At 64.3% G+C, this 55,230-nt stretch carries 54 protein-coding genes, 5 tRNA genes and 1 pseudogene (1 of these 60 only partly in view); 35 read left to right on the forward strand and 25 right to left on the reverse strand.

The annotated features are described in order from the left end of the window. Positions 1 to 63: 63 nt before the first annotated feature. The 6 genes from DIE12_RS31225 to DIE12_RS38265 form a co-directional block, all read right to left on the reverse strand. Positions 64 to 1,311 carry an ROK family transcriptional regulator gene (locus DIE12_RS31225; protein WP_124522267.1) on the reverse strand — a complete coding sequence of 416 codons (1,248 nt, stop codon included), beginning with the start codon at positions 1,309 to 1,311 and terminating at the stop codon, positions 64 to 66. Positions 1,312 to 1,869: 558 nt separating this feature from the next. Further along, positions 1,870 to 1,956: transfer RNA gene (locus DIE12_RS31230), tRNA-Leu, on the reverse strand. Between the two features lie 407 nt (positions 1,957 to 2,363). Continuing rightward, a tRNA-Leu gene (locus tag DIE12_RS31235) sits at positions 2,364 to 2,450 on the reverse strand. Between the two features lie 110 nt (positions 2,451 to 2,560). Continuing rightward, positions 2,561 to 3,550 carry an aliphatic sulfonate ABC transporter substrate-binding protein gene (locus tag DIE12_RS31240; protein ID WP_124485711.1) on the reverse strand — a complete coding sequence of 330 codons (990 nt, stop codon included), beginning with the start codon at positions 3,548 to 3,550 and terminating at the stop codon, positions 2,561 to 2,563. A gap of 635 nt (positions 3,551 to 4,185) precedes the next feature. Then, positions 4,186 to 4,587 carry a hypothetical protein gene (locus tag DIE12_RS31245; RefSeq protein ID WP_124522266.1) on the reverse strand — a complete coding sequence of 134 codons (402 nt, stop codon included), beginning with the start codon at positions 4,585 to 4,587 and terminating at the stop codon, positions 4,186 to 4,188. A gap of 251 nt (positions 4,588 to 4,838) precedes the next feature. After that, positions 4,839 to 5,009, reverse strand: coding sequence for a hypothetical protein (locus DIE12_RS38265; RefSeq protein WP_185640995.1), 171 nt, complete (start codon positions 5,007 to 5,009; stop codon positions 4,839 to 4,841). Between the two features lie 53 nt (positions 5,010 to 5,062). Between DIE12_RS38265 and DIE12_RS31250 the strand changes: the two genes are divergently transcribed. The 6 genes from DIE12_RS31250 (at position 5,063) to DIE12_RS31275 (ending at position 11,359) form a co-directional block, all read left to right on the forward strand. Beyond that, positions 5,063 to 5,692, forward strand: a complete 630-nt coding sequence (locus DIE12_RS31250) for a DUF1120 domain-containing protein (protein ID WP_124485709.1) — start codon at positions 5,063 to 5,065, stop codon at positions 5,690 to 5,692. 261 nt (positions 5,693 to 5,953) lie between these two features. Beyond that, complete coding sequence (locus DIE12_RS31255; protein ID WP_124485708.1) at positions 5,954 to 6,577, forward strand: DUF1120 domain-containing protein; 624 nt, start codon at positions 5,954 to 5,956, stop codon at positions 6,575 to 6,577. Between the two features lie 43 nt (positions 6,578 to 6,620). Continuing rightward, positions 6,621 to 7,250: a DUF1120 domain-containing protein gene (locus DIE12_RS31260; RefSeq protein WP_124522264.1), complete on the forward strand. Its 630-nt coding sequence runs from the start codon at positions 6,621 to 6,623 to the stop codon at positions 7,248 to 7,250. Between the two features lie 238 nt (positions 7,251 to 7,488). After that, positions 7,489 to 8,181, forward strand: a complete 693-nt coding sequence (locus DIE12_RS31265; protein ID WP_185640994.1) for a fimbria/pilus chaperone family protein — start codon at positions 7,489 to 7,491, stop codon at positions 8,179 to 8,181. After that, positions 8,181 to 10,760 (forward strand): fimbria/pilus outer membrane usher protein, encoded by a 2,580-nt coding sequence (locus DIE12_RS31270; protein WP_124522261.1) that lies wholly within the window; start codon positions 8,181 to 8,183, stop codon positions 10,758 to 10,760. The genes DIE12_RS31265 and DIE12_RS31270 overlap by 1 nt, the downstream gene beginning before the upstream one ends. 23 nt (positions 10,761 to 10,783) lie before the next feature. After that, entirely contained in the window at positions 10,784 to 11,359 is a 576-nt protein-coding gene (locus tag DIE12_RS31275) for a hypothetical protein (RefSeq protein WP_124485704.1), read from the forward strand. Positions 11,360 to 11,440: 81 nt separating this feature from the next. Here the strand turns inward: DIE12_RS31275 and DIE12_RS31280 are convergent, their stop codons facing one another. Then, entirely contained in the window at positions 11,441 to 12,094 is a 654-nt protein-coding gene (locus DIE12_RS31280) for a response regulator transcription factor (RefSeq protein ID WP_124522259.1), read from the reverse strand. Positions 12,095 to 12,671: 577 nt separating this feature from the next. Between DIE12_RS31280 and DIE12_RS31285 the strand changes: the two genes are divergently transcribed. Beyond that, a complete protein-coding gene (locus tag DIE12_RS31285) occupies positions 12,672 to 13,316 on the forward strand; it encodes a DUF1120 domain-containing protein (protein ID WP_124485702.1) in 645 nt (214 codons plus the stop codon). 797 nt (positions 13,317 to 14,113) lie between these two features. On the opposite strand, the gene DIE12_RS31290 is transcribed toward DIE12_RS31285, so the two are convergent. The 5 genes from DIE12_RS31290 to tssH all read right to left on the reverse strand — a co-directional run bounded on the left by DIE12_RS31290 (position 14,114) and on the right by tssH (position 19,391). Continuing rightward, positions 14,114 to 14,734, reverse strand: a complete 621-nt coding sequence (locus DIE12_RS31290) for a DUF746 domain-containing protein (protein WP_185640993.1) — start codon at positions 14,732 to 14,734, stop codon at positions 14,114 to 14,116. 114 nt (positions 14,735 to 14,848) lie between these two features. Then, entirely contained in the window at positions 14,849 to 15,247 is a 399-nt protein-coding gene (locus DIE12_RS31295) for a GFA family protein (RefSeq protein ID WP_124522255.1), read from the reverse strand. A 115-nt stretch (positions 15,248 to 15,362) separates the two neighbouring features. Then, the gene (locus tag DIE12_RS31300; RefSeq protein ID WP_060060971.1) at positions 15,363 to 15,881 is read right to left on the reverse strand and encodes an Hcp family type VI secretion system effector; all 519 of its coding nucleotides are present in this window, start codon (positions 15,879 to 15,881) and stop codon (positions 15,363 to 15,365) included. A 274-nt stretch (positions 15,882 to 16,155) separates the two neighbouring features. Next, complete coding sequence (locus DIE12_RS31305) at positions 16,156 to 16,812, reverse strand: hypothetical protein (protein ID WP_124522253.1); 657 nt, start codon at positions 16,810 to 16,812, stop codon at positions 16,156 to 16,158. After that, positions 16,809 to 19,391 (reverse strand): type VI secretion system ATPase TssH, encoded by a 2,583-nt coding sequence (gene tssH, locus DIE12_RS31310; RefSeq protein WP_124522251.1) that lies wholly within the window; start codon positions 19,389 to 19,391, stop codon positions 16,809 to 16,811. Before tssH ends, DIE12_RS31305 begins: the two co-directional genes overlap by 4 nt. A 437-nt stretch (positions 19,392 to 19,828) precedes the next feature. Here tssH and tssB point away from each other — a divergent pair, with 437 nt between their 5' ends. From tssB to tssF, 3 genes and pseudogenes are all read left to right on the forward strand, one after another. Next, a complete protein-coding gene (gene tssB / locus DIE12_RS31315) occupies positions 19,829 to 20,335 on the forward strand; it encodes a type VI secretion system contractile sheath small subunit (RefSeq protein ID WP_124522249.1) in 507 nt (168 codons plus the stop codon). Between the two features lie 58 nt (positions 20,336 to 20,393). Further along, positions 20,394 to 21,698: pseudogene (gene tssC, locus DIE12_RS31320) on the forward strand (type VI secretion system contractile sheath large subunit); the annotation flags it as partial. A gap of 88 nt (positions 21,699 to 21,786) precedes the next feature. Next, positions 21,787 to 23,664, forward strand: a complete 1,878-nt coding sequence (tssF, locus tag DIE12_RS31325; RefSeq protein ID WP_124522245.1) for a type VI secretion system baseplate subunit TssF — start codon at positions 21,787 to 21,789, stop codon at positions 23,662 to 23,664. Between the two features lie 653 nt (positions 23,665 to 24,317). Here tssF and DIE12_RS31330 read toward each other — a convergent pair. After that, positions 24,318 to 24,404, reverse strand: a tRNA-Leu gene (locus tag DIE12_RS31330). Positions 24,405 to 24,653: 249 nt separating this feature from the next. On the opposite strand from DIE12_RS31330, the gene rnr reads away from it, so the two are divergent. From rnr to DIE12_RS31360, 6 genes are all read left to right on the forward strand, one after another. Beyond that, on the forward strand, positions 24,654 to 27,128 hold the full coding sequence (rnr, locus tag DIE12_RS31335; protein WP_124522243.1) for a ribonuclease R: 2,475 nt from the start codon (positions 24,654 to 24,656) through the stop codon (positions 27,126 to 27,128). Between the two features lie 151 nt (positions 27,129 to 27,279). Beyond that, on the forward strand, positions 27,280 to 28,023 hold the full coding sequence (rlmB, locus tag DIE12_RS31340; RefSeq protein WP_044845081.1) for a 23S rRNA (guanosine(2251)-2'-O)-methyltransferase RlmB: 744 nt from the start codon (positions 27,280 to 27,282) through the stop codon (positions 28,021 to 28,023). Positions 28,024 to 28,127: 104 nt separating this feature from the next. Beyond that, positions 28,128 to 29,000 carry an N-acetylmuramoyl-L-alanine amidase gene (locus DIE12_RS31345; protein ID WP_124485695.1) on the forward strand — a complete coding sequence of 291 codons (873 nt, stop codon included), beginning with the start codon at positions 28,128 to 28,130 and terminating at the stop codon, positions 28,998 to 29,000. A gap of 115 nt (positions 29,001 to 29,115) precedes the next feature. Then, entirely contained in the window at positions 29,116 to 29,808 is a 693-nt protein-coding gene (gene rpiA, locus DIE12_RS31350) for a ribose-5-phosphate isomerase RpiA (protein WP_044845079.1), read from the forward strand. A gap of 284 nt (positions 29,809 to 30,092) precedes the next feature. Continuing rightward, positions 30,093 to 30,809 carry a FadR/GntR family transcriptional regulator gene (locus tag DIE12_RS31355; protein ID WP_044845078.1) on the forward strand — a complete coding sequence of 239 codons (717 nt, stop codon included), beginning with the start codon at positions 30,093 to 30,095 and terminating at the stop codon, positions 30,807 to 30,809. Between the two features lie 101 nt (positions 30,810 to 30,910). Further along, positions 30,911 to 31,897, forward strand: a complete 987-nt coding sequence (locus tag DIE12_RS31360; RefSeq protein ID WP_124485693.1) for a Gfo/Idh/MocA family protein — start codon at positions 30,911 to 30,913, stop codon at positions 31,895 to 31,897. A gap of 55 nt (positions 31,898 to 31,952) precedes the next feature. Here DIE12_RS31360 and DIE12_RS31365 read toward each other — a convergent pair whose 3' ends face one another. The 7 genes from DIE12_RS31365 to DIE12_RS31395 all read right to left on the reverse strand — a co-directional run bounded on the left by DIE12_RS31365 (position 31,953) and on the right by DIE12_RS31395 (position 37,312). Further along, a complete protein-coding gene (locus DIE12_RS31365; protein WP_044845076.1) occupies positions 31,953 to 32,645 on the reverse strand; it encodes an amino acid ABC transporter permease in 693 nt (230 codons plus the stop codon). A 122-nt stretch (positions 32,646 to 32,767) separates the two neighbouring features. After that, entirely contained in the window at positions 32,768 to 33,559 is a 792-nt protein-coding gene (locus DIE12_RS31370; protein WP_124485692.1) for a cystine ABC transporter substrate-binding protein, read from the reverse strand. A gap of 102 nt (positions 33,560 to 33,661) precedes the next feature. After that, on the reverse strand, positions 33,662 to 34,699 hold the full coding sequence (locus tag DIE12_RS31375) for a quinone-dependent dihydroorotate dehydrogenase (RefSeq protein WP_124485691.1): 1,038 nt from the start codon (positions 34,697 to 34,699) through the stop codon (positions 33,662 to 33,664). 178 nt (positions 34,700 to 34,877) lie between these two features. Continuing rightward, complete coding sequence (locus DIE12_RS31380; RefSeq protein WP_124522241.1) at positions 34,878 to 35,708, reverse strand: arginyltransferase; 831 nt, start codon at positions 35,706 to 35,708, stop codon at positions 34,878 to 34,880. A gap of 33 nt (positions 35,709 to 35,741) precedes the next feature. Next, entirely contained in the window at positions 35,742 to 36,506 is a 765-nt protein-coding gene (aat, locus tag DIE12_RS31385; protein WP_124485690.1) for a leucyl/phenylalanyl-tRNA--protein transferase, read from the reverse strand. A gap of 11 nt (positions 36,507 to 36,517) precedes the next feature. Beyond that, positions 36,518 to 37,063, reverse strand: coding sequence for an NUDIX hydrolase (locus DIE12_RS31390; protein WP_040144100.1), 546 nt, complete (start codon positions 37,061 to 37,063; stop codon positions 36,518 to 36,520). A gap of 172 nt (positions 37,064 to 37,235) precedes the next feature. Beyond that, positions 37,236 to 37,312, reverse strand: a tRNA-Met gene (locus DIE12_RS31395). A gap of 216 nt (positions 37,313 to 37,528) precedes the next feature. Between DIE12_RS31395 and DIE12_RS31400 the strand changes: the two genes are divergently transcribed. Genes DIE12_RS31400 through DIE12_RS31410 form a run of 3 tightly spaced genes read left to right on the forward strand, consistent with a single transcriptional unit; the run spans position 37,529 to position 39,548 of the window. Next, the gene (locus tag DIE12_RS31400) at positions 37,529 to 38,026 is read left to right on the forward strand and encodes a heme-degrading domain-containing protein (RefSeq protein WP_124522239.1); all 498 of its coding nucleotides are present in this window, start codon (positions 37,529 to 37,531) and stop codon (positions 38,024 to 38,026) included. Positions 38,027 to 38,029: 3 nt separating this feature from the next. Continuing rightward, entirely contained in the window at positions 38,030 to 38,368 is a 339-nt protein-coding gene (locus tag DIE12_RS31405) for a multidrug efflux SMR transporter (RefSeq protein ID WP_044845070.1), read from the forward strand. 31 nt (positions 38,369 to 38,399) lie between these two features. Then, the gene (locus DIE12_RS31410; protein ID WP_124522237.1) at positions 38,400 to 39,548 is read left to right on the forward strand and encodes an enoyl-CoA hydratase/isomerase family protein; all 1,149 of its coding nucleotides are present in this window, start codon (positions 38,400 to 38,402) and stop codon (positions 39,546 to 39,548) included. Between the two features lie 117 nt (positions 39,549 to 39,665). Here the strand turns inward: DIE12_RS31410 and DIE12_RS31415 are convergent, their stop codons facing one another. Then, a complete protein-coding gene (locus DIE12_RS31415) occupies positions 39,666 to 40,094 on the reverse strand; it encodes a hypothetical protein (RefSeq protein ID WP_044845068.1) in 429 nt (142 codons plus the stop codon). A gap of 341 nt (positions 40,095 to 40,435) precedes the next feature. Here DIE12_RS31415 and ssuD point away from each other — a divergent pair, with 341 nt between their 5' ends. The 9 genes from ssuD (at position 40,436) to DIE12_RS31460 (ending at position 46,685) form a co-directional block, all read left to right on the forward strand. Continuing rightward, positions 40,436 to 41,593 carry an FMNH2-dependent alkanesulfonate monooxygenase gene (ssuD, locus tag DIE12_RS31420; protein ID WP_124522235.1) on the forward strand — a complete coding sequence of 386 codons (1,158 nt, stop codon included), beginning with the start codon at positions 40,436 to 40,438 and terminating at the stop codon, positions 41,591 to 41,593. Between the two features lie 16 nt (positions 41,594 to 41,609). Beyond that, positions 41,610 to 42,422 (forward strand): aliphatic sulfonate ABC transporter permease SsuC, encoded by an 813-nt coding sequence (gene ssuC, locus DIE12_RS31425; RefSeq protein ID WP_124522233.1) that lies wholly within the window; start codon positions 41,610 to 41,612, stop codon positions 42,420 to 42,422. Further along, complete coding sequence (locus DIE12_RS31430; RefSeq protein ID WP_124522225.1) at positions 42,419 to 43,378, forward strand: ATP-binding cassette domain-containing protein; 960 nt, start codon at positions 42,419 to 42,421, stop codon at positions 43,376 to 43,378. The genes ssuC and DIE12_RS31430 overlap by 4 nt, the downstream gene beginning before the upstream one ends. Before the next feature lie 57 nt (positions 43,379 to 43,435). Then, entirely contained in the window at positions 43,436 to 43,651 is a 216-nt protein-coding gene (locus tag DIE12_RS31435; protein ID WP_006400187.1) for a molybdopterin-binding protein, read from the forward strand. 141 nt (positions 43,652 to 43,792) lie between these two features. Continuing rightward, entirely contained in the window at positions 43,793 to 43,990 is a 198-nt protein-coding gene (locus DIE12_RS31440; protein WP_044845064.1) for a hypothetical protein, read from the forward strand. A 55-nt stretch (positions 43,991 to 44,045) separates the two neighbouring features. Next, positions 44,046 to 44,300, forward strand: coding sequence for a hypothetical protein (locus DIE12_RS31445; RefSeq protein WP_124485687.1), 255 nt, complete (start codon positions 44,046 to 44,048; stop codon positions 44,298 to 44,300). Between the two features lie 126 nt (positions 44,301 to 44,426). Then, positions 44,427 to 45,413, forward strand: a complete 987-nt coding sequence (gene dusA / locus DIE12_RS31450) for a tRNA dihydrouridine(20/20a) synthase DusA (RefSeq protein WP_044845062.1) — start codon at positions 44,427 to 44,429, stop codon at positions 45,411 to 45,413. A 59-nt stretch (positions 45,414 to 45,472) separates the two neighbouring features. After that, positions 45,473 to 45,548, forward strand: a tRNA-His gene (locus DIE12_RS31455). A gap of 576 nt (positions 45,549 to 46,124) precedes the next feature. Then, positions 46,125 to 46,685 carry a GNAT family N-acetyltransferase gene (locus DIE12_RS31460; RefSeq protein ID WP_124485553.1) on the forward strand — a complete coding sequence of 187 codons (561 nt, stop codon included), beginning with the start codon at positions 46,125 to 46,127 and terminating at the stop codon, positions 46,683 to 46,685. Positions 46,686 to 46,704: 19 nt separating this feature from the next. Here DIE12_RS31460 and DIE12_RS31465 read toward each other — a convergent pair whose 3' ends face one another. After that, a complete protein-coding gene (locus DIE12_RS31465) occupies positions 46,705 to 47,169 on the reverse strand; it encodes a plasmid fertility inhibition factor family protein (RefSeq protein WP_044845051.1) in 465 nt (154 codons plus the stop codon). Positions 47,170 to 47,507: 338 nt separating this feature from the next. Here DIE12_RS31465 and DIE12_RS31470 point away from each other — a divergent pair, with 338 nt between their 5' ends. Both DIE12_RS31470 and DIE12_RS31475 read left to right on the forward strand, forming a co-directional pair. Beyond that, positions 47,508 to 47,924, forward strand: a complete 417-nt coding sequence (locus tag DIE12_RS31470; protein WP_124522223.1) for a hypothetical protein — start codon at positions 47,508 to 47,510, stop codon at positions 47,922 to 47,924. Between the two features lie 199 nt (positions 47,925 to 48,123). Next, entirely contained in the window at positions 48,124 to 48,744 is a 621-nt protein-coding gene (locus DIE12_RS31475; RefSeq protein WP_185500320.1) for a hypothetical protein, read from the forward strand. 418 nt (positions 48,745 to 49,162) lie between these two features. Here DIE12_RS31475 and DIE12_RS31480 read toward each other — a convergent pair whose 3' ends face one another. Beyond that, positions 49,163 to 49,906, reverse strand: coding sequence for a DUF695 domain-containing protein (locus DIE12_RS31480; RefSeq protein ID WP_044845048.1), 744 nt, complete (start codon positions 49,904 to 49,906; stop codon positions 49,163 to 49,165). Positions 49,907 to 50,107: 201 nt separating this feature from the next. On the opposite strand from DIE12_RS31480, the gene DIE12_RS31485 reads away from it, so the two are divergent. The 3 genes from DIE12_RS31485 (at position 50,108) to DIE12_RS31495 (ending at position 51,804) form a co-directional block, all read left to right on the forward strand. Next, positions 50,108 to 50,416 carry a phosphatidylserine/phosphatidylglycerophosphate/cardiolipin synthase gene (locus DIE12_RS31485; protein WP_124522221.1) on the forward strand — a complete coding sequence of 103 codons (309 nt, stop codon included), beginning with the start codon at positions 50,108 to 50,110 and terminating at the stop codon, positions 50,414 to 50,416. 261 nt (positions 50,417 to 50,677) lie between these two features. Continuing rightward, entirely contained in the window at positions 50,678 to 51,151 is a 474-nt protein-coding gene (locus DIE12_RS31490) for a VOC family protein (RefSeq protein ID WP_124522219.1), read from the forward strand. Between the two features lie 434 nt (positions 51,152 to 51,585). After that, entirely contained in the window at positions 51,586 to 51,804 is a 219-nt protein-coding gene (locus DIE12_RS31495) for a hypothetical protein (RefSeq protein WP_124485550.1), read from the forward strand. A 178-nt stretch (positions 51,805 to 51,982) separates the two neighbouring features. Here DIE12_RS31495 and DIE12_RS31500 read toward each other — a convergent pair whose 3' ends face one another. Together DIE12_RS31500 and DIE12_RS31505 are read right to left on the reverse strand one after the other, a co-directional pair. Then, on the reverse strand, positions 51,983 to 52,606 hold the full coding sequence (locus tag DIE12_RS31500) for a phospholipase D family protein (RefSeq protein WP_124522217.1): 624 nt from the start codon (positions 52,604 to 52,606) through the stop codon (positions 51,983 to 51,985). A 418-nt stretch (positions 52,607 to 53,024) separates the two neighbouring features. Further along, positions 53,025 to 53,507, reverse strand: coding sequence for a helix-turn-helix domain-containing protein (locus tag DIE12_RS31505; protein ID WP_044845044.1), 483 nt, complete (start codon positions 53,505 to 53,507; stop codon positions 53,025 to 53,027). 169 nt (positions 53,508 to 53,676) lie between these two features. Here DIE12_RS31505 and DIE12_RS31510 point away from each other — a divergent pair, with 169 nt between their 5' ends. Continuing rightward, a complete protein-coding gene (locus tag DIE12_RS31510) occupies positions 53,677 to 54,114 on the forward strand; it encodes a PaaI family thioesterase (protein WP_124485548.1) in 438 nt (145 codons plus the stop codon). 198 nt (positions 54,115 to 54,312) lie between these two features. After that, a protein-coding gene (locus DIE12_RS31515; protein WP_044845042.1) for an NADP(H)-dependent aldo-keto reductase crosses the window boundary here: on the forward strand, positions 54,313 to 55,230 show its 5' portion. 135 nt of this gene lie beyond the right edge of the window; only the first 918 of its 1,053 coding nucleotides appear in the window; it begins with the start codon at positions 54,313 to 54,315; the stop codon falls past the right edge of the window.

Below are 55,230 nucleotides of genomic sequence, written 5' to 3' on the forward strand. Positions count from 1 at the left end.
AGCGCGCGCACGGCCGGGAAGGTCTTGCTGATGCCGCGCATCTCGAGCAGCGGCCGGGGGGACTCAGAACGCGACATGGTTGACCTCCTGCGATTCGGTGCGGGCGCCCTTGAGGATGCCGGCCCGTGGAGAGAAGTTGAAGAACATCGGCAGCGTCGCGGCACCGATCGCACCGGCGTCGGCGCCGAACGAGCCGCGCACGAGCGTCGGCGTGCCGCGCGCTTCCGGCGCGGTGGCGACGAGCGCCGCGCGCAGGCGGGTCGTCACCGCATCGAGCAGGCCGGCGTCGGTATCGGCGTCGAGTACGACCACCGGCGCATCGACGACGCACAGCACCGCACGCAATGCCGGCGCGAGCGCGTCGACACAGTCGTCGATCCATTCGTCGACCGCCGGCAGGCCACGCGCGATGCAGGCCTCGAGATCGGCGCGGTTCTCGACCGTCTCGCCGCAATGGCGCAGATGACGCACGAGCGCGTGCAGCGATGCGCGGGCGAGCAGGATGTCCCACGGGCCGCGGGGCGGCGGCGCGGACGCCAGCCGGCTCGGCGGAACCGGAATCACGGCGATGTCGCCGGCATTGCCGGTCACGCCGCGCAGGCAGTCGCCGTCGATCGCGATGCCGCCGCCGATCGCGGGACCGATGAACAGGTACACGAAATCGTCGCACTGCCGGCCGTACCCGTAGAACAGTTCGGCGATCGCGGCCGCGTTGCCGTCGTTTTCGCCGAACACGGGCAGCGACAGCGTGCGCCCGAGGTCGCTCGCGAAGTCGACGTCTTCCCACGCGCGGAACGTGTCGGGTGCGAGGCCGAGTTCGCGCATCCACGCGCCGAGGTTGTACGGCTGGGCGACGCCGACGCCCGTCAGGCGCGCGCGCTCATGCGTGGGGAGCAGGTCCTGCATCGCATCGATGTCGCGCCGCACGATGTCGAGCACGTCGGCGGGCGGGGGGAGCAGGCAGTCGTGGGAGCGGCGGCCGAGCACGTCGCCCGCGAAATTGACGAGCGCCGTCTCGATGCGCATCCGGTCGAGGTGGACGCCGATGCCGAACGCGCCGCGCGGATCGAGGCGGATCAGCGACGCCGGCTGGCCGCGCTGGCCCTCGGTGCGGCCGGCGGATTCGATCAGCTTCGCGTCGGCGAGCGACGCGATGATGCCGCCGACAGCCGCGCTCGTCATGTTCGCGAGACGCGCGAGGTCGGCCTTCGACGCGCTGCCCACGCGGCGCAGCGTCTTCAGCAGCAGGCGCTCGTTGTAACGGCGCACGTTGGCCGAATTGCTGCCCTGGCCGAAGTGCGGGCTTCGCATGGCGTCTCCTTCCATGTTGCGTCGAACGTCGACGCATTAAATAAATCATGTTGATTTATTTAACCGCGTGAGCGGTAGCATGTCAGCCTAGGGAAATCCCGGTTTTGTTCCGGGATGAAGGCGGGGCCCGGGTTGCCGGGGCGGGCGGCCGCCGCGTCGTGCAGCGGGGCCGGCGATGTCGAATTCGCGCGATGGATCGCGGCCGGCGCGCACGCTCGACGGACCGCCGGCCGGACTGACTCGCCGCGCAGGCCGGGGCGATTTGTCCTGATGCGCAGGTGGCGAAGGAAAGATGGCGCGTCATGCGCGTCACCGGGACGGTATGGGGCGCGGCGTGAACCTGGTATCGATTCGGCGCCGGAAATAAAAAAAGGCCGGCTGAAAGCCGACCTTTTTAGAAAACAGATGGTGCCCAGGAGAGGACTCGGTCACACGAGCGCGACCCCGGCTGCGCTTGCAAGCGCAGCCTTTCGAGTCCTCGCGCAAAGCGCGCAGGCGCTTTGCTTCCTGGGCCTGAAAAAGAAAAAGGCCGGCAGAAGCCGACCTTTTTTAAATAAGTGGTGCCCAGGAGAGGACTCGAACCTCCACGATGTTGCCACCGCTAGGACCTGAACCTAGTGCGTCTACCAATTCCGCCACCTGGGCACGTTTCGCTTGCTGCGATGCGAAGACCGCTATTCTAGCGCGTCTGAAGGATCTGTCAACAGAATTTGAGGTTACGAACGAAAATAATTTGCCGGCCTGCTTGCGATGCGAGAGGGGAGCGTGCGCGGAAACGATCGGAGTGTTCGTCGATGCGTCGTGATGGTCAGGTGCGACCATCGTGCCACGGCGAGCGTATCGATTCGGCGCCGGAAATAAAAAAAGGCCGGCTGAAAGCCGACCTTTTTAGAAAACAGATGGTGCCCAGGAGAGGACTCGGTCACACGAGCGCGACCCCGGCTGCGCTTGCAAGCGCAGCCTTTCGAGTCCTCGCGCAAAGCGCGCAGGCGCTTTGCTTCCTGGGCCTGAAAAAGAAAAAGGCCGGCAGAAGCCGACCTTTTTTAAATAAGTGGTGCCCAGGAGAGGACTCGAACCTCCACGATGTTGCCACCGCTAGGACCTGAACCTAGTGCGTCTACCAATTCCGCCACCTGGGCACGTTTCGCTTGCTGCGATGCGAAGACCGCTATTTTAGCGTGTCTGGAGCATCTGTCAACACAATTTTTCGATGGCGATCAAAATTATCGCGCGTTGCAGGTTCCGGGCATCAGGCGCCGATCGGCTCAGCACGCTTTGCCGCGAAATTCCAGCGCAGCGCTTCACCCGTGTCGACGCGGGCGGGCAGCAAACCGGCCGCGAGGAACGTATCGGCGATCTTCTGCTGCTCACCGAAGTTCTGCGTGGCCACGGTGCGCACGAGATAGCTGCGTCGTGCGTTCGCGCGCTCGATCGTCTTCGCGTCGAGTCCCCAGATCGGGGCGAGGGTATTGGCGGCCTCCTGCTGATGTTCGCGCAGCCAGGTGCCGGCTTGCGACAACTGGTCGAACACGATCTGGATGACGTCGGGGCGCGCGGCGGCAAAGCTGCTCGACGCCAGGTAATAGCGTTGGTACGACGCAAGCCCGTCGCCGTCGGCCAGAATCCGCACGTCGGGACTCGCGTCGACCGATGCGACATACGGATCCCACGTGATCCATGCATCGACGCTGCCGCGCTCGAACGCCGCGCGGCCGTCGGCCGGCGTCAGGTAGTGGATTGCGGCGTCGGCGGGGGTGAGCTTTGCGCGTGCGAGTGCGGCAAGCAGCAGGTAGTGGCTGCCGGCTGCTTTCGTGACGGCGATGCGCTTGCCCTTGAGATCGGCGAGCGTGCGCAGCGCGCTGTCGCGCTTGACGATGATGGCCTGCGCTTTCGGTGACGGCGCTTCCTGCGCGACGTATACGAAGCGCGCATGCGCGGCCTGTGCGAAGACGGGAACGGTGTCGGCCACGTCGGCACTGAAATCGACCGCACCGACGTTGAGCGCTTCGGTCAGCGGCAAGCCGCTCGCGAATTCATGCCACGACACGCGCAGGCCGAGCGGCGCAAGCGACTGCTCCAGCGTGCCGCGCGTCTTGAGCAGCGTAATGAGCGTCGACGATTTCTGGTATCCGATGCGCAACATGGAGGGTGCGTTCTCGGCGTGCGTCCGGATGCCGGCGACGCTCAGGCCGGCGGCCAGCATCGCGCGCGCGAACGCGCGGCGGTTCATCGACGTCATGGGGTGGTTCCTCGTCGGGTTCGTTGAAAGCGAGGCGGCTAACGTACCAACGGGGAGGGCAATCGATAACCGATTAATTCTGCTATCGATCGGAGTGGCGGGCATATGGCGCGGTACAGTACGCGCAATGTGCGGCCGGAAATGAAAAAAGGCCGGCTAAAAGCCGGCCTTTTTAGAAAACAGATGGTGCCCAGGACAGGACTCGGTCACACGAGCGCGACCCCGGGTGCGCTTGCAAGCGCAGCCTTTCGAGTCCTCGCGCAAAGCGCGCAGGCGCTTTGCTTCCTGGGCCTGAAAAAGAAAAAGGCCGGCAGAAGCCGACCTTTTTTAAATAAGTGGTGCCCAGGAGAGGACTCGAAAAAAATCATAAGCATTTGAATTTTATGAAAATTTCTTCTCGTCTTGAGAAATGTGTACTCTTTTATGTACTCATTTCTCCCTGGCTGAGGATGGATTCTACTGGCGTCCAAATGCTCAAAAAGCGGGGGGCAAGAATTTTGTGTTTTCGTTGCATGTTTGCAACGGAATTGGTGGCGATCCGCTCGCTGGCATCGCCCCCTTCGCTTGGAGCGGTGCTGTATGCGGCATGGATGACGACGGTCGTCGCCCCATCGCCGCCTTTACGAGGCCGGCCGTTACCGTCCCCGCTTAGCGTCCCGTTTGAGTGCAGCCTTCAACAGTTTCGATATGGGGCGCAGCAGGATGGCGCTCCGATACCATTGCTTCCGCGTTTCCGAATTTGCAGGTTCGATGGGGGAGGCGGAGTCTGATTCGGTTTGTCCCGCGTCGTCGAGCAAAGCGCGTGCTGCGCCTTCAAGACCCAGAGGGGCGAATGCACGTGGAATCCAATGCGATGCGCGCTGGACCGCCTCCGCGGTATGCGGTAGCTCTGCTGGATGATTGTGATCCTGCAGAAAAATGTAGCCTGCCAAGAGCAGCGCAAATCGGGTGGCCGGCGCGGGGTAATTGGGTGAAGTCACGTGCCCGGGAGTCGCGGGCCCGAAGATCAGGCAGAGCAGCGCGAAGGCGAGCAGCACGAGATCTATTCGATGCGTTGATCCGTGCTGTCTAGTAGAGTCTGGCGGCAAAGCTCATCGCGCTGAAGCCAGGCGGCAACCAGACCGCCCGCGCGAAAGTCCGAGTTGGACTCTTGATATGCATCACCGGCCAATGCGACATGCCCACAGAACATGTGGTTCAGTTCGTGACCGAAAGCGGCCATGGTAGTGACCTGCTCCCCGACGTGCTGGCCGGCTGGTTCGACTGTTGGCCTCGTCGTAGTCCAACATCACTTCACCGCTTTTCCTACAGAAAGCTCCGTTGAATTCGGATCGATGGCGAAATGGGCTGAGTGGTATTTCAGACGTTTCTTGCCGAAAAACAGATTGTTCTGAATAGCCTGGACGGGTGCAGGATCGTCAGAATTGTTGAATTGGTGGCGCAACGGCTTTTCTGGCACCGGTCACTTGGTGCGGGCCATCAATTTTCGGTTCATTTGATTGGAGCAAGGTGATGAAGAAAAAGCTAGCAGGACTGGGGCTGGTTGTTGGCGCATTGGCTGTTGCCGGTCAGGCGCAGGCACAAACCGCGGAAATCAAGGTCACCGGCAAGATCGTGCCGGATGCGTGCCAACTCACGCTCGGCAACGGCGGCGTCTACGATTTCGGCAACATCGCGTCGGACAAGCTCAGCCAGGACGCCACGACGAAACTCGACGCCAAGACGCAGACCGTGGCCATCTCATGCAATGCGGCCGCCAAGGTCGCGTTGAACGTGCGGGACAATCGCTCGGGTACGGCCGTTGGCGGTAAGGGCGACGACTATGAGTTCGGCCTGGGCAAGGAGAAGGCGGGCTACTACACGCTGGCTCTGAATAAAGCAGTCGGTGACAGCAATGCGCTGGACGTCGTGGTGGCTCCCGCTGGCTCCGACGCGTGGGCGCTCGATAGCACGGGCTTGATGGCGAACGGCTCGGCGCGCAAATCGTTCTCGGAATCGGGCAGCACAGCGCCCGGGGCATACAAGACCATCTCGGCCGATCTGACCGTCGCCCCGACGATCAACAAGCTTTCGGATCTGGACCTTTCCAATGGCGGTGTCGCGCTGGATGGCTCTGCGACCCTCGAACTGACCTATCTGTAAGCAGAGCGATCGAAGTTGACCGGAGCGTCGGCGGTTGCGATGGCCGGCGCTCGGGCCAATTTCTGTCGGACATTGCTGTTCGCCGGGCAAGCAGGGGTGAGGGATTTGGATAGCTGACGCTATGTGCAGTGTTCCGATTTGGCGGGTTTTTCGAAAGGCGGACATTTCGGTCGGGACTTCGCGACACTGGCGCTATCTGCTCGCGTGCTTGCTGCCGCGATATGCGTTTGCCCATGCAATTCAAATGAGTGGGATATTCAGATGAGCTTGAAGCAGTGGATTGTTCTTTCCGTGCTGGCCTGCGCGTTGTCGGGCGTAGGCGTTGCATCAGCGGCCGACCTCAGCGTCAACGGTCATGTCCGAACGGGTGGTGCTTGCAGCATGGCGTTGGGCAACGGTGGTGTCATTGATTTTGGCAATCTATCGCGACAGAAGCATTTTCCTGCTCCTGAAGTTGTGGTTAGCAGGTACGTAACGTTGACGCTTAACTGCCAGCGCCCGACCAAAGTCGGCGTCAATGTGATCGATAATCGAAAAGGTACGGGATCCGAAAATATGCCTTGGAATTTTGGCCTGGGGAATCCTGCAATCGGTAACTACGCCATTGTGCCCGGTCGTGCTCAGATCGATGGAAGGGACGGCGTCCAGATTTGGCGCAGGAACAACGGATCAACTAATTGGGACAATAAGGGTGCCTTTGCTCACTGGTGGGGTGGGAGGATGATGACCCTTTCGTGGGACGTGAGTGGGCCACAGATTGAGCCGGTGGAGTTCAAGATGTTGACGACCAGGTTGGAGATCCAGTTCGAGCCCAAATACGACTCCGCGTTCACCGACGAGTTCGTGTTCGACGGTTCCGCGACCTTGGAACTCCTGTACCTGTAACGCCCGCGCGTACTTAATCAGCCCATTTCAAAGAGTCTGAATCATGCAAATGATGAGACACGTGCTTGCTCTGACGGTGCTCGCCTTCTCGATGGCGAGCACCGTTCCTTCCCGGGCTGCCGACCTCAGCGTCAACGGTCATATCCGATCGGACGGTGCTTGCAGCATAGCGCTGCGCAACGGTGGCGTCATTGACCTGGGAAATCTATCGCGTAAGGATTTTATCGCTGGCCATCAGCAGATTTATCACGACATGCCGTTGCTGATTTACTGCCAGCACCCGACCAAAGTCGGGATCGACGTGATCGACAATCGCGCCGGCGTGCAATCGGCCGGAATGAATGGGTACGCATTCGGCCTGGGTGACCCGGCAATCGGCTATTACGTCATGAGCGGCTACGTTTCGGACGGCCACAACGCCGATGGTAGGTTCGTCCGCATGATTCGGCGCAGTAAGGACGAGACTACTTGGGGAGAGAAGGGTAGTGGCGACGTCGGCTTGGCCCCCGGCTATACCATTGCGTGGGACGTGGAGGGGCCGCAGACGGAGCCGGTGGCGTTCAAGGCACTGGCGAGCGGGTTGGGGTTCCGGTTCTACTTCAGGGACGACATCGCGTTTACCGACGAGCTCGAGATCGACGGCTCCGTCACACTGGAACTGCGCTACCTGTAACGCCAAATCGTTACAAGCATCGCGCCTGGCGTCGGCCGTCGGGCCAACGCAGCGATCGATCTCGCTGCCCCCTTGAATTTCCTCGCCCTCCCGGGCGTAACGGTCATTCCTGTCCATTAAATCCATTTAAGTTGGATTCCTAATTATGTTTAGTAGCGCCCTGCATTTCCTGTCATGGCCTGTTTCCCGTCCCCAGTCTTTTTCGTCCTGCCGGTACGCACTGTCGAAGGCCGTACTGATGGCGGGACTGCCAATCCTCCTGAGCATGCGGGCCGTTGCACTGGCCTCTGGCGTCCTGCCTGAATCTTCCGTGGTGATTCTGAACGAGTCGGACGGCGAAACCACCATGAACGTGAAGAACACAGAGTCGATTCCGCTGCTGCTGCATACGGCCATACAGAACACACCGGAAGACCAGGAGTTGCTGGTCGTGGCGGTGCCGCCGGTGAGCCGGGTGGAAGGTCAGGATACCCAGCTGGTTCGCTTCCTGCTGCAAAGCCCGGCGCCGCTGCGGGTGCAGCGGCTCAAGCGCGTGACGTTCGAGGGTATTCCGCCCAAAGGCCCGGACGGCAAGGCGCGCATCAGCATGACGATCCGCCAGAACCTGCCGCTGATCGTGCATCCGGCCAAGCTCGCGAAGCACACCTCGCCCTGGACGCTACTGCAGTGGTCGGTGGCCGACGGCAAGCTGCGCGTGCGCAACGACAGCCCGTATGTGGTGCGTCTGGGGCAGGGTGTGCAACTTCTGCCGGACAAGACCGCCGTGGATCTGGGTAAGACGTATGTGCTTCCCGAAAGCACCGTGGAGGTCTCGTTGCCGCCGGGGGCGGGGGCACGGACAACCGGCGTCAAGCTGTCGCCCGCGACGATCTACGGCTACGAGGTTGATACCTACGACGCGCCGCTCGTCAACGCCGCGACGCAACAGTAATGCGGTCCGACCGTACGCCGCGCCGAAAACGGCGCCACCGCGAATCGGGCGTGTACTGCAGCGGGACGGCCGCGTCGCTGTTGATGCTGCTGGCCGGTGCCTATCCGCCACGGGCGCATGCGCAGGCGGCTGCGCCGCCTGACGCAGCGCCTGCCGCGCAAACGACCACCGCCCAAACCACGGCCGATTCGGTCGCTGCCGATGCGGCCTTCGACACGAGCATCTTGCAGCAGCGCGGGCTCGATCCGCAGATCGCCGACTATTTTCGCGCCGCGCCACGTTATCGTCCCGGCCACAGCCGCGTTGTTGTGTACGTCAACGACATTCGGCGCGGGCGGATCAATACGCGCTTCGACGAAGACGGCGCGCTGTGCTTCGACAAAACCTTCCTTGGGGCGGCCGGCCTGGTCGTGCCCGACGCGAAGTACGCGGTGGACGGCGATGTCGGCCTCGACACCTGCTACGACTTCGCGCGGGCCTTCCCCGGCACGGAAGTGACGCTCAAGCCCGGGCGGGAAGAAGTGCGGCTGGTCGTGCCGACAACGGCGTTGCGTCAGGCGGTGGCGGACTTTTCCGGCTACAGCAGGGGGGGCAATGCGGCGCTGCTCAACTACGAGCTGATGGCCATGCGCAGCGAAGCGAGCGGCATGCCGGGCTCGAACTTCCTGTCGCTCAATTCCGAACTCGGCGTGAACGCAGGCGACTGGATCCTGCGCAGCCGTGCCTACTCGCAAAGCCAGGATCACTCAGGGTTTCAAAGCCGACACCTCTATGCCTACGGCCAGCGAACCTGGCTGCGGCTGGGTGCCACGGTGCAGGGTGGGCAGATCAATATCGCCAATTCGGTGCTCACCGGCGCGCCACTGACCGGCATCCAGATTTTTCCAGATGCCGCGTTGAGCAAGCAGGAGCGCAACGTCGTCATGGTCGAGGGCGTGGCGCAATCGCAGGCGCGCGTCGAGGTGCGCCAGGCGGGCGGGTTGATCTATACCACGGTCGTGCCGGTCGGCCCGTTCGCGCTGACCGACCTGCCGCTGCTCAACAACAGCAGCGACCTGGAGGTGACCGTCATCGAATCCGATGGCGCGCGGCGCAGCTTTGTCGTGCCTGCCGCGTCGATCAGTGCGGGAACTCTCGGACAGCGGCCGGGCTATGCTTTCGCGATCGGCAAGAGCCGCAATCTCGACGGCAACAAGGCCCGTAGTCCGTGGGTGGCGAGCGCGAGCGGTAGCTGGGCGCTGGGGCGGCGAAACAACGTTGGCGCCGCCGCGCTGTTCGCTCCCGGATACCAGGCCGCCAGCTGGGGCGTGGATATGCGCGTGTCGTCGTCGAGCAGCGTCAAGCTGCAGCAGCGCGCCTCGCTGCAGGCCAGGAAGTCGGGTACGCAGGGCGAGGTCTCGGGCATTTTCGGCGGCCTGCACGAGAACCTGAGCATGAGTTTCAGCAGTGCGTACCAGAGCAGCGGCTACCGCACGCTGGACGACTTTACCGTGGATGCCGGCCAGCCCGGGTTTGCTGCTTCGCGCTTCCGGAGCCGGCATACCGCGGCCGTGGCTTGGTCCGATTCCAGGCTGGGCGGTTTGACGTTCGGCTACACATTCTCCAACCAGCAGAACGGGGAGCGCACCCAGCGGCTGAACTTTTCCTGGGGCAAGAGCTTCGCCTTCGGCACCGTGTCGCTGAACGTGGAGCGCGACCTCAGCCCGCGCCGGGAAACCCGGTCTTACGGCAGCAGAGCCTACGACAGGCCCGACAACACCTATTACGTGTCGCTGAGCATCCCGTTCGGCAAGCGCAGCGTCCGTACCTATGCAAGCAACACGAGCGGCTATACGCGCTTCGGTGCCAACTACAACGAGCGGATCGGCGATCGCCTGAATTACTCGCTGAACGCGGAGCGCAACACGCGTGACCGGAGCAACGCCGTGTCGGGCCAAGCGGCCGCGACGTCGCGCATCGCTCAAGTCAACCTGGGGTTTTCCGATACCGGCCAGCGCGCCCGCTCGTATTACGGCGGCGCCTCGGGCGGCGTGGTGCTGCACGCAAACGGGGTCACGCTTTCGCCCTATCCGGTGCAGGACACGTTCGGCATCGTGTCGGCATCGGGCGTTTCGAACGTGAAAATCAACACGCCGCAGGGGCCGGTATGGACCGACTTCTGGGGGCGTGCCGTGGTGCCTCGGCTCTCCGCGTATAGCAGCAATCGTGTGGAGGTGATGACCGGCACCTTGCCGCGCAATATCGACATCGGCAACGGCTTCCACCAGGTCGACCCCGGGCGCGGTTCGGTGAACCGGATCGACTTCGAGCTCACCCGCGTGCGTCGGGTGCTGCTCAACGCGCGCGACTCCGAGGGCAATCCGCTGCCCTCCGGCACCTATGTGCTGGACGGCCGCCAGAAGTATGTCGGCATGGTGCTTGAGCAGGGGCAGGTGTTTCTCAATGACGGTGCCGGGGCCGATGCGTTGACCGTGGCATTGCCGGACGGCAGGCAGTGCCTGTTGAAGTATGTGCTGCCCGAGCGGCCAGTTCCCGGCACCCTGTTCGAAAGCGCCGATGCCCGTTGCACATTCCAATGAGACCGCTGGCCTTGAGAGACGACATGTTGCGACAACTGAAATTTGTCCGCCGGTGCGCGTGGGCAATGTGTGCGGGCTTGATCATGAGCAGCGCCGCGATGGCGGCGGACAATTGTCAGGTGCATGCCGGGCATGCGCAGCTGGACTACGGTGCTCAGTACCGGCGGACCATCCTGGCGCAGCCCGCATCGGCCCAGGGGCACTCGTTGGGAAAACGCCTGGTTTCCGTGAGCGTCGTCTGCAAGGACCCGGTGCGCATGGCGATTTTCCTGCGCGGTGATGCACGGGATGAGAGCGCGTTCCGGTTTGGTTCGCAGGGCGTTCTTTCAGTGGTGGCCGGCGACGCGAATCTGGATGGCAGGTCCGTTGCGCTGGGCAGCGTGGAACATGCCGGCCAGCAACCCTCGGAGCAGGCCGGCAAAGCCAGCTTGCATCCGAACAAGGGCGTCGTCGTGTTGGAGCAAGGCGTGCCGGCGACGGGCAGCCGATTGGCCCTGCAACTGGAACTGGATCCCATGATTCCCCGCGCCTCGATCGAAGTCGTCAACAGCGAATCCGATTGGTCCAGTAGCCACTTCCTGGAGCTGGTCCCGTTCTGAAGCCGATCGAGCGTCGGGGATGCAAGTGTCGGCGGAGCGGTGAACCAGGCAGCCGCGCGGTGCACGCTGAGGTTTCCATACCTAGGATATCGCTATGCCATTGCGCTGCGCGACCTTCACAAGCTCGACCACATTCGTGGCATTGAGTTTGTTCATGAGACTTACCTTATAGGTACTCACCGTCTTGTGACTGAGCATCAGCGTGCGCCCGATTTGCTGGTTGTTCATTCCCTTGACCAACAGACCGAGGATCGTCATTTCGCGGGCGGTGAGCCCATCAAGCTCTGCGGCAGGGCCTTTGCCTTCGTTCGTTGCGACCTCCTGCAAGTTTTCGCGAACCATATCGGTGACCATTCGCGGGAAGTACGAATAGCCGGCAAGCACCGCCTTGACGGCTTCGGATATTTCATTTAGCCCACCGTCCTTGCTGACAAAGCCGGACGCGCCAGCTTGCAGACAACGCATCGCATAGTTGCGCGTGTCGCCAGAGGTGAGCACCAGAATGCTGGGGGCGAGCTTGTCGCCGTGCAGGCGCTCCATGACCGAGAAACCGTCCAGATCGGGAATGACCAGATCCAGAACCACCAGATCGGGCTTAAGTGTGCGAACGGCCTGAACGCCGTCCGCCCCCGTTTGGCATTCCGCGACGACCTCATAGCCGTCACGCTCCAGCAGTGCTCGAACGGCCATTCGAACCACCGGATGGTCGTCCACAACCACAATACGAGGATTCACGGTCCCCTCTACTCTCAATTGATCTTATTTAGCCGAACACACCGTCGGTAGCCTGGCGGCTCCTTCGGTCTTTGGGTGATGCAGTAGTCCAAGTGCCACCGGCACCGGTTTCTCCAAAGGCGCCATGCAGGGCACCGAGCGGTCGTTTGGATGATTTTGACGATTACCTTACAGTGGGATGCTTTGGGGCTGAAAGGTCACTGCCGCCGTCTCGTGGGCGGTGTTCCGCCAGCCGACAACGCTGCGGCTTTCTCCTCCGGTTAGCGGGCAGTTCATCGGCTCGCTGCGTTCGAAGATGAAATGTTGCAAACCGTGGCGGGGGAGCGGGAGCAGATATCCGAATCGAATTCAGACTGTTGCGAAATAGTCTGAGCAGAATTCGAGACATGTCCCGGAGAAAAACAGATTGTTCCGAATAGCCTGGGCCGGCACAGGGTCGGCAGACTTGTCGACTTGGTGGCTCAATGGCGTTGCTGGTACCGGTACGCTTGGCGCATGCCATTTCCCGGTTCTTCGGATCGTCGGCGCAGCGCGCGCCGTCACGATTTGAAGGGCATTCCGATTCGAATGAGAGGGGATGGGTATTCAGATGAATTTGAAACAGTGGAGTGTTCTTTCCGTGCTGGCCGGCATGTTGTCGAGCCCGGGTGTGACGTCGGCTGTCGACCTCAGTGTCAACGGTCAAGTTCGATCGGACAGCGCTTGCGGCATAGCGCTGGGCAATGGCGGAGTCGTCGACCTGGGCAATCTGTCGCGAAAGGATATTGGTCGAATGGTATCGGATCGCAGCAGAAGTATGTCGTTGAGGATTAACTGCCAGCAGCCGACCAAGGTTGGGTTCACAGTGATCGACAATCGCGCCGGTACGGTGCCACCCGGACAGTTGCCCTATCAAGGCAATTTCGGTCTGGGCAATCCTGCTATCGGCTTCTACAAGATGTTTCGCTATAGTTCGCGCGTCGAGGCCGATGGGAGGTCCGTCCTCCCGATTCAGCGTCTTAAAGACAGTAAGACTTGGAATGGACCGGGGCCTGGCTATTACTACGGTATCGCGCCCATCTCTATCATGTCGTGGGGCGAGCAGGGGCCGCAGAAGGAGCCGATGGCGTTCAAGATACTGACGGACGCGTTGTATATCGAGCTCCATTTTCAGGACGACATCGCGTTCACCGACGAGCTCGAGATCGACGGCTCAACGACCTTGGAACTGTTGTACCTGTAGCGTACGCACGCCGCTGGCCCCCGCCATTTCAAAGAGGCCGCGATAAGGAATCGGAAAGTGCTGCGGTTGCTCGCCGAGCCCCAGCGAACGTCGGCAGATCGCCTGAATCGCTTCGACAAGTGTAGCGGCGAATGCGCCGTCGCCACCGCGGCTAACTTGAATTAACTCCTCTCGGTTCCTCTAAAGGACTATCAGAGAAAAGCGAGGAGTCCTCTGCATTCCTCGGTTATCAAGACGGCATTAGGATGGTGTTGCCGATAGATAATAATTATCTAAGCGGGCAGCGTTCTGCGCCTTGGGCATGCAGCCGCTGGCAGGCTGGGAGTACGCCCGGGCGCTCGCCGCAGCATGCCCATTGAAGCTGAGTTGGGAGACAGGGAGGGAAAAATTAGCGAAGGAGTACCAGGACAGCAATGTCTATGAGGCCGCGAAGGCAAGAATTCGAATGGTGTTCCAGCACTTCGAACAGGTCTGCGTGGCGTTTTCAGCGGGCAAGTCAGCTCGCGGCCGACCTCCAGCGCCAACTGCAGCGTGACGGAGCTGTCCTGATGCAGTTGCACCATCACTCCAAGGTTGTCGCGAAGAAGTGGAGAAAGACTGCTGACAGGTTCTGTCACTGGGCCGCCCTACACTGGCTGCTCCATTGACTGACGAACCTTGTGACAGGGAGCCATGCGCCTTTACTACCACCCTCGCTCAACTTGCCGCCGCCGCGTACTGAAGACGTGAATCCTCCAAGGCCACCCTCTGGCCGCTCTTCACTCACATTAGGATTTACACAATGGCAGATGCAGTTGTCATTCGGCCTGGCCAGGTAAATGGCGCGGGTGGAGTTGCACACGCGCCGCATAGTCTCCGGACGGGTCAAGTGCAAGTAGCCAGGCACGAAAACGTCGTAGCCACAAAGCGACCGTTTGGCGTGTCATGCCAAGATCAGCGGCGACCGCGTCAAGAGTGCGCTCCTGGGACAGGCATCGCACAAAATCGAACAGATTGTCCCTTGGATGGATGTGGTGGAGAGGCGTGCCCAGTGTACGGGTGAAACCCTTGTGACATGTGTCGCACACGAAGTAGGGAAGTGTGCGGCTGGGGCTTGCGCGATGAACAAGACGCGTCGCGAAGCTCGTACAGCGCGGGCATGAAGGGGCTGTAGTGTCCGTCGAAAGGACATGCTCAATGGCGGAGAAGAGAAACGTGGTCAACTCAGGATCGTGAGCACCGCGACGCGGTGCGCCTTCGGTCCCCACATGAAATTGCCCACGCCGAAATCGATCAATTTCCCCGATGCTGATTGACCATTGCTTCATGAGGTCAACGATCTGATTGAGCGCCGGTTTAATCTCGCGTTGGCGAGCGATCTTGATTTTTGCATCGAGATAGGCGAGTTCGCCCCGTAATTCTGCCACTGTCTTCTTCATCGGTTCCGTCCAAAGACCAGCCATTTCTTAATTGTTCGGATGATTCGCTGCAGGTCGTCGACACATCCCCTAGGGTCCCAGACATAGGTGACCCAGGCACCGTAGGGCTCGTCTTCAACTGCCCGGGGCGTACTGGTCAAAGACTTCCTGCCCCGTCATCTTGCGGGTCTCGTTCCTGAGCTCGCAGTACGAGGGTTTTTCGTCGATGAAAATTTTCGTGGCGAGCAGGAACGGCTCGTCCTGGAAGATGCCGACCGACAGCACGTACTCATTGCCCGGCAGCAGGTGGTAGAACAGGTGCGTGCCGCACTTGGCGCAAAAGCCGCGCTCCGCCCATCCGGACGACCTGTAGACGGCGGGCGCATCGCCCGAGAACTGAACGTCCGAGCCGCAATGAACCGAAAACATGGGGCCGCCCGTCCACCGCCGGCAGGTGGTGCAGTGGCACAGGCCAGCTTCGTGGTGGTTCTGGGCCGTCACTTCGATCGCGCCGCACAGGCAAGTGCCTTTCATACTCATTCCCTACAAGTTGGTCGCTGCATCGGATGGGTAGCTCGCCTGTACGTCAAGCAAGGCTGGCAGCGTGCCAGCCTTGCCATTAGGCAGAGTTACGCAGAATCAGGCGGATTTAGCCTTCCTGCGGCTTGCGCCAGTCGTCCGATGCCTCGGTGCCGGCGATGGCATGGGTCCAGGTGATCTTGCGGTAGGCCATGGCCACCTTGACCAGTTGGGTGTACGCAGCCTTGTTCGGGTCCTGCGCGTGCGGCAGCACGGTGTTGATGTTGACGATGGTGGCGTCTTCGAGCTTGGTGGTGAAGAAGTGCTCCTGCTTGCCCTCGGTCGAGGTGCGGTACCACTTCACTTCCACGTCAGGCAGCATCTCGCCAGAGGCCAGGGCCTGGTACAGCAGCGGCGTGGCCTTGTTGAGCGGCGCGGTGAAGATGAACGGCTTGTGCACGCGCTGGCCCGACGGCTGGCCGCTTTGCGGGTCGGTCGGCGTCGCGATCAGGTGTTCGATTTCCTGGACCAGGATCTGGTCTTCATGACCTTCCTGGTACACGTTGCCGACGGAATCGGCGGTGAAGGCGCCCTGGGTGATGTTGCCTTGGGTCTTGCCCTGGATGCTGATATAGGCGGGTGTAGGCATGGCTTTTTACTCCGTTTTGTAATGGCGGGCCCCCATGGCCCGATGCGCCATCAGTGATAGCAACAACTACATCGCAATCGTTATGCCAGGTTGCCGTTTTTGTAAAATATATATGTAAATCAATGGTTTATGATTCGGTTGGGCGTGTGTCCGCGCGTTTCGAGTCGACTAAATAAGCCAGTAGCCGCGTGCGGGTGAGTCAGGTTTGACCCGGTGGGTGGCAAGCTATTGAAATCAAAGAGAAAAAAGCCGGGTCGTTCTTGACTTGGTTAGGTCAGGAATGACCCGGCCGCTGGAGAGAGTCCGGCGCGTCGATGGGACTCCCTCTGCGAGCCAGTTCGGCGTCGCATGGGGGCCGAGGGCTATGCGCCTGCGCGCGCACGGCGTCGGCTGAACGGGCCCGCTCCGCATCGCCCAGATTCTGCTCAAGTCCGGAGAACAGGCGTTCATGGATTTGCAGCAGCGCCTGCCACAGCGCAGACTCGCGCAATGCGTGCAGCGCCGAGGGGCTGCCCAGCAGCGCCAGCACAGCGAAGGCATGCTGATTGGCGTCGCGCAATGGCAGAATCCAGGCACCGTCCCCGGGCGTGAAGCGCTCGCGCAGCCGCTCGAAGGTGCTACCCACGCCGACCATACCTGCGATGTGCTCGACCGTGCAGGGATGACCGCTGATCAGTCCATAGACCAGCGGATTGTCCAGCTCGCCCATATCCAGCTCCGGCAGAGCAGACGCTTTTTCCGGCACGCAGGACAGCGGCCGCAGGCAGTCACTTGTCTGATCCAGGCGATAGCACATCCCCAGGCGCAACGAGCCGCTGTCCACGGCTGCTCGCAGGATCACTGTCGCCAGCCCGTCGGGATGAGTCGCCCAGGCCATGTCGCGCGCGATGCGCGCGACCCCGATCGGATCCAGTTGCTGCGGCGGCGTCATTCCACGACGGCCTCGAAGGCGCTACCGCTCCACGACAGCTCGGCACGCCGGAAGGCGGTGCCCTCGGCCAGTCGCTGCAGGACGGACAAGGACAGCGGCGGCAACAACTCACCGTCTATGCTCGCATCCAGCATGCGTGCACCGTTTTGATGGCGGGTGCAGCGCTTGCGCAGTTCGTCGCTGGCGCTCGAGGACACGGACAAGGTGGCTCCATAGCGCTGGGCGAACTGCTTCATCAGCCGTTGCAAGCGGCTTTCCACGATGTCCCCAAGCACGCGATCATCCAGATAGCGATAGGGCACGACCTGCATTCTCGCCAGCAGTGCCGGCTTGAAGAATTGCAGCAAGCGTTCCCGAAGGGCGGCCTCGTCCTGGTCGGTCAAATCATTTTCTTGCTGGTCGAATCCCAGGTTCGAGGTCAGGAAGAACAGCACATTCTTGCAATCGATCAGTCGACCTTCGCCGTCGGCCAGCTCACCTTTGTCGAAGGCCTGATAGAAGATGTTCAACACGTCCGGGTGCGCCTTCTCGACCTCATCGAGCAGGACTACGGAATATGGCTGTTTGCGGATCGCCTCGGTCAGCACGCCGCCTTCGCCATAGCCAACGTATCCTGGCGGCGCGCCGAGCAGGCGCGACACGGTGTGCTTCTCCTGAAACTCGGACATGTTGATCGTCGTCAGGAACTGCTTGCCGCCGAACAGCGAATCGGCCAGGGCCAGGGCGGTCTCCGTCTTGCCTACGCCGCTGGGGCCTACGAGCAGGAAGGCGCCGAGCGGCGTGCCAGGCCGCCGTAGGTCCGCCACAGCGGTCAGCAGATGCCGATGAATGTGCCCGATGGCGTCGTCCTGCCCCTTGACCCGCTCCCGCAGCATTTCCGGCAAGCCTCCAAGGCGCGCCATCTGGTCGCTACTGATGGTTGTCGCCGGAATGCCGGTCCAGTCGGCGATGACCTGCGCGATCTGCTCACGGCCTACCTCCGCATGCAGCAGCGCGCCCGGGCGTTGCAGCGCCGCCAGTTCCGCCACCTTGGTCGATAGTTGTTCTGAGCGTTCGTTGTTGTCCGGAGCATCGTCGGCCGCCAGCGACGACCGCAGCGCCTGAATTTCATCGACCAGCGGCTTCTGGCATGACCAGGCTGTTTGCAGCGCATCCATCTTTTGCTGGACCTCGCGGCGCGCGTTCTCAAGCGCATCGAGCCGTCGCGCGTCAGCGTACAGGCCGGCACGCTGATCCCGTTGCAGCAGCGCCGACTCCGCGTCGATCTGCAGCAGCTCATGCTCCAACGCCCGCAATCGCCTGGGCGACTCGGCCAGTGCCGTCGCTACCCGCGCGCAAGCCGTGTCAAGCACGTCGATGGCCTTGTCGGGCAACTGCCGGCCCGACAAGTAGCGCGCCGAAAGCCCGGCAGCGGCCTGCAAGGCCTCGTCGGAGATGTAGACCCCGTGAGCGCGCTCGTAGGTGTCCCGCAACCCTCGCAGGATGTGCACTGCCGTTTCGGGGCTCGGCTCATCCAGCTTGACCAACTGGAAGCGCCGGCTGAGTGCCGCATCCTTCTCGAAAAACTTCTTGTATTCCGACCAGGTGGTGGCCGCGATCGTGCGGAGTTCGCCCCGGGCCAGCGCCGGTTTGAGCAGGTTGGCGCCGTCGCTTCCGCCAGCCGCATTGCCCGCGCCAATCAGCGTGTGCGCTTCGTCGATGAACAGGATGATCGGCGTGGCGGCGGTCTTCACTTCGTCGATGACCGCTTTCAGCCGTTTCTCGAACTCGCCCTTGACCGACGCGCCAGCCTGTAGTGCGCCCAGGTCCAATCCCCACAGTGTCACGGAGCGCAGCGGCTCGGGCACGTGCCCCTGGACGATGCGCAGCGCCAGGCCTTCGATGACCGCGCTCTTGCCCACACCGGCCTCGCCCACGACGATCGGGTTGTTCTTGCGGCGGCGCGACAGGATGTCGATCATCAGATCGATTTCCCCATCGCGGCACAGCACCGGGTCCAGCCGTCCCTCACGTGCCTGGGCGGTGAAGTCATGGCCGTACCTGGCCAGCGCCGAGTCGGTCGCTGCAATGGCCGGCGACGGGACGCGCTCCGACGCTTGCGGCGTTTCCGCCGAGTTCGCGACCAATGACAGGAAGTCCTTGCGCCAGGCTTCCCGGTTGACGCCATCGAACAGACGCACCGCGGACAGCGGCAGATAGCGGCCGGGGTTGAGCAGCGCGGCCAGGAGGAGGCTGCCGCCGCGGATGGCGTCCTGGTGCCATTCCAGCGAACCCAGCAGCCAGGCCTCCTGCAACAGCTCGACCAGCAACGGCGAGAACGCGGGGTATTGCCCCCCGGCAATTCCCTGGTTCGGGAAGTTGGCCGATAGCGCCTGACGCACTGCGTCCAGATCCAGCCCGGCCTGGCGCAATAGCAGCCGGACATCTCCCAACGGCAGGTCCACCAGCTTGAGCAGCACATGCGGCACCGTGACTTCGGCGCCTTGCTGACTGATGCAGAGGCTCGCGGCCTCTTCCAGGGCTTGCCGGGAGGGGGGATTCAAGCGGTCGAAGACTGCCGAGAGTTCAATTCGGATCATGAAGCACAGCCCATCAATGATGGTTGGAAACGGGGCATTGCACGCAGATATATCAGCGGTGCAGGGAATGGTTAGCCCATTAAGAAAACACAATATTGCCGATTAGTAAATGAGGCGTTTGTGGTTTTGCGCAGGGGGAACTATTGCCAAATGTCACGTTTTACCCTGACTCGCTATTGGGCGAAATTTCGAGATTATTTCGGGTGAAATTTCGTACACGTCTTATTGACGGTGCAATGGGGTGGGCTCAATTATTCAGGCGGGCCGCGTATGTCTGGATATGTCTGGTAAGTGCTTCTGAGAGCCATGGTTTCTGAGGGTCATGGAATATTTGGGGGTGATTCCCCATGCAGATTTCGAGCCAGTTTGGTCATGCTGCGGTTTACGGCTGAGAGCGAATTTCCAGCATCCTCAAGAGATAAGGATAAGGAGTATTTATGGCGAAGAGCACGGCATCGGTAGCCCCGAAGGAACGAATCAATATCAAATATGTTCCGGCAACAGGTAATCAGCAGGCGGAGATCGAACTGCCTTTGAATATGCTGGTGATTGGCGATTTCAAGGGGCGCGAGGAAGAGACCGCTCTCGAAGACAGGCCGGTGGTGCGTGTGGACAAGGACAACTTCAACGACGTGCTCAGCGAGGCGGGCGTGGCGTTGAAGACTGCCGTTCCCCTGCGCCTCGGCAATGCCAATGCCGACGACACGTTGACCGTCGACCTCCAGTTCAAGCACATCAAGGATTTCAGTCCCGATGCCGTCGCCCGGCAGGTGCCCGAACTGCGCAAGCTCCTGGAGCTGCGCGAGGCGCTGGTCGCTCTCAAGGGGCCCATGGGCAACGTGCCTGCGTTCCGCAAGCAGTTGCAGGCCCTGCTCGGAGATGAGGCGGCGCGCAGCAAGCTCGCGCAGGAGCTGAGCCAGGCGCTCGGCGGCTCGTCCGACTGACGCGCCTCCTGCGGCACATCACACCTTCCAGAATCTTTGCGGCTTCAAGGACACGAACATGAAAACCGAAAGCGCTGTTGCCCAGGCTGAGGCGGCCCAATCCCGGGGCCTGCTCGAACAGATCATGGCGCAGACGCGCATCGAGCCCAATCACGAGGGCTATGCCATCGCCGAACGCGGCGTTGCTGCGTTCATTGCCGAAATGCTCAAGACGGACGACCGCGAGCAGCCCATCAGCAAGCAGCTGGTGGACGGCATGATTGCCCGGCTCGACGAGCAGCTCAGCGCCCAGATGGACGAGATTCTCCACGACCCGTCGTTCCAGAACCTGGAGTCTCACTGGCGCCAGCTCAAGCTTCTGGTCGACAACACCGATACCCGCGAGAACATCCGGATCGGCTACATGCCTGTCGGCAAGGCCGAACTGCTGGAAGACTTCGAGGGGGCCGGCGATATCACCCGCAGCGGCCTCTACAAGCATGCCTACACGGCGGGTTACGGCCAGTTCGGCGGCGAGCCGGTGGGCTGCATGGTCAGCAGCTACACCTTCGGCCCGTCGGCGCCGGACATCAAGCTGCTGGGCTACGTGGCTGCGGTCGGCGCCATGGCCCACGCGCCGTTCCTGGCTGCCGCCGGTCCCGAGTTCCTGAACGTGGAAAGCTTCCAGGAACTGCCCAACCTGAAGGAGATCGGCGACATCTTCGAAGGGCCCCGTTTTGCCAAATGGCGTGGCCTGCGCGAGTCCGAAGATGCGCGCTACCTGGGCCTGACCATGCCGCGCTTCCTGCTGCGCCAGCCCTACGACCCGTTGGACAACCCGACGCGCAACTTTGTCTACCGCGAAGGTATCGGTTGTGACCACGCCAACTACCTGTGGGGCAACACCTCGTTCCTGCTCGCCAACCGCATTACCGACAGCTTCGCCAAATACCGCTGGTGTCCGAACATCATCGGCCCGCTGTCCGGTGGCGCGGTGGACGATCTGCCGGTCCACCTGTACGAATCCCTCGGCCAGCTGCAGGCCAAGATTCCCACGGAAGTCCTGGTGTCGGACCGCCGCGAGTTCGAACTTGCCGAAGCCGGCTTTATCCCGCTGACCATGCGCAAGGACAGCGACAACGCTGCCTTCTTCTCCGCCAACTCGGTGCAAAAGCCCAAGATTTTCCCGAAGACCGAGGAGGGGCAGGCCGCGCAGACGAACTACAAGCTCGGCACGCAGCTGCCGTACATGTTTATCGTCAACCGGCTGGCGCATTACCTGAAGGTGCTGCAGCGCGAGCAAATCGGTAGCTGGAAAGAGCGCCAGGACCTTGAGCGCGAGCTGAACAACTGGCTCAAGCAATACATCGCCGACCAGGAAAGCATCGAGCTCGACCTGGTGCTTCAGCATCACAACAGGATCGCGCGGTTCGCCTGACCCGCCGCGCGATCCGCAATGAAAAGTCGTTGCCATGACATTACGCCGCAAGTTCCGAGAAGAGCTCGACTACTTACGTCGCTTCGGCCGCGAGTTTTCCCGTGACAATCCGCAACTCTCCCGTTTTCTTGGGGGAGAGAGCAGCGACCCTGATGTCGAGCGGCTGCTCGAGGGCTTCGGTTTTCTGACCGCCAAGCTGCGGCTCAAGATCGAAGACGATCTGCCCGAGCTGACCCACTCGATGCTGCAACTGCTGTGGCCGAACTACCTTCGGCCGCTACCTAGCGCGACCGTCATCTGCTTCGAGCCGGTCGAGACCGCCATCACGAAGCGGCAAACCGTGCCCAAGGGAACTGTCGTGCTGTCGCGCCCGGTCGATGGCGTCCAGTGCCGCTTTCGCACCTGCGCGGACGTTCACCTGCTGCCACTCAAGATGACCCGGGTGAGCGATGCCCACTCGCGAGAAAAGTCGATCCTGACGGTCGAGCTGTCGTTCCTGACCGACAACCCGCCCAGCCTCATGGACTGCGACCGGCTCGATTTCCAGCTCAGTGGCGACGACACCACGGCGCAGACGCTCTATCTCTGGTTGGCCCAGTACCTCGACAAGGTCAGGGTAGACTTCGACGGCAAGGCATTCTCGCTGCCCAGCCGACAGGTGGAGTTTCCTGGTTTCGAGCAGGAGGAAGCCCTGCTGCCGTATCCGAAAAATGCCTTCGACGGCTACCGGATATTGCAGGAGTACTTCGTTTTTCCCCAGCGTTTCCATTGCTTCCGGTTGAGCGGCTTGGCGCCGTTCTGGCCATCCACCAGCCAGGAGTCGGTCCGGATCGAATTCCACTTCAGCCGGCCGATGCCGCCGGGCATCCGCCTGCGCGATGGCGACCTTGCCCTGTACTGCACCCCGGCGGTCAATCTGTTCACCCATGACGCGGAGCCGCTCAGGATCGACGGCAAGGTCGCGCAACAGCCGGTCTATCCCTCGGGGCAGCGGCCGCAAGCCTACGAAATCTTCAGCATCGACGAAGTCAAGGGGCTGCGCCGCCGCGCCGACGGGCGGCGGGGCGATGGGCTGCGCACTTTCCGCCCGTTCGAGTCGATGGCGCACGAAGTCGAGCATGCCGAAGGCCGTACCGCGATCTACTATCGAACCCATATAGGAAACGCGCTTGATGGCAGCGGCCTCGACCATGCTGTCTCTTTCGTGCGCGCCGACGAAAGCGAGTATGTCGACCAGACCGAAACGGTCTCGCTGTCGCTCACCTGCACCAATCGCGACCTTCCGCTCACGCTGGACGTGGGCGATATCTGCGAAGGATCGGAGAGGGCGCCATCCTACAGCCGCTGTCGCAACATCACGCGTCCGACGCCATCCTATCGCCCGGTGCTGGACGGCGACCTCCAGTGGAGCCTGATCTCCAACCTGTCGCTGAACTATCTGTCGCTGCTCTCGGCCGAGCCACTCAAGGCGGTTCTGCGCGCCTACGACTTCGCCGCGCTGCATGACATCCAGCACGCGCGGGCCAGCAGCAAGCGCCTGGGCGGCATCGGCGAGGCCGAGACCAAGCCGATGGACTGGCTCATGAAGGGCCTGATCGCCGCGCAGCAGGCAGTGACCAGCCAGCCTGTCGCCAACGTCCTCGGCAACCTGAACCAAGGAGCGGGCAACCTCATCGGCACGGGCCTCGCAGTGGCTGGGCAACTGGCCGCATCAACCAGTGCCGGCAAGGCGTTGACCAGTGCCGCCGGGCTGCTGGGTTCGGCGCGCGAGAAGATACAGAACGGTGTCCCCTCGGCCGCAGACGCGGGCCGCTGGCTGACCGGTGCCGCGGGCGGCCACACCTATACCGCGCCAGGCGCTGCCAAGGCAGACCCGATCCGCGCCATGTCCACGCCGGGCTTTGTCGCATGAATCGGCCAAGGCTCGATATGACGACGCAAACAGGCGCGAGCGCCATGCCTCGCAGCTGCGAAGTGCCTTCGCCTGACGCGTCGCTGCCACAAGGCCATGCCCCATCCCGGATTTGAGTACTCGCTTATGGATATGTCCACCAACACCGCCGTTCCGTCGCGCGCAAGACAGGTTGCCGTCGTGCCCGTGAACCAGATCCAGCCGCGTGACGTCGCGCGCAACATCAAGGCTTTTGACGACTGGCTGGTTGGCATCAGTGACGGCGCGATCACGCTGGAAGGCGTACGCAGCGCCGCAGGCAACGTCTCCACGCTGCGCAACATCCTGCCGTTGGCGGACCTGTTCGGCGATATCGTCATGCTGTTGCAGAGCCCGCAGCGTCAACCGTGCGACTGGGCAGGTCTTGGCATCAATCTGATGGGGGCCTTGCCGGCGCCGGATGAGGACTCTCGGCTTGGCCGCCTAGGATCTGTAGGGCTGTCAGTGCCATCTGAGTACATCTCCTTACATCGAACTTTCAATGTACTCAAAAATGTACTCGTTTGCAGGTGGCTTAGGGTGGAACTCAAAAGACGTCAGAAGACAAAAAAGCCCGCAGTGGCGGGCTTTTCCGAGGATCAGAAGACTTTGTTGGAAGTCTCTGGAAGTGTAAGTGGTGCCCAGGAGAGGACTCGAACCTCCACGATGTTGCCACCGCTAGGACCTGAACCTAGTGCGTCTACCAATTCCGCCACCTGGGCACGTTTTGCAGTAGCTGCTTGCTGCAAAGAAGCGAAATTATAGCGCCCCAATTAATCGTGTCAACACTTTTTTGCGATGCACCGCAAACCGGTCGCCGCGGCGCCTGCACGCGGCATTCGCGTCATTTGGCGACACAGGCGGGTGATAGAATGATCCGCCGCCGTCACTATAGAACTGTCTGACGGACACTTCTATGTTGATGCCGTGCACCATCAGTCAACGCAACGAGAACAATCATCGACAAACCCTTGAGCAAATATCCGTACCCCATTCCGAGCCGTGAAGAAATTCTCGGCGTGCTGCGTACGAGCGACGCGCCGCTGGCAGCCAACGACATCGCCGAAGCGCTGTCGATCAAGCGTCAGGAGCGCGAGGGGTTCTTCCGGCGTGTCGCCGCGATGGAACGCGACGGCCAGATCCGCCTCGACAAGCGCGGCCACTACCAGCTCACCCATCCGTCGAACTTCGTTGCCGGCCGCGTGCAGGGCCATCGCGACGGCTACGGGTTCGTGATCCGCGACGACGGCCAGGACGACCTGTTCCTGCCGAACGGCGAAATGCAGAAGGTCATGCACAACGACCGCGTGCTCGCGCGGATCGTCGGCTACGATCGCCGCGGCCGGCCGGAAGGGCACGTCGTCGAAGTCACCGAGCGCGCGAACAAGCGCGTGATCGGCCGCCTGCTCAACGAGAACGGCGCGCTGATCGTCGCCCCCGAAGACAAGCGCATCGGCCACGACATCCTGATCACGCAGAACGTGAAGAAGGCGAAGGTCGGGCAGGTCGTCGTCGTCGAACTGACCGACTTCCCGAGCCGTCATTCGCAACCGCTCGGCCGCGTCGTCGAAGTGCTCGGCGACATCGACGATCCGGGCATGGAAATCGAGATCGCCGTTCGCAAGTACGGCGTGCCGCACGAATTCAGCCAGCCGGCGCTCGACGAAGCCGCCGCGCTGCCGGACAAGGTCCGGCCGACCGACCTGCGCTTCCGCGTCGACCTGCGCGACGTGCCGCTCGTGACGATCGACGGCGAGGATGCCCGTGACTTCGACGATGCCGTCTACTGCGAGCCGACCAAGGTCGGCCGCGGCGACGGCTTCCGCCTGATCGTCGCGATCGCCGACGTGTCGCACTACGTGCAGCCGGGCAGCGGGCTCGATGCCGACGCGCTCGAGCGCAGTACGTCGGTCTACTTCCCGCGCCGCGTGATCCCGATGCTGCCGGAGAAGCTGTCGAACGGCCTCTGTTCGCTGAACCCGCAGGTCGATCGCTGCGTGCTCGCATGCGACATGGTGATTACCGCGCGCGGCGAGATCAAGGCGTACCAGTTCTATCCGGCCGTGATCCATTCGGCCGCGCGCCTCACGTACACCGAAGTCGCGGCCGTGCTGTCGAACACGAAGGGGCCGGAGGCCGCGCGCCGCGCGGACCTGCTGCCGCACCTGCAGGATCTGTACGGCGTCTACAAGGCGCTGTTCGCCGCACGCCAGAAGCGCGGCGCGATCGACTTCGACACGACCGAGACCTACATCGTCTGCAACTCGCAAGGCAAGATCGAGCAGATCGTCCCGCGTCAGCGCAACGATGCGCACAAGCTGATCGAGGAATGCATGCTGGCCGCGAACGTGTGCGCGGCCGATTTCCTGAAGCGCCACAAGCACCCGGGCCTGTACCGCGTGCACGCGGGGCCGACGCCGGAGAAGCTCGAGAACCTGCGCGCGTTCCTGCGCGGCATGGGCCTCTCGCTCGGCGGCGGCGACAAGCCGCATGCGAGCGACTACGCGGCGCTGATGGCGCAGATCCGCGACCGGCCCGACGCGCAGATGCTGCAGCCGATGCTGCTGCGCTCGATGCAGCAGGCCGTCTACAGCCCGGACAACATCGGTCACTTCGGTCTCGCATACGAGGCGTACGCGCACTTCACGAGCCCGATCCGCCGCTATCCCGACCTGCTCACGCACCGCGCGATCTACGCGATCCTGTCCGGCAAGAAGTACGTGCCGAAGGCGCCGGACGGCTTCGAGCTGAACACCGCGCTGTCGCCGCGCGCCCGCGCGATGCAGCAGGCCGACGACGAAGCACGCGGCCGTTCGCGCTCGAACACGGCGATCTGGGAAGAACTCGGCCTGCACTGCTCGGCGAACGAGCGCCGTGCCGACGAAGCGTCGCGCGACGTCGAGGCCTGGCTCAAGTGCTACTTCATGCGCGACAAGCTCGGCGAGGAGTACGGCGGGATGGTGAACGGCGTCACGTCGTTCGGCATCTTCGTGCAGCTCGATACGCTGTTCATCGAGGGGCTCGTGCACGTCACGGAACTCGGCTCGGACTACTTCCAGTACGACGAGATCAAGAACGAGCTGCGCGGCGAGCGCACGGGCATCCGTTATCGCCTGTCGGATCGCGTACGCGTGCAGGTGAGCCGCGTCGATCTCGACGCGCGCAAGATCGACTTCCGCCTCGTGCGCGACACGCCGGTGAAGGCGCCGCGTCCGGCACCGGCGCCGGCTGTCGCCGGCAACGGTAACGGTAACGGTAACGATCGCGGCGGCCCGCGCGTGCGCGCGTTGCCGCCGGTGGAGGACGCCGCGCCGCGCCGCAAGAAGGCGGCCAGCGCGCCGACCGTCGCGGTGAAGGAGGCGCGCGCCGCGCGTGCCGCGAAGAAGAAGGGCGGCGCGGCGGCGAAGACGGCCGCGAAGAAGGTGCACGCCCGCAAGAAGTATTGAGCGTTCGGGGCGGCGCACGCGCACGCCCTTGCAGTATCGAGAGACGCCGCGCTTGACCGGTCACCGGCCGGCAACGCGGCGCTTTCCTTTTCCATGGATCGCGGCTGCGCACGTCGCGCGGCCGCACGTTTGATCGAAGGTTGTTCCAGTCATGTCTCGTCTGAAGGTTCTTTACGGTTTTCATGCGGTGACCGCACGTTTGCGGCACGATGCGTCGACGGTTGCGGAGGTGCTGTACGACCAGACGCGCCGCGACCGCCGCATGCAGGACTTCCTGCACGCCGCGAAGGAAGCGGGCGTGCGGCTGATTGCGGCCGATGAAACCCGCCTGTGGGGCCTCGCGCATACCGAGCGCCACCAGGGCGTCGTGGCGCGCGTCGAGGATGTTCCGCTCGCACAGAACCTGTCCGAGCTGCTCGACGGCATCCAGGGCCCGGCGCTGCTGCTGGTACTCGACGGCGTCACCGATCCGCACAACCTCGGCGCATGCCTGCGTGTCGCCGATTCGGCCGGCGCGCATGCGGTGATCGCGCCGCGCGACCGCGCGGTCGGCCTGAACGCGACCGCGGCGAAGGTCGCGAGTGGCGCGGCCGACACGGTGCCGTACATCACGGTCACGAACCTCGCCCGCGCGCTGCGCGAGCTGAAGGACGCGGGCGTGTGGGTCATCGGTACGTCGGACGAGGCGTCGGGCACGCTGTACGACACGAAGCTCGACGGTCCCGTCGCCATCGTGATGGGTGCGGAAGGCGAAGGCATGCGCCGGCTCACGCGCGACACCTGCGACGAAGTGATGAGCATCCCGATGGCCGGCAGCGTGGAAAGCCTGAACGTGTCGGTCGCGAGCGGCGTGTGCCTGTATGAAGCGGTGCGGCAGCGGCGCGTGAAGGGCTGATACACGGGCTGACGCGCGCGGTCTCGCGCGCTGCGCGGGCCGTCACGACCCGCACGACGCGTGCCGCGACTGCGCGCGGCACGCGCCTCCCGGAACTCGCGAACATGACCCTGTTTCGCCTCGGCGCATCGTGCGCCATCCTCGGCCTGCTGGCCGCCTGCACGTCGCCGTCACTGGTCGGGCGCGGCACTTACTACGCCGACACGAGCTTGCACGCACGCGGCGCCGATTCGCGGATCCGCTTTCTCGTGATGCATTACACCGAAAGCGACGAAGCGAAATCGCTGCGCACGCTGACGGGCGATTCGGTCAGCGCGCACTACGTGGTGCCGCCGCAACCGCGCATCGAACGCAGGATGCCGGTGGTCTACCAGCTCGTGCCCGAATCGGAACGCGCATGGCAGGCGGGCATCAGCGAATGGCAGGGCACGACCGAGCTCAACGCAGCGTCGATCGGCATCGAGAACGTGAATCGCGGCCCGCTCGATCCGCAAAACCGCACGTGGCAGCCGTATCCGCCCGAACAGGTCGATGCGCTGATCCGTCTGTCGAAAGATGTCGTCGCGCGCTACCGGATTCCGCCGACGCGCGTGGTCGGGCACAGCGACATCGCGCCGCAACGCAAGATCGATCCGGGGCCGCTGTTCCCGTGGCATGCGCTCGCGCAAGCCGGTGTCGGCGCGTGGCCGGACGATGCGACCGTGGCCGCCCGGCTCGGCGGCCGCGATCCGCACGCGCTCGTCGACGTGCGCGAACTGCAGCTGAAGCTCGCGCGCTACGGCTACGACGTGCCGGCCGACGGCGTGCTCGACACCCGCACGCGACGCGTATTCGCGGCGTTCCAGATGCATTTCCGGCCGGTCGACTATGCGGGCAATCCGGACGCCGAAACCGATGCGATCGCACAGGCGCTGCTCGACAAGTATTTCTCCGCCACGCCGCCGGCGGGCGACGCATCCGCCACCGGCGCGCCGTGATCGCCGGCGTGCCCGGCGCTGATCGCAGCGCCGGCACCCCACCGAAAATGCCCGGGTCGTCTCCCGAGTCCGGTAAACTGGCGGTTTTCCGCAATCCCGCTGTATTCCCACCCCCATGACTCAAGACGAACTCAAACGCCTGGTCGGCCAGGCGGCCGCCGATTATGTGATCCAGAACGTGCCGGAAGGCGCCGTGATCGGCGTCGGCACCGGCTCGACCGCCAACTGCTTCATCGACGCGCTCGCGGCCGTCAAGTCGCGCTATCGCGGCGCCGTGTCGAGCTCCATCGCGACCACCGAACGCCTGAAATCGCACGGCATCAAGGTGTTCGACCTGAACGAGGTCGAATCGCTGCAGGTGTACGTCGACGGTGCCGACGAGATCGACGCAAGCGGTGCAATGATCAAGGGCGGCGGTGGCGCATTGACGCGCGAAAAGATCGTCGCGTCGGTGGCCGATACCTTCGTCTGCATCGCGGACGGCAGCAAGCGCGTGCCGGTGCTCGGCGCATTTCCGCTGCCGATCGAGGTCGTGCCGATGGCACGCACGGCGATCGGCCGGCGCGTGACCGCGCTGGGCGGCGTGCCGGTGCTGCGCGTGACGAAGGACGGCGCGCCGTACATCACCGACAACGGCAACGAGATCATCGACGTCAAGGGGCTGCAAATCACCGATCCGCGCGGTTTCGAGGCGCAGGTCAACGCATGGCCGGGCGTCGTGACGGTCGGCCTGTTCGCCGCGCGCGGCGCGAATCTGTGCCTGCTCGGCACGGCAAACGGCGTTGAAACGATCGTTTATCCCGATTAATCGAAACTGAATGAGAAGCAGTCCGTAATGGCATCCGGATGCCGTAATGGATTGCATGTTCAAAGTTCGTGGAAAGCCCGGCCCGGCAAGCGCAGCGCGCTTTCCGGGCTTTTTTTGAAGCCTTATAAATCAACCGCATCAAAAAGAGGGATAACCCTGTCAGGTGTTTACCAGATAGCGAAATATCCCCGAACTCATCAACTTATAGATCATAAGAACAGTCGTAACCAGGGCCGGCGGAACTGCGGAGCAGGTGTTCGCAAATCGACGCACGGGGAGGTGTCATGGAGCAGGGCAAAGACCGGTCACTGGTCGCCAAAGTGATGGATGGGCTTGTCGCAGGTATCGTCGAGGACAAGTACGGCGGCATTCTGCCGCCGCAGGATGTGCTGTCGAAAGAGTTCGACGTGAGTCGCACGGTGATGCGCGAAGCATTGTCGATGTTGCTCGCGCGCGACATGCTCGACGTGCGTCCGAAAGTCGGTACGCGCGTTCGGCCGATGCGCGACTGGCGCATGATCGATGAAGACGTGGTGAGCTGGCGGTTTCGTGCGAAGCCGGATCCGCAGTTCATGCGCGACGTCATCGAATTCCGGATGCTGATCGAACCGCGCGCGACCGCACAGGCGGCGGTCCGTGCGACGGCGGCCGACATCGCGGGCATCCGCGAGGCGTTCGAAGCGTTCAAGGTGTTGCAACCGGGCGACCCCGGTTATGACACGGCGGACGAGCTGCTGCACACGCGAATCGTCCAGGCGAGCGGCAACCAGTTTTTCCAGCAGATGGCGGCGATCGTGCGCGGCGCTGTGCGGCTCGTGAATCCGCGCGTCGCGCAGAAGGACGGTGCGCACGACATCGCGGTGAAGGCGCATGCGCGCGTCGTCGATGCGATCGAACGCCGCGATCCGCGCGAAGCCGAGGCGGCGTCGCTTGCCCTGATCGATTTCAGCGCCGACGAGATCTCGCGCGATTTCTCCGTCGACGTGCCCGTGCGCGCCTGAATCGGCGCGGGTCGCTTATCCCTGTGCCGGCGAGCCGTTTATCATGACGGCCGGCCGGCAGCGTGCCGGCCACCGTCATACGACCGACACGGAAGATCCGGATGAACGAATTCGACAACCGCCCGGTGCGCTTCGGCATCGTCGGCGCAGGCAGCATCGCACGCCGTTTCGCGCAAAGCCTCGCGCACGTGCCGGGTGCCACGCTCGCCGGCGTGTGGGCCCGCCGCGCCGATGCGGCAACCGCTTTCTGCGACAGCTGCGGCGGCAAGCCTGCCGCCAGCCTCGACGCGCTCCTCGCGAGCGACATCGACGCGATCTATATCGCGACCCTCCACGACAGTCACGCGCACTACGCGCAAGCGGCGCTCGCCGCCGGCAAGGCCGTGCTGTGCGAAAAACCCGCGACGCTGAACGCGACGCAGCTCGATGCCGTGCTGGATGCGGCACGCACGGCCGGCCGGCTCTTCATGGAAGCGATGAAGCCGCCGTTCTTTCCGTTGTATCGTCGGTTGCGCGCGCATCTGCATGACGATCCGATCGGCGAGATCAGGCTCGTGCGCGCGGGCTGCGCGTCGTCGTCGGTGCCGGACGATCATTCCGTCTATCGGCTCGACCGCGCCGGCGGCGCGCTGCTCGACATCGGGATCTACGAAGCGTTTCTCGCGGTCGACTGGCTCGGCGCGGCAGTCGACGTGCAGACGCTCGGCCGCATCGGCGCGACGGGTGTCGACGTGTTCGCGAGCCTGAACAGCCGTCACGCGAACGGCGGCATTGCGCAGCTCTTTTGCGGGCTCGACGTGATGGGACGCGGCGATGCGCTGATCGCTGCAGCAGGCGGGCACGTGACGATTCACGAAAAGTGGTGGAACCCCGCGCGGGCGACGATCCGCTATGCGGACGGGCGCACGGTCGAACTCGACGCGCCGGTCGACGGCGGCGGCCTGAACTACGAGACCGCGCATTTCTGCGACCTGCTGCGCGCGGGCGAACTCGAGAGCCCGATCATGACGCACGACCATTCGCGGCGCATGATCGCGATGACCGATGCCGCACGCGCGGCGCTCGGCGTGCGCTATTCGGGCGAGTAGGCGGGAAGGCGGGGGCCGGGCGCGCATCCGCGGCCCGGCGCGAGAGGCGACATGCTCAGTGCCGCGCGGGCAGCGACAGGCGCTTTTCGTACCAGCGCTGGACCCATTCGAGGATCTGGCACAGCACCCAGTAGATCGCGGCGGCGGCCAGGTACAGCGGCAACGGCTGGTAGGTCGCCGCGATCACTTCCTGCGCGCTGCGCAGCAGTTCGGTCACGGTGATGACGGACACGAGCGACGTGTCCTTGATCAGGCTGATCAGGCTGTTCGACAGGCTCGGCACCGCGATGCGCAGCGCCTGCGGGCCGATCACGTAGCGCAGCGTCTGCCCCCACGACAGCCCGAGGCTGTAGGCGGCCAGCCATTGGCCGCGCGCGATTCCGTTGATCGCACCGCGCATGCTTTCGGACATGTAAGCGGCGACATTCGCGGAGAGCGCGATCACGCCGGCCGGTGTCGGGTCGAGCGAGATGCCGAGGCTCGGCAGTCCGTAATAGATGACGAAGATCTGCACGAGCAGCGGCGTGCCGCGCATCAGGCTCACGTAGGCGCGTGCGAGCCCCGCGAGCGCGTTGACCCAGATGCGTTCGAAGCCGTCGAGCGGTTCGCTTTGCCGGATGCCCATCATCGCGAGCACGACGGCGCCGAGCAGGCCGAACACCATCGACAGCACGGCGAACTTGACGGTCAGTACGGCACCCTGGGCGAGCACCGGCAGCGATTGGACGAGCAGGGACGTTGTCGACATGGAATACGAATCGAATGCGTGCGCGAAAGCGCAATCATAAACCGGACCGATAAAACAAAGGGCGGCATCGCTTCGGATGCCGCCCTTTCCGGCCCGCCGTCAGGCGGGAAGCAGAGGCGTGCTTACTTGACCGGCTTCGTCACGTCGATGCCGAACCACTTGTCCGAGATCTTTGTGAACGTGCCGTCGGCCTCGAGTTGCGCCATCGCGTCGTCGATCGCCTTCTGGAACTTCGGGTTGCCCTTCTTGAACGGGATCCCCGACGGATTCGCCGAGCCGACGTTCGCGCCCGGGCGCAGCGGCAGTTGCGAGTTCTTCGTCAGGTACGCGAGCATCAGGCGGTCGTTGAGCGCTGCATCGAGACGGCCGGCCGCGAGGTCGCGCAGGTACTCGGGCGCGCCCGGGTAGGTCTTCACGTCGATGCCGGGCACCGACTTCGCCATGTCCATATAGTTCGTGCCGAGCGCGACGCCGAGCTTCTTGCCCTTCAGGTCGTCGAGCGACTTGAACTGGCGCGTGTCGTCCTTGCGCTGGATCAACTGGGCGGACGAATACGTGTACGCGGGCGAGAAGTCGAGCGTTTCCTTGCGCTTGTCGGTGATGCCGACCTGGTTGGCGATCACGTCGAACTTGCCGGCCTGCAGGCCCGCGATGATGCCGCTCCATTCGGTCGTGACGAACTCGGCCTTCACGCCGAGCTTCGCGGCGACGGCATTCGCGATGTCGACGTCGAAGCCGACGAGTTCGCCTTGCGGGTTCTTCGAGTTGAACGGCGGGAACGTGCCTTCGAGGCCGACGCGCAGCGTGCCGCGTTGTTTCACCTGGTCGAGGAGGTCGGCCGCCTGCGCGGCGGCGGCGAACGACGTGCCGATCAGGCCGGCGACCAGCAGCTTCTTCAGCAGCGAAATTTTCATCGTGTGAGCTTCCTTGCCCCAGCGGGGCGCTTGATTCTGACTGTGGGGTCGATCATAGCAAAAATACAATCGACCATTAAATATCGTTTGTTTATGGCTATATTACACGGCGCGGTCACGCGCGATCGCCTTCACGCACTCGGCGACGAGCGCGGGGCCGCGATAGATGAAGCCCGTGTACAGCTGGACGAGCGACGCGCCGGCCGCGAGCTTCGCGCGCGCGTCCTCGCCCGAGAAGATGCCGCCGACGCCGATGATCGGCACCGCGCTGCCGACTTCGGCATGCAGTTTGCGGATCACTTCGTTGGACGCATCGAACACCGGACGGCCCGACAGGCCGCCGGCTTCGTCGGCGTGCGGCAGGCCCTGCACGGCCGCACGCGACAGCGTCGTGTTGGTGGCGATGACCGCCTCGATCTTGTGGCGCAGCAGCGTGTCGGCGATTTCCTTGACCTGTTCGTCGTCGAGATCGGGCGCGATCTTCAGCGCGAGCGGCACGAGCTTGCCGTGCAGGTCGGCGAGGCGTTGCTGCTTGTCCTTCAGCGCCGCGAGCAGCGCGTCGAGTTCGCCCGCGCCCTGCAGCTGGCGCAGGTTCTTCGTGTTCGGCGACGAAATGTTGATCGTCACGTAGCTTGCGAACGGATACACGCGCTCGAGGCAGTAGAGATAGTCTTCCGCGGCGCGTTCGATCGGCGTGTCGGCGTTCTTGCCGATGTTCAGGCCGAGGATGCCGCGATAGCGGGCCGCCTGGACGTTCTTCACGAACTGATCGACGCCGTGGTTGTTGAAGCCCATCCGGTTGATCAGCGCTTCCGCCTGCGGCAGGCGGAACATCCGCGGGCGCGGATTGCCCGGCTGCGGGCGCGGCGTGACCGTGCCGACCTCGATGAAGCCGAAGCCGAGCGCCGCGAGGCCGTCGATGGCCGCGCCGTCCTTGTCGAGGCCGGCGGCGAGGCCGACCGGGTTGCGGAACGTGAGTCCCATCACGGTGCGCGGCGCATCGGGCACGCGGGCCGACAGCGCGCAGGCGAGGCCCGTGCGGCCGGCCGCGCCGAGCGCGCGCAGCGTGAGGTGGTGAGCGTCTTCCGCATCCATCTTGAACAGGGATGCGCGGGCCAGCGGATAGAGGGAACTGAACACGGGAATTGGGCGGACGGCCGGAATGAATGACAACCCGCTATTTTACCGGGAGTTGCGCGGCAAGGGCGGGCTTCGCTTCGCATGCGCGGCCGGTGGCACCGCTTGTGCCGCGCGGCAACGCGTGCAAGGGCCGCAGGGTGCCCGTTGCAGGCGCGCCGCCGCGCCGCGGGATGGCCCGTCAGCCCGACCCGGAATGTCCGCCCGGCAGCGGTGCGCGGGCAAGTGCCGCGTCGACCGGCGGCAGGTCGACACGATCCGGATCGAGTATTTTCCAGCGGCCGTCGAGCAACCCTTCGAGCGGATGGAAATTGGCTTTGTAGGCCATCTTCGGGCTCTCGCGGATCCAGTAGCCGAGATACACGTACGGCAGGCCGAGGCTCTTCGCCTGCTCGATCTGCCACAGGATGTTGTACGTGCCGTAGCTCGTATGCTGCTCGTCCGGCTCGAAGAACGTATAGACCGACGACAGTCCGTCGCCGAGGATGTCGATCATGCTGACCATGCGCAGCTTGCCGGGCTCGCCGCCCGGCGCGTCGAGGTCGCGGAATTCGACGAGGCGCGAATTGATCCGGCTCTGCAGCAGGAACTGCTCGTACTGGTCGCGGCTGTCGCGATCCATGCCGCCGCCCGCGTGGCGCGCCGACTGGTAGCGCATGTAGAGCGCGTAGTGCTCCTCGTCGTAGTGCAGCGGCGAGACCGTCGCGACGAGCGCGCGGTGCCGCTTCCACATCCGGCGCTGGGTGCGCGACGGCGTGAACGCGCCGACCGGCACGCGCACCGGCACGCAGGCACGGCAGCCGTCGCAGTACGGGCGATAGGTGAACACGCCCGAGCGCCGGAAGCCGGCCTTCACGAGCTCGGTATAGATGTCGGAATTGATCAGGTGGCTCGGCGTCGCGACTTGCGAGCGCGCGACGCGGCCGTCCAGATAGCTGCACGGATAGGGCGCCGTTGCATAGAATTGCAGCGCCGAAAGCGGTGAAAGCGGCAGCTCAGTCGGGTGAGTCATGGGCAGCTCTCGATGCAGGGAGGGAGTGCCGCGCTAGCGCTCGATCCCGGAGGGGGCGGCCGGTTCGGCAGGGCTCGTCAGCATGGCGAGCACACGCTTGTCGAACTGCCACGGAATCGGCGGTTCGGCTACCGCGCGGCGCACGTGAGCGACAAAGGCCTTGCGTGCGATCTCGCGGCCACCGAGCGACGCTAGATGCGACGTATTCTGCTGGCAGTCTATCATCTCCAGCCCCTGCTCGCGAAGGTGGGCGACGAGTGTCGCCAGCGCGATCTTCGACGCATCGGTGACATCCGCATACATCGATTCGCCGAAAAACATCCGCCCGAACGCGACGCCGTAGAGGCCGCCCACGCGTCGCCCGTCGTGCCACGCCTCGATGCTGTGCGCGTTGCCGGAACGGTAGAGCGACGAATACGCGTCGATGATCTCGGCCGTGATCCAGGTACCGCGCTGCCCGCGGCGCGGCGCTTGCGCGCACGCGCGCATCACGCCCGGAAAGTCATGGTCGACGCGCACTTCCCACGCGGAGTCGCGCAGCACGCGCTTGAGCGTCTTGCGCAGCGACGGGGACACCTTGAATTCGGCCGGCGCGAGGATCATCCGCGGGTCGGGGCTCCACCACAGCACGGGCTGGCCGTCCGAATACCACGGGAAGATGCCGCGCAGGTAGGCCTCGATCAGGCGGGACGGCAGCAGGTCGGCGCTCGCGGCGAGCAGCCCCGGCGCGCCGGTCGCGGAGCCGAGCGCGCGTTCGACGGGCGGGAATGGATCGTCCGGGCCGAGCCAGGGGACCATGGGGCGCGGGCTCAGCCGTTGCGCAGCGAGCGGAAGATATCGCCGGTATGGACGCCGTAGTCGCCGGCGGCGCGATCGGCGAAGAAGAAACGCAGCGTCTGGCTGACGGTCGGGAACGCGATCTCGTCCCACGGAATGTCGGCTTCGTCGAACAGCTTGACTTCGAGGCTTTCCTCGCCGGCCTCGTAAGCCGGATCGACGAGCCGCGCCAGATAGAACAGATGGACCTGGTGCACGTGCGGCACGTTGAGCAGCGTGAACAGGTTCTGAACCTCGACGCGTGCGCCGGCTTCCTCGAGCGTTTCGCGCGCGGCGGCCTCGGCCGTCGTCTCGCCCATTTCCATGAAGCCTGCCGGCAGCGTCCAGAAACCGTAGCGCGGTTCGATCGCACGGCGGCACAGCAGCACCTGATCGCCCCAGACCGGCACCGTGCCGACCACGTTGCGCGGATTCTGGTAATGGATCGTGCCGCAGTGATCGCAAATGAAGCGCTCGCGGTTGTCGCCCGGAGGAATGCGCGCGATGACTTCGTGACCGCAGACGGAGCAGAATTTCATGTCGAGTGGAAGGGACGAGGTGATGCGAGTGTATCACCGGGGCGGGGCATTCTCGAACGCGAGCGCATGTGCGCGGCGTGCGGCGCGAAGCGCAACGTGCGAGGCGCGCAATCGCGCGCCGGAAAACAAAAAGCCCGGCGTGGAGCCGGGCTTTTTGCATGAATCGGGACGTTGGTTGCGGGGGTAGGATTTGAACCTACGACCTTCGGGTTATGAGCCCGACGAGCTGCCAGACTGCTCCACCCCGCGTCCGTCGAAGAAATGAATTATATGGGCTAACCCGAATGCTTGCAAGCACTTTCTGACAATCGCGTTTCAGTCGCCGGCGGGACGCCGGCAGGGCCGGTACGGCAGGCGCGTGCGCTAGAATCGAGCGGTTTGCTTGTGTCGTTCACGCCTGCAGCGGAGAGTCGCGCGCGATCGCGTCGGTGCCGTTGCAACACTCACTACAGCATCGACGGATTCATGGACATCGCTCACGATCTGCAATCGATCGGCGCGCAGGAACAGGCGCTCGTGTTTCCCCATTTCGACCCGGCTCGTGCCTGGGCGCTCGGCAACCGGATGCATGCGCTCGCGACGTCGCGCGGCCATGCGATCGCGATCGACATAGTCACGTTCGGCCAGCCGCTGTTCTATGCGGCGCTCGCCGGCGCGACGCCCGACAACGCCGACTGGGTACGCCGCAAGCGCAACGTCGTCGCGCACTTCCGCCGCAGTTCGTATGCGGTCGGCCTGCGCATGCAGCAGGCCGGCGCCACGCTCGCCGACAAGCACGGGCTGCCGATCTCCGACTATTCGCCGCACGGCGGCGCGTTTCCGCTGACCGTCGCGGGGGCCGGCGTGATCGGCTCGATCACCGCATCGGGGCTGCCGCAGCGCGCGGATCACGAGTTCGTCGTCGAAGCCCTGTGCGCCGAGCTCGGGCAGGACTATGCCGTGCTGGCACTTGCAAGGAGCTGAGCGATGCAGATTCCGGGTTACGCATGGCTCGCGATCGCGATCGTCGCGGAAGTGGTCGGCACGTCCGCGCTGCGCGCGGCGGACGGCTTCACGCGCTTCTGGCCGTCGGCGCTCGTCGTGGCCGGTTACGGCATCGCGTTCTACTGTCTGTCGCTCACGCTGCGCACGATGCCCGTCGGCATCATCTATGCGGTGTGGTCGGGGGCCGGCATCGTGCTGATCACGCTCGTCGCGATGCTGCTCTATCGCCAGGTGCCGGACCTGCCGGCCGTGATCGGCCTCGGGCTGATCGTCTCGGGCGTCGTGGTGCTGAACCTGTTCTCGAAGATGCAGGCGCACTGAGCGTGCGCCCGCGATACGCCGGATGGCTCACATGACCGATTCCACTGCCGCTTCCGCCGAAGCCGCCCAGCCCGACGTGCGCGCGTATGTCGCGAACCGCATCGGCTATCTCGAACTGAACCGGCCGAAGGCGCTGAATGCGCTGTCGGTGGGGATGATCCGACTGATGCAGCAGGCGCTCGATGCATGGCGCGACGACGCGGAGGTGACGGCCGTCGTCGTGCACAGCCCGCATCCGCGCGCGTTCTGCGCGGGCGGCGACGTGCGCTTCTTCCACGCTGCGTGGCAGCGCGGCGATCGCGATGCGGTCGACACGTTCTTCATCGAGGAATACACGCTCAACCATACGATGTTCACCTATCCGAAACCGTACATCGCGTTGATGCACGGCGTCGTGATGGGCGGCGGCATGGGCATTTCGCAGGCGGCGCGACATACGGGCGGCCTGCGTGTGGTCACCGATTCGACGAAGATGGCGATGCCCGAAACGCGCATCGGGCTGTTCCCGGACGTCGGGATGAGCTGGTTCCTCGCGCGCACGCCGGGCGCGCTCGGCCGCTATCTCGCGGTGACCGGCGCGACGCTCGACGCGGCCGGCGCACTGTATGCGCAGCTCGCCGACGTATACCTGCCTGACGCCGCGCTGCCGGCGCTGCTCGATACGCTGCACGGCGCGCGGATCGACAGCGGCGCGCAGGCCGTCGCGTGCGTGGCCGACGCAGCTGCCGCGCACAAGGTCGTGCCGACGCCCGACACGTCGGCGCTGGCCGACGCGCGCGCCGGGATCGACCGGCATTTCGCGCAGCCCGATATCGGCGCGATCCTGGCGTCGCTCGACGCCGAGCAGGATTGCGCGGCCATCGACGGATGGGTCGAGAAGGCGACCCACGCGATGCGCAGCCAGTTGTCGCCGCTGTCGATGGCCGTGTCGCTCGAAGTCGTCGAGCGCGCGCGCGGCGCGACGATGGCCGATTGCCTGCGGCGCGATCTCGACCTCACGCGTTCGACGTTCGCGCACGGCGACGTGATCGAAGGCGTGCGCGCGCTGATCGTCGACAAGGATCAACAGCCGGTCTGGCGTTTCAAGTCGACGGCCGATATCGACCGGGCCGACGTGCTCGCGATGTTCGACAGCCCGTGGACGCCTGACACGCATCCGCTGCGCAACCTGAAGGACTGACGCGCGCGGTATCGAAGCGAAAAGCAAAAAGGCCGCTTGCATGTGCAGGCGGCCTTTCCGTTTGCGGATGCCGATCCGGCTCGGCGACAGGGCCGGGGCCTCGCCGCAAGCCGTGCGTTATTCGTCGCCGGCGTCGTCCGACATGAACGCGCGCATGAACACCAGCGCACCGAAACCCCACACCGCGTTTGCCGCGAAACCGGCGGCGAGCACCGGCATCATGTTGCCCGACGGCCAGATCCCGCGCAGCGGATCGATCGCGAACACGCGGGCGGCCGTCAGCACGATGCCGCCGAACACCAGCGCGCCGATCCACGGCGCTTCGCGCTCCGGCGACACGCGCAGCAGCCACGCCATCGGGATCGCGCAGCACGCGCTGATCAGCGCGTTCGCGACAAATTCAGGAATGCCGAGCGGCGCGAAAGGTTGCGTGGAGAATCCGGCTGCGGCGATCAGGTCGGCCGTATGCAGGAGCGCGAGCGTCGCTTCGCGAAAGAAGAGGGCGGCCAGGAAGCCGGACAGGAACGGCAGGATGACTTTCTGCATCGGTGAGCGTATTGCAGGCGCGGCCGGCCGGGGCCGTCCGCGCGAAGTTGTTCGGATAGGTGCGTCATTATAGGGCCCGGCCGATGCGATATTCGCTGGAGCGTCGCGCTAATCACGAAAGCGGAAAACCTAAGCTCAAAAAAATCGTTCCAAAGCCCTGCACCGATCCATAGACTGATTTCCCAGAAACAGCCGTGCAATCGCGTACTCGTCCGCGGCACGGCCTGACCGGCGAGCCATCCCGATTCGAATGCACACCATGCATGCGTCGCTGATTCGCGACGCGAGCAGGGCTTCGTTTTATCCAGATTCCGGCAAGGACAGTCAAGCAGGAGCAGCAGATGAATGTTTTCTGGTTTATTCCCACGCACGGCGACAGCCGTTATCTCGGCACCGCCGAAGGCGCGCGCGCCGCGGATTACGATTATTTCAAGCAGATCGCCGTCGCGGCCGACACGCTCGGCTACGAAGGCGTGCTGCTGCCGACCGGCCGTTCCTGCGAGGATGCGTGGGTCGTTGCGTCGAGCCTGATTCCGGCGACGCAGCGTCTGAAGTTCCTGGTCGCCGTGCGTCCCGGCATCGCATCGCCCGGTTTCGCGGCGCGGATGGCCGCGACGTTCGACCGCCTGTCGGGCGGCCGCCTGCTGATCAACGTCGTGACGGGCGGCGACGCCGCCGAACTCGAAGGCGACGGGCTGTTCGCGGATCACGATACGCGCTACGAGATCACCGACGACTTCCTGAACATCTGGCGCGGACTGCTGTCCGCCTCGCACGATAACGGCGGCTTCGACTACATCGGCAAGCACCTTCAGTCGAAGGGCGGCAAGGCGCTGTATCCGCCCGTGCAGCGCCCGCATCCGCCGCTGTGGTTCGGCGGATCGTCGCCGGCCGCGCACGCGATCGCCGCGGATCACATCGACACCTACCTGACCTGGGGCGAGCCGCCCGAGGCCGTCGCGAAGAAGATCGCAGACATCCGCGCCCGCGCCGAGGCGCGTGGCCGCAAGATCAAGTTCGGCATCCGCCTGCACGTGATCGTGCGCGAGACCGAGGACGAGGCGTGGCGCGATGCCGACCGCCTGATCAGCCGTCTCGACGACGAGACGATCGCCCGCGCGCAGCAGGCATTCGCGAACATGGATTCGGAAGGCCAGCGCCGGATGGCCGCGCTGCACGGTGGCAAGCGCGGCGGCCGCGAGGCGCTCGAGGTGTATCCGAACCTGTGGGCCGGTGTCGGTCTCGTGCGCGGCGGCGCGGGTACCGCGCTCGTCGGCAACCCCGAGCAGGTCGCGGAACGCATGCGCGAATACGCGGATCTCGGCATCGAGACGTTCATCCTGTCCGGCTATCCGCACCTCGAGGAGTCGTACCGCTTCGCCGAGCTCGTGTTCCCGCTGATCAAGGGCAAGGGCGCGGCGCGTCCGTCCGGCCCGCTGTCAGGGCCGTTCGGCGAGATCGTCGGCAACAACTATCTGCCGAAGGCGAGCCAGAGCTGAACGAAGGAGGCCTGCAATGACAACGAAAACGTCGACGACGGGCGCCGCCGTGGCCGCCCGCGCCTGGCGCGGCATCGCGCCGTGGCTCGTGCCGCTCGCGCTGCTGGCCGTATGGGAGGTCGGCGCGCGCGTCGGCTGGCTGTCGACCCGCGTGCTGCCTGAGCCGCTGGCGGTCGTGCGTGCCGCGTGGTCGCTCGTGACGTCGGGCGAGATGTGGGCGAACGTGAAGGTCAGTACCTGGCGCGCGCTGTTCGGCTTCGCGATCGGCGGCGGCGTGGGTCTCGCGCTCGGGCTCGCAACCGGCCTGTCGAAAGCGGCGGAGGTCGCGCTCGATTCGACGATCCAGATGATCCGCAACATCCCCGCGCTCGCGATGATTCCGCTCGTGATCCTGTGGTTCGGCATCGACGAGAAGGCGAAGCTGTTCCTTGTTTCGCTTGGCGTGTTCTTCCCGGTTTACATCAACACGTATCACGGGATCCGCTCGGTCGACGCGAACCTGATCGAGATGGCGAAGAGCTATGGCGTGCGCGGCTTCGCGCTGTATCGCGACGTGATCCTGCCCGGCGCATTGCCGTCGATTCTCGTCGGCGTGCGCTTCGCGCTCGGGCTGATGTGGGTGATGCTGATCGTCGCGGAAACGATCTCCGCGCAATCGGGCATCGGCTACATGACGATGAACGCGCGCGAATTCCTGCAAACCGATGTGGTGGTGGTCGGCATCCTGCTGTATGCGGTGCTCGGCAAGCTGGCCGATGTGCTGGCGAAATGGATCGAGCGCGTGACGCTGCGCTGGCACCCCGCTTATCAATCAGGAGCAAAGGCATGAATGCGACGACTTCGGCGGCCGCCTACGGCCCGCTCGCCGGCGCAGACCTCGAGGCCGAACTGGTACAGGCGCGCGTGACGGACGACGACGCACGCGATGCGGCGATCGTCGATCGGGACGGCGGTGCATCCGTCGTTCCGCTCGCGCGGCGGCGCGCGGGCAGCCCGGCAGCCGACGACGCGGTGACGCTGTCGGGCGTCAGCAAGCGCTTCGGCACGCGCACCGTGCTCGACAACGTCGAACTCGGCATCGCGCGCGGCAGCTTCGTCGCGATCGTCGGCCGCAGCGGCTGCGGAAAATCCACGCTGCTGCGTCTCGTCGCGGGGCTCGAGGCGCCGAGCAGCGGTGCGCTCGTGACGCGCGGCGAGGGTGGCGGCACGCTCGACACCCGGATCATGTACCAGGATGCGCGACTGCTGCCGTGGAAGACCGTGCTGCAGAACGTGATGCTGGGCCTGGGCCGCGGGGCACGCGATCAGGCGCGCGCGGTGCTCGACGAAGTCGGGCTGCTCGAGCGCGCGAATGACTGGCCCGCCCAGCTGTCGGGCGGCCAGCGGCAGCGCGTCGCGCTCGCCCGCGCGCTCGTGCACCGGCCACAATTGCTGCTGCTCGACGAGCCGCTCGGTGCGCTCGACGCGCTGACCCGCATCGAGATGCATGCGCTGATCGAGCGCTTGTGGCGCGAGCATCGGTTCACCGCGCTGCTCGTCACGCACGACGTGCAGGAAGCCGTCGCGCTCGGCGACCGGATCCTGTTGATCGAGCAAGGGCGTGTCGCCCTCGATCAGTCCGTTCCGCTCGACCGGCCGCGTGCGCGCGCGTCGGCCGCATTCGCGGCGCTGGAAGACCGTGTGCTGCAACGCGTACTCGCCGGCGGGCCGGGCGGGGGCGAGCAGGGTGCGGTGCCTGAGGTGGAGCACGTACGACCGGTCGGGCAGATTCGCTGGGCCGTTTAAATCCGGGCGGCACCGGCCGCCCGTTCTCAGACTTTTTTCTTCGGAGCGATCAACCCGATGAGCATCACTGCAATTAACGTGCGTAACCAGTTCAAAGGCAAGGTGAAGGAGATCATTCGCGGGCCCGTGGTGTCCGAGGTCGACGTCGAGACGCCGTTCGGCATCGTCACGTCGGTGATCACGACGCGCTCGGTCGACGAACTCGAACTGAAGGTCGGCGCGGAAGTCGTCGCGCTCGTGAAATCCACCGAGGTGTCGATCGCGCGCCTTTGAGCGCGTTTCCGGTGCAGGGCGCCGCGGGCGGGCCGTCTGGTCGTCCGCGGCGCCCCTGTTTCATGGTCGAGCGTTTGCCTCGGTATTCGGCGTCAGGACGAAGTGCTAGGATGGAACGACACCGACGCCGGAGGCCAACGCATGACCCCCATCCTTTCTCCCGAAGCCATCGTGGCGCTGAAGTGGATCGACCAGTTCGGCGACAGCCGGCCGGTCCCTGCCGCGTTCGACGACGTCGTCTATGCGTTGCTGAACGAAGGGCTGATCTACCAGGCGGCGGCCGACCGTGTCGACCTGACCGCCGATGGCAAATCCGTTTTGTCCAACGAATACGATTGAGCACACGGCGCCGGCCGCCGCGGCGGCCTGGCGCCGTGTCGCCACGGAGCGAGCGATGGAACCGAGAGGCAGCGATCTCGGCGATTTCAGCGAGCCGTACCGCGGCTACGAGATCGAGGTGAAGACCGAGCAGGTGTGGGACGGCGAGCATGCGCACTACCGCGTGCTGCAGGGTTCGGCCGTGCGGATCGACTGGCGGCTCGTGAAAGTCGACGGGATGCTGCTGACCGAACGGCGCGTGATCGAGCGCGTGCTCGACGAGGCGCGGCGGGCCGTCGACGTCGAACTGGGCGATGGCGGGCCGGTCTAGTCAGGCTGCCGGGCCGGCTTGGTCGCGTTGCGGTAAAATGTCGGGTTGTTTCCCGCGCCGCTTGCTGCCCCGAATTCCATGTCCGTACCGTCCTCGCTTCCTCCCCGCCGCGTTTCCGTGGCCCCGATGCTCGACTGGACCGACCGTCATTGCCGGTCGTTCCATCGCACGCTGACGCGCGACACGTGGCTGTATACGGAAATGATCACGACGGGCGCGCTGCTGTTCGGCGACGCCCAGCGGCATCTCGCGTTCACGCCGAACGAATCGCCGGTCGCGCTGCAACTGGGCGGCAGCGAACGGGACGATCTCGCGCGCGCCGCGAAACTCGGCGAGCAGTGGGGCTACGACGAGATCAACCTGAATTGCGGCTGCCCGTCCGAGCGCGTGCAGCGCGGTGCGTTCGGCGCGTGCCTGATGAACGAGCCGCAACTCGTTGCCGACTGCGTGAAGGCGATGCGCGATGCGGTGTCGGTGCCGGTCACGGTCAAGCACCGGATCGGTGTCGACGCGGTCGAGGATTATGCGTTCGTGCGGGACTTCGTCGGCACGGTGGCGGAGGCCGGCTGCGAAACGTTCGTGGTGCACGCGCGCAATGCGATCCTGAAGGGGCTCTCGCCGAAGGAGAACCGCGAGATCCCGCCGCTCAAGTACGACTATGCGTATCAGCTGAAGCGCGATTTCCCGTCGCTGGAGATCGTGATCAACGGCGGGATCAAGACGCTCGACGAAGTCGCGCAGCATCTCGAGCACGTGGACGGCGTGATGCTCGGCCGCGAGGCTTATCACAACCCGTATGTGCTCGCGGGTGTCGATGCGCGCTTCTACGGGTCGACTGCGGCGGTGCCGACGCGCGAAGAGGCCGAGGCGAAACTGATCGAATACTGCGCGGCGGAACTGAAGCGCGGCACGTATCTCGGCGCGATCGTGCGGCATGCTCTCGGGCTCTATCGTGGCGTCGCGGGTGCGCGCGGCTGGCGTCGTGTGCTGTCCGACAACAAGAAGCTCGCGCGCGGCGATCTGGCCGTGTTCGACGAGGCGCGCACGCATCTGAACGATGCCGAAGAAATTTTTGAAAAAAATGCTTTGCAAGACGGAAAAGTCTTCGTATAATCTTGTTCTTCGCTGCTGAACACGAAACGAAACAGCGAAGAAACAAAGCAGTATCAGTGGTGGCTGTAGCTCAGTTGGTAGAGTCCAGGATTGTGATTCCTGTTGTCGTGGGTTCGAGTCCCATCAGCCACCCCAAAATTCTCAAACAAAACAGGCGCTTCGGCGCCTGTTTTGTTTTGTGCGGAAAATTCGATGCGATTGCATCGATTCGAGCCGCGCCATTTCCAGAGCGTTCTGCTCGCCATTCATCCATTTCGCGTCAGCCGACGAAAGCCGTTTCGATATTGAGACTGCGCGCCGAGTCACGTCACTCGCGCGTGGCTCGATTCATCGAGCGGCCGCTGCTCATGAGCCCCGCGAAGCGAAGCGGCGACCGGCTTCGCTCATCGTCTCGCAGATTGGCGGATTAAACCAATGACTTGGCACGAGCCGCCAATGCTTAATAGTCTTACATTCATGTAATGTATCGATTCCTCGTGCCCTTAGCTTTGCAGGGCCGTTCGGTCCCGACGCCCCGGAAGGCGTCGGGACATTTTTTTGGGCGGCGCTGCTGTCGAGGAATTGGAGAAAGCGGCAGGCGTCACGGTGCATTAAGCGATGACCACGGCATGACGCGCACTGCCGCACGCGACTCCCTGTGCAACCCGCCGTTGAAACATCGCGATTGCTACACTTTCCCTGCCTCCATCGCACAACGAGAGCGACCCTCGCATGCCGGAAAACCGCACCATCACGCTGCGCAACGCGACACCACACGACGCGGAACACATCGCTCGCTTGCACACGCTGAGCTGGCAGAACGCCTATAGCCATATCCTGCCGGCGGCCTATCTCGCCGATGAGGTGCCGACGGAGCACGCGACGCGGTGGCGAAACTATTTCGACCGCGCCGAAGCGGAGTGGGGCCTCGTGCTGATCGCCGAGTCCGACGGGGCGCCGGTCGGTTTCGTCAGCGCCGAAAGGCCGGTCGATCCGGCGCGCGGCGTCCTGCTCGATTGCCTTCATGTGCATCCCGCGCATCACGGAAGCGGTACCGGCAAGCGCATGATCGAAGCCGTTCGCGCATGGGCCCGCCATATCGGCGAGGACAAGGTTCATCTTTCGGTACTCGACGGCAACGTCCGCGCGATCGGCTTCTACGAGCACAACGGCTGGCGGTTGGCGGGCGTCGAAACCAGCTTCATCGGCCGCACGGAGGTCGCCGACCGGATCTACGTGATCGATGCCGGCACCGAACGCCAAGGCGGCACGCTGCACGACCGATGCCGCTGAAGATGAGGCGGCGCGTCCGTTACTCGCCGCAATACCGCACGAGCAAATCCGCCTCGGTTTCATGCACTTCGACAGGCAGGCTCGTTGCCCCTGCAAACGCCAGATAGCGCGCGCGATGCTGACCGTTCCGGAACGACGCGATGCCGACTTTCGACAGGCCCGGAAGGCCAAGCAGCGTCCGCGTTCTCGTCTCGCGAAACGTGATGAAGGGCATGTCGGGAATCCGGGCTTCGGCCGGATCGAGGAAATCGCGGATGCCGGCGGCCTTGCCGGGCGCCCAGTATTGAACCGACGGCAGCACATAGTCGGTCGTGTCGCGATCGGCGCACGCGAGCAGCTTCGCCAGGTCGACCGTCACGACGCGATGCCGCGAGTCGTCGGACGCGAATACCCGTTTGAGATGTGTATAGGCATAGGCGGGGTGTCCCGGAAGCTGGATGATCCAGACATCGACGCCGTCATGTTGTGCCCGAGCGACTGTCATTGTTTCCTTGGGTGGGGCAAGCGTTTTTTGTGGCGGGAGTGTAACAGCGCGGCTGCGGCTGCGGCCGCGGCCGCGGAGCACGCGGATACCCGGAATCGAGCCGGCGCAATCATGCGCGAAAGAATGCGGCACGGAATCGATCACGCAACGGGTATCGGTTACTGGACGGGTGCGGCCATGCATTTTCAGTCGCGGTCGACAGCTTGCGAGAATATCGCGATACTGCCTGTCTGCATGACGCGCGGTCCGGAATTCACACAAGATTCACGCGGCGCGTGAAACCGGACTGGCGCGGCACATCGATAAGAACCGAGAGAGCGGAGTGGCCGCAGAAAATCATGTCGCCTGAACTTGAGATCGAATATCTCGATTACCGCTTCACAGCGACGCTCGAAACCCGGGAAACGGGGCGGGTCGCCGTGACCGAATGGCAACTGGATTCCGTTTCCCGAAGCAAGACGCTCGCGTGGGTCGTGTTCGACCGTTTTCTGAAGCGCAACGACTTCGCCGACGAGGACGACGCGCGCGCCAGTATCGTCGACTGGCTGGAGCAACTGGTCAGCCCGCGAGGCGCGCCGCTCGTCAAAATCCCAGCCGCGAAGGCGGTCGCAGCAGGTGCTGCCGCTGGTACCGCCAGTGCGGTCGCCAGCGATTCTTCAGTCGAAGAAACCATCAGCGACGTCGTCGTCGAAATCGCCAGCGATCTCGACTGGATCGACATGATTGCGGAATGGTTCACGGACGGCCCGGCGTAGCGTCGGGTTCGCGCCGCTCCATCCAGAAATCCAGAAAAAGTGGGTTAGGTCGTGAAACGTCGTTTCACGAAAATCCGGAAAGAAAAGCGCGGATTCACGGAAAGCGGCATCACGCTGCTTTGACGATGCATGCGCGATACCGGAGACTGGCGCGATTTAAAAATCGCCGATATAAATCAAAAAAATCCGGACTCGAAACATGAAAAGAAGAACGCTGCTGATCGCCGGCACGATCGTCGCTGCCACCGGTCTGGCAGGATGTACCGCGATGCTGTTCGAAAACGGCCGATACGAAGAGACGGTCGATCGATTCCTCGTCAGCGAGGACGGCAAGAAATTCGTCGTGCTGGGCAACCAGTATCACTACATCTTCGACATGCCCGCGCATCTCGGCGCCGTGCTGGCCTCGTCCTACCGGAAGTCGATCGAGGCGGCGCTCCATGGATTCGTCGCACAGGGCAGCAAGATCTCGGGCGAATACCGGCTCGTGCTTTCACGCGCCGGCATGATGGACGACGATTGGGCGCGTGCGCAGGCGGACGGCTTTACGACGTCCCGTCAAGGCGAGCTGAGCATGGAAGGCGCGCTGAACGGTTCGCGCTATCGGGCCGACGGGTTTGAGCAGGGCAAGACGTGGTCGTCGTTTTCCCATACCTACACGATCGAGGTCGACGATCGCCTGACGAAGGGCGACAAGGCCGTTCGCGTGCTCGCGACGCCGGTCACGCTGGCGGCCGACGGCGTGATGATGATCGGGGCCGTCGTGTTGTTCCCGGTGATCGTCGCGGTCGCCGCGCCACTCGCCGGCGTCGCGCGCTGACCGCGACGTGCCGCATGCGGTGCCGGCGCGTGCGGGCTTTCCGGTTGAAAGGGTGAGTTGCCGCACAGACGGTCGCACGGGCCACGATGACAATCTGGCCGGTTGACCGTTCTACCCCGGCCCGGTCAACCGTTACCCCGCTCGCTCGCGCAGGAGCGGGGGCTTTTTGGCCGCACGACGCATGCAAGCCGCGTCGGCGGAACCGGACAGGCGTTCGGCAGACGACGTTTCGCGTCCCGGCATCCGTTCGCCTGATCCGCATGAATCGCATTCCTCGTGCGTGAGCGATCGCTTGGGGCCGATCGCCGGTTGCGGCCGGCAATGCCTGGATCCCGGCGGTACGCGGTCGCGCCGCCGGGATGCTTTTGATCCCGAACCCTCCACGGTCCGATCGCGCGTCACGCGCGTGTCAGCGCAATCAGCCTGCCTGCTCGACGCTGGTTTCCCAGCCGTCGTATTCGCCGCCGAGCGAGTGCACCTCGCGATTGATCTCGAGTGTATGGTGCGTGATGTCGGCCAGCACCGTCGTACCTTCGTGCGCGAACCGCACGGCCGATTTGCCGTCCTCGGTGGGCGCGACCGATTCGACCAGATAGCCTTTCGACTCGGCCCAGTCGGCGAACTGGTGCGCGTCGCTGGGGTCCGGGAAGTAGGCCCAGTGCATCACGCGCCGGCTCACGTCGCTCACGTCGCCTTTCTGCCGCAGCGCCTCGAGCACGCGCATGTCGCGCATCAGTTGCCAGTCGTCGTCGGTCGGGTAGAGCGTGCGCCAGTACGTTTCCTTGTCCGGATCGTCCTGATAGGCGTACTGAAGTGCGTAGGTCGTCTGTTCGGCCAGCGAGTCGACGATCTCGCCCGCGGCGGCTTCGTCGAACGGCACGTAGAACAGGAAATCCTGGTTGCCGTCGACCGTGATGCGGCCGACCTGCACGCCGTTTTTCGCGGTCACCGCGGCGTCCAGCAGATCCTCGATCTTCGTGAGATCGGCGAATTCGTCACCGCTCGGCAGGCCGTCGGGCGTCGGATGCGCAAGGGTGACGCGCACGCTGAGCAGCGACGTGCGCGGGTCGCTTTCGGCGATTTCCGCGAAGCCGTGATTGAAGCTGATGAAGGCCTGATGGTCGCCCATTCTGGCAGGGAAGGTTCCCCAGGCGTCGGTCATGTGTTTCTCCCGTGCACGATTGTCTGTTGACGGTTGCAAAGCGTCCCAATGTATCATCGAAAATCGCGTTGGCCGAAGCTGCGTGCCTGGGTGATCGCGCGTCCGGCGGGTCCGGTGGCGATCGAACGCGTGCTGTCGCGCCATCGCCGGTTTCCATCGTCGGGCGTTCGCCCGGCCGCAACCGTTTCGAAGGAGATTCCGATGTCGATGTTCGCGGTGAATGGTGTCCGAATCGATGTGCTCAGTGCGCGCGTGACGCACGTGCGCTGGGCGGCCGTCAATCCGGCGGACCGGTCGTGGGCGGCGACGCCGAGCGAGGCGTCGGTGGCGGAAGTGGCACGTGCGCTTGCGGCCGGCAACGACGTTCGTGCCGTATTTGACGAAGCGGACGGCACAGCGGTGGGGCCGAGGCTGAAGCGCGTGCTGTATCGCGACGCGTCGGAGGGGATCGAACTCGACATCGATGCGACGAGCGAGTCGCGCACGTTGCGCGACCTTCCGCAGATCTGAGCGGCGATCGGCGCGTGTTCCGCGAGCCGTGCCATCGCGCACGAGGCCATGCCCGGATGCGCGATCGCCCCATTGGAGGTCGCACGCGGCCTGATGCTCGCGCGTTGTCGGGCCGAACCTGTTCCGGCGCCTGTCGCGAACAAAAAAATGTCGTCCGGCGTGTCGATTTCCGTCGAGTCCGTCCGTCGTAGCATCGGAGGCGTGCGCATCGTGCGTCCGTCCCGATTTTCGACACGACAACCGACTGAAGGAGCGACACCCATGGCCACATCCGTCAAACCGATCCCGGAGGGGATGCGCACGCTGACGCCGCATCTGATCTGCGCCGGCGCCGCCGCAGCCATCGACTTCTACAAGCGCGCGTTCAACGCGACCGAACGGTTCCGCCTGCCGACCCCGGACGGCCGGCTCGCGCACGCATGCCTCGCCATCGGCGATTCGACGCTGATGCTCGTGGATGAAATGCCGGAGCACGGCGCACTCGGGCCGAAGACGCTGAAAGGCACGCCGGTCTGCCTGCACCTGTTCGTGCCGGACACCGATGCGGCGATCGCGCAGGCCGTCGCGGCCGGCGCGACAGTCACGATGCCGGCCGCCGACATGTTCTGGGGCGATCGCTATGGGCAAGTGGAGGATCCGTTCGGCCATCGCTGGTCGATCGCGACCCACCAGCGCGACCTGACGCCCGAGCAGATCGCGGAAGCGATGGCGAGCGCGCCGCCGTGCGGAGCCTGACCGGGCCGGGCGAATCCGGTTGAACGCGACTGAACGTGGCTCTTGGCCGCGCGTATCGGCGCGCGGCTCGTCCGCGCTCAGATGCCGGCGGCGTTGCTTCGCCGCTTGTCCGCGGATTCGTACCTGTGCCGATCGGCCGATCCGAGCCGGTCGGCGACCGCGCGATGCCGCGCGGGATCGTGTGTCGCTCGGCGCTCGCGCAAGCCGGGCGGCGTGCTTCGCTTCTGTCGATACCGCAACGCTCGACGAGCGCCCGTCGAGCAGCATCACGCATTCTCCATCGTGCTGCCACCACGCGTTGTAGCCGTGTCGATGCGATACGGACGCTTCACGCGTCGTGCGTTGCTGCCGGCCATGCAATTCGACGCCCGATGCTCAAGCTGTCCGACGTGATGCCGTAAACAGGGCAAGATCAATCGTTCATCTAACGCACCATGGTTCGAATTCTGTACGCGGGGTATCTCGCGTTGGCGCTGTATCTGCTCTATCCGATGGTCCAGAACACGTTGACCTTCAGTGCCGACTGCGTACTCGACGCGTTGCCTGGCGGTACGCGGGATCGGCCGAAGCCTTCGGCAAGCGATGCGCGTGCGCATGCCGGCCGGTGCGTCGCGGCCACGCAGATCGCCGAGCGCTCGCCCGACATCCACTGATTTCAACTGATTCCAGCGATCGCGGCGCCGTCATGCACGGTGTGCAGGCCATTCGGCCAGGTTGATCGCCATGCAATGCGCGCCGATCATCGACGCCATCACGGCGCGGATGTGCGACGACGGCGCGCGTCGGCTGCGTCGCACGCGAACGACGCCAGCAATCGCGCGCGGCGAAGCGTCAGTACGACGAGCGGTACGGCGTGCCCTGGTCGAAGCGGCTTTGCCAATGCGCGAGGTAGCGCGACGCGAGTTGCGGATTGTTCCAGACCACGACGACGTTTTCGGAATTGCGGCTGGCTGCCGAAGCGCTGTAGTTGAACGAGCCCGTCTCGACATGTTCGGCATCGATCACGAGGTACTTGTCGTGGTGGATCGCATAGGCGTCGATCGTGCGCGTCGGAATGCCCGCGTTGACGAGCAGGTTCAGCGCCTGCTTGCTGCTCTTCGCGCGATTGCCCTTGTCGTCCACGACGACCGCGACGTTCACGCCGCGTCGCTTCGCGGCGAGCAGCGCGCGCGTGACGGGCGGCGACGTGAACGAGTAGGCGGCCACGCGAATCGAGGTGCGCGCGGCGCCGATTGCCTTCAGCACGAGCACCTCCGCACCGCCATCGGGCGAGAACGCCGATTCGACGGACTGCGTGGCGGGCGCTTCATGGGTCGGGGTCGGCAGCAGTTGCGCGATGAAGTCGAACGCCTGCTGCAGCAGCGATTCATTGTGCGTCTTGCCGAAGGCGGCGAAGGGTGTGGCGATGAGGGAAGCAGCGAGGCAGGCGGCGGCGAGGCGTTTGCGCGACAACATCTTGGACAGCGAATCTTTTTTGAGACAGCGGGCCGTGAGTGTAACGCAGACACGGCGGCGCGGTCACGCCCGGATGCGAATGGACGACAGCTGGATGGCTGTCTGCAACGCCCGACGTGGCGATGTTCATCATGCCGCGCGGCGCCTGAATCGGCTCGGCAGTCGTGCCGGGTGACCGAAGTCGATGCGGTGTGCGCATGTGCGCAGACGGCACGGTCCCTGCGTGACGAACGGCACGCACGTGCGGGCGCAGGGGCAATGCGGCGTGCGATCGACGAGACGGGAACGGCAGACAGGGCGCGGCAACACGAACGATACGCGTCGAACGAAGACGCATGCAACACGCGCACGCATGATGGCCGCGCCGCGCTGTCATGGGCGTACCCATGTTCGTACGACCGGCGCTCAGCGCGACGCGTCAGGCATCGTGCGTTCCGGCCACCTCGTGCGCGACCCAGCCGGGCCCGGGTTCCGGCTGCACGTGGCGCGGGTCGAGCGGCTCACCGCACGCCGAGCACACCGCGACCGCATGCATCAGCTGGCCACAGGTGCGATGGCGCAATTGCACCGGCGGCCCCTGGCCGTCGTCCTTCCAGCGATCGCCCCAGGTCATCAGCGCGAGCAGGGCCGGGTACAGGTCGAGGCCTTTTTCGGTCAACCGGTATTCGAAGCGCGGCGGGCGTTCCTGATACGCGCGCTTGACCAGTACGCCTTCGTCGACGAGGCGCGCGAGCCGCTCGGCCAGTACGTGACGCGTGAGGCCCAGCTGCGTCTGGAATGCATCGAAGCGGCGGCAGCCGAGAAAGGCGTTGCGCAGGATCAGCATGGTCCAGCGATCGCCGAGCACGGCAAGCGTGCGCGCGACCGAGCAGTTCAGCGTACCGATGTCATCCCATTTCATGATCGAGTCTCGTGCGGCAGTTCAGCGAAGGAGCGGGTTCGATTATAGAACTGAGCTTCGGTTGCACCGGGCGCCGGCTGCATTGACAAGCCTGGCGCGCTTGTCAATAATCAGTTCCAATTTGGAACTTACTCGCGCGGCGACGCGCGTTCAATCAGGAGACAACCCGATGAATCCGCTTTCCCTGTCCGGTCTCGAACTGCTGCGCGCGGCGGCGGCAGGCGACGTGCCGCTCGCGTCGATCTCGGAGACGATGCCGATGCGGCCGCTGGGCGTCGAGCTCGGTTACGTGAAGTTTTCCGCGCGGGCGGACGGCCGGCACCTGAATCCGCTCGGCGGCGTGCACGGCGGATTCGCCGCGACGGTGCTCGACTCGGTCACGGGCTGCGCGGTGCATTCGATGCTCGACGCGGGCGTCGGCTACGGCACGGTCGACCTGCACGTGAAAATGCTGCGTCCCGTGCCGCGCGACGTCGACCTGATCGCGGAAGGGCGCGTGATTCACCTGTCGCGTTCGCTGGGTGTCGCCGAAGGCACGCTGAAAACGCCGGACGACAAGATCGTCGCGCATGCATCGGCGACCTGCTTCATTCAGCGGCCGCAGTAACGGGAGGCGTGGCGTCGTTACGCCCGGCGCGGTCGTCCGGCGCCATCCACCGGACGACGCGCGCGAAGGCGGCCGTATCCGTATCGGCGAGGGCTGAACGCACATCGAAGGCCGCCTGTAAGTGAACGCATCGGCCATCTGAAGCATTCGCTTCAGTGTGATAGCGTTTCTGCTTTCCACTGACGCGACAGGAACAGCATGGAATACCGCACACTCGGCGATTCGGGCATCGAGGTCAGCCTGATCGGTCTCGGCACGATGACGTGGGGCGAGCAGAATTCGGAGCGCGACGCGCACGAGCAGATCGATTACGCGCTCGGGCAGGGCGTCACGCTGATCGATGCCGCGGAAATGTATCCGGTTCCCCCGAAGCCCGATACCCAGGGCCGCACCGAGCAGTACATCGGCACCTGGCTCGCGCAGCATCGTGCGCAGCGCGACCGGATCGTGCTCGCGACGAAGATCGCGGGCCCGGCGCGGCAGCCGCACAATCCGCGCCATATTCGCGGCGAAGGCAACCAGTTCGACCGCAAGAACCTGACGGAGGCGCTCGACGGCAGCCTCAAGCGCCTGCAGACCGATTATGTCGACCTGTACCAGCTGCATTGGCCCGATCGCAGCACGACGACGTTCGGCCGCCCCGCGTATCCGTGGGTCGACGACGCGTATACGGTGCCGATCGAGGAAACGCTCGGCGTGCTCGCGGAATTCGTGAAGGCCGGCAAGATCCGCGCGATCGGCGTGTCGAACGAAACGCCGTGGGGCGTCGCGCAGTTCCTGCGCGCGGCCGAGAAGCTCGGGCTGCCGCGCATCGCGAGCATCCAGAATCCGTACAGCCTGCTGAACCGCACGTTCGAGAACGGCCTGTCCGAATTCACGCATCGCGACGGCATCGGCCTGCTCGCGTATTCGCCGCTCGCGTTCGGCTGGCTGTCCGGCAAGTACGAGAACGGCGCGCGTCCGGCCGGCGCGCGCATCACGCTGTTCGAGCGCTTCCAGCGTTACAGCAAGCCGCAGGCGGTCGAAGCGACGTCACGCTACGTCGCGCTTGCGCAGCGCCACGGGCTGTCGCCCGCGCAGCTCGCGCTCGCGTTCGTCAACAGCCGGCCGTTCGTG

Source organism: Burkholderia sp. Bp9015 (assembly GCF_003853505.1).
In the GTDB taxonomy this organism is placed as follows: Bacteria; Pseudomonadota; Gammaproteobacteria; order Burkholderiales; family Burkholderiaceae; genus Burkholderia.

What these genes read in the sequence shown, in the direction of transcription:
- DIE12_RS31260 (WP_124522264.1), top strand. Translation starts at nt 6,621, where the DNA reads ATGCAAATGATGAGACACGTGCTTGCTCTGACGGTGCTCGCCTTCTCG.
- DIE12_RS31355 (WP_044845078.1), top strand. Translation starts at nt 30,093, where the DNA reads ATGGAGCAGGGCAAAGACCGGTCACTGGTCGCCAAAGTGATGGATGGG.
- DIE12_RS31485 (WP_124522221.1), top strand. Translation starts at nt 50,108, where the DNA reads ATGTCGATGTTCGCGGTGAATGGTGTCCGAATCGATGTGCTCAGTGCG.
- tssF (WP_124522245.1), top strand. Translation starts at nt 21,787, where the DNA reads ATGACATTACGCCGCAAGTTCCGAGAAGAGCTCGACTACTTACGTCGC.
- DIE12_RS31505 (WP_044845044.1), bottom strand. Translation starts at nt 53,507, where the DNA reads ATGAAATGGGATGACATCGGTACGCTGAACTGCTCGGTCGCGCGCACG.
- DIE12_RS31225 (WP_124522267.1), bottom strand. Translation starts at nt 1,311, where the DNA reads ATGCGAAGCCCGCACTTCGGCCAGGGCAGCAATTCGGCCAACGTGCGC.
- aat (WP_124485690.1), bottom strand. Translation starts at nt 36,506, where the DNA reads ATGGTCCCCTGGCTCGGCCCGGACGATCCATTCCCGCCCGTCGAACGC.
- DIE12_RS31430 (WP_124522225.1), top strand. Translation starts at nt 42,419, where the DNA reads ATGAATGCGACGACTTCGGCGGCCGCCTACGGCCCGCTCGCCGGCGCA.
- DIE12_RS31500 (WP_124522217.1), bottom strand. Translation starts at nt 52,606, where the DNA reads ATGTTGTCGCGCAAACGCCTCGCCGCCGCCTGCCTCGCTGCTTCCCTC.
- DIE12_RS31390 (WP_040144100.1), bottom strand. Translation starts at nt 37,063, where the DNA reads ATGAAATTCTGCTCCGTCTGCGGTCACGAAGTCATCGCGCGCATTCCT.
- DIE12_RS31370 (WP_124485692.1), bottom strand. Translation starts at nt 33,559, where the DNA reads ATGAAAATTTCGCTGCTGAAGAAGCTGCTGGTCGCCGGCCTGATCGGC.
- DIE12_RS31460 (WP_124485553.1), top strand. Translation starts at nt 46,125, where the DNA reads ATGCCGGAAAACCGCACCATCACGCTGCGCAACGCGACACCACACGAC.
- DIE12_RS31345 (WP_124485695.1), top strand. Translation starts at nt 28,128, where the DNA reads ATGACCCTGTTTCGCCTCGGCGCATCGTGCGCCATCCTCGGCCTGCTG.
- DIE12_RS31290 (WP_185640993.1), bottom strand. Translation starts at nt 14,734, where the DNA reads ATGAAGAAGACAGTGGCAGAATTACGGGGCGAACTCGCCTATCTCGAT.
- DIE12_RS31255 (WP_124485708.1), top strand. Translation starts at nt 5,954, where the DNA reads ATGAGCTTGAAGCAGTGGATTGTTCTTTCCGTGCTGGCCTGCGCGTTG.
- DIE12_RS31440 (WP_044845064.1), top strand. Translation starts at nt 43,793, where the DNA reads ATGACCCCCATCCTTTCTCCCGAAGCCATCGTGGCGCTGAAGTGGATC.
- DIE12_RS31285 (WP_124485702.1), top strand. Translation starts at nt 12,672, where the DNA reads ATGGGTATTCAGATGAATTTGAAACAGTGGAGTGTTCTTTCCGTGCTG.
- DIE12_RS31445 (WP_124485687.1), top strand. Translation starts at nt 44,046, where the DNA reads ATGGAACCGAGAGGCAGCGATCTCGGCGATTTCAGCGAGCCGTACCGC.
- ssuD (WP_124522235.1), top strand. Translation starts at nt 40,436, where the DNA reads ATGAATGTTTTCTGGTTTATTCCCACGCACGGCGACAGCCGTTATCTC.
- rlmB (WP_044845081.1), top strand. Translation starts at nt 27,280, where the DNA reads ATGTCTCGTCTGAAGGTTCTTTACGGTTTTCATGCGGTGACCGCACGT.
- DIE12_RS31435 (WP_006400187.1), top strand. Translation starts at nt 43,436, where the DNA reads ATGAGCATCACTGCAATTAACGTGCGTAACCAGTTCAAAGGCAAGGTG.
- ssuC (WP_124522233.1), top strand. Translation starts at nt 41,610, where the DNA reads ATGACAACGAAAACGTCGACGACGGGCGCCGCCGTGGCCGCCCGCGCC.
- DIE12_RS31360 (WP_124485693.1), top strand. Translation starts at nt 30,911, where the DNA reads ATGAACGAATTCGACAACCGCCCGGTGCGCTTCGGCATCGTCGGCGCA.
- DIE12_RS31490 (WP_124522219.1), top strand. Translation starts at nt 50,678, where the DNA reads ATGGCCACATCCGTCAAACCGATCCCGGAGGGGATGCGCACGCTGACG.
- DIE12_RS31495 (WP_124485550.1), top strand. Translation starts at nt 51,586, where the DNA reads ATGGTTCGAATTCTGTACGCGGGGTATCTCGCGTTGGCGCTGTATCTG.
- DIE12_RS31475 (WP_185500320.1), top strand. Translation starts at nt 48,124, where the DNA reads ATGAAAAGAAGAACGCTGCTGATCGCCGGCACGATCGTCGCTGCCACC.
- DIE12_RS31265 (WP_185640994.1), top strand. Translation starts at nt 7,489, where the DNA reads ATGGCGGGACTGCCAATCCTCCTGAGCATGCGGGCCGTTGCACTGGCC.
- DIE12_RS31270 (WP_124522261.1), top strand. Translation starts at nt 8,181, where the DNA reads ATGCGGTCCGACCGTACGCCGCGCCGAAAACGGCGCCACCGCGAATCG.
- DIE12_RS31275 (WP_124485704.1), top strand. Translation starts at nt 10,784, where the DNA reads ATGTTGCGACAACTGAAATTTGTCCGCCGGTGCGCGTGGGCAATGTGT.
- DIE12_RS31480 (WP_044845048.1), bottom strand. Translation starts at nt 49,906, where the DNA reads ATGACCGACGCCTGGGGAACCTTCCCTGCCAGAATGGGCGACCATCAG.
- dusA (WP_044845062.1), top strand. Translation starts at nt 44,427, where the DNA reads ATGCTCGACTGGACCGACCGTCATTGCCGGTCGTTCCATCGCACGCTG.
- tssB (WP_124522249.1), top strand. Translation starts at nt 19,829, where the DNA reads ATGGCGAAGAGCACGGCATCGGTAGCCCCGAAGGAACGAATCAATATC.
- DIE12_RS31415 (WP_044845068.1), bottom strand. Translation starts at nt 40,094, where the DNA reads ATGCAGAAAGTCATCCTGCCGTTCCTGTCCGGCTTCCTGGCCGCCCTC.
- DIE12_RS31250 (WP_124485709.1), top strand. Translation starts at nt 5,063, where the DNA reads ATGAAGAAAAAGCTAGCAGGACTGGGGCTGGTTGTTGGCGCATTGGCT.
- DIE12_RS31400 (WP_124522239.1), top strand. Translation starts at nt 37,529, where the DNA reads ATGGACATCGCTCACGATCTGCAATCGATCGGCGCGCAGGAACAGGCG.
- DIE12_RS31380 (WP_124522241.1), bottom strand. Translation starts at nt 35,708, where the DNA reads ATGACTCACCCGACTGAGCTGCCGCTTTCACCGCTTTCGGCGCTGCAA.
- DIE12_RS31240 (WP_124485711.1), bottom strand. Translation starts at nt 3,550, where the DNA reads ATGACGTCGATGAACCGCCGCGCGTTCGCGCGCGCGATGCTGGCCGCC.
- DIE12_RS31410 (WP_124522237.1), top strand. Translation starts at nt 38,400, where the DNA reads ATGACCGATTCCACTGCCGCTTCCGCCGAAGCCGCCCAGCCCGACGTG.
- DIE12_RS31295 (WP_124522255.1), bottom strand. Translation starts at nt 15,247, where the DNA reads ATGAAAGGCACTTGCCTGTGCGGCGCGATCGAAGTGACGGCCCAGAAC.
- DIE12_RS31465 (WP_044845051.1), bottom strand. Translation starts at nt 47,169, where the DNA reads ATGACAGTCGCTCGGGCACAACATGACGGCGTCGATGTCTGGATCATC.
- DIE12_RS31305 (WP_124522253.1), bottom strand. Translation starts at nt 16,812, where the DNA reads ATGACGCCGCCGCAGCAACTGGATCCGATCGGGGTCGCGCGCATCGCG.
- rpiA (WP_044845079.1), top strand. Translation starts at nt 29,116, where the DNA reads ATGACTCAAGACGAACTCAAACGCCTGGTCGGCCAGGCGGCCGCCGAT.
- DIE12_RS31365 (WP_044845076.1), bottom strand. Translation starts at nt 32,645, where the DNA reads ATGTCGACAACGTCCCTGCTCGTCCAATCGCTGCCGGTGCTCGCCCAG.
- DIE12_RS31300 (WP_060060971.1), bottom strand. Translation starts at nt 15,881, where the DNA reads ATGCCTACACCCGCCTATATCAGCATCCAGGGCAAGACCCAAGGCAAC.
- tssH (WP_124522251.1), bottom strand. Translation starts at nt 19,391, where the DNA reads ATGATCCGAATTGAACTCTCGGCAGTCTTCGACCGCTTGAATCCCCCC.
- DIE12_RS31405 (WP_044845070.1), top strand. Translation starts at nt 38,030, where the DNA reads ATGCAGATTCCGGGTTACGCATGGCTCGCGATCGCGATCGTCGCGGAA.
- DIE12_RS31510 (WP_124485548.1), top strand. Translation starts at nt 53,677, where the DNA reads ATGAATCCGCTTTCCCTGTCCGGTCTCGAACTGCTGCGCGCGGCGGCG.
- DIE12_RS31470 (WP_124522223.1), top strand. Translation starts at nt 47,508, where the DNA reads ATGTCGCCTGAACTTGAGATCGAATATCTCGATTACCGCTTCACAGCG.